The 57671-nt window shown below is 67.5% G+C and carries 46 protein-coding genes, 2 tRNA genes and 1 riboswitch (1 of these 49 cut by a window edge); of the genes, 19 read left to right on the top strand and 29 right to left on the bottom strand.

The window, feature by feature from the left end; translation table 11 throughout:
• Positions 1 to 1110 carry the 3' portion of a TRAP transporter large permease subunit gene (locus ATO4_RS06725; RefSeq protein ID WP_083590659.1) on the top strand. The gene continues 201 nt to the left of window position 1, outside the view, so 1110 of the gene's 1311 nt are visible here — the last part of the coding sequence; its start codon lies off the left edge, out of view; the stop codon is at positions 1108 to 1110.
• An 8-nt stretch (positions 1111 to 1118) separates the two neighbouring features.
• Complete coding sequence (locus ATO4_RS06720) at positions 1119 to 1823, top strand: hypothetical protein (protein WP_083590720.1); 705 nt, start codon at positions 1119 to 1121, stop codon at positions 1821 to 1823.
• A gap of 60 nt (positions 1824 to 1883) precedes the next feature.
• On the opposite strand, the gene ATO4_RS06715 is transcribed toward ATO4_RS06720, so the two are convergent.
• The 11 genes from ATO4_RS06715 to ATO4_RS06665 form a co-directional block, all read right to left on the bottom strand.
• Positions 1884 to 2396: a YbjN domain-containing protein gene (locus ATO4_RS06715; RefSeq protein WP_176222884.1), complete on the bottom strand. Its 513-nt coding sequence runs from the start codon at positions 2394 to 2396 to the stop codon at positions 1884 to 1886.
• A 394-nt stretch (positions 2397 to 2790) separates the two neighbouring features.
• Complete coding sequence (gene ligA / locus ATO4_RS06710) at positions 2791 to 5358, bottom strand: NAD-dependent DNA ligase LigA (protein WP_083590657.1); 2568 nt, start codon at positions 5356 to 5358, stop codon at positions 2791 to 2793.
• 33 nt (positions 5359 to 5391) lie between these two features.
• Entirely contained in the window at positions 5392 to 6495 is a 1104-nt protein-coding gene (locus ATO4_RS06705; protein WP_083590656.1) for an NAD(P)/FAD-dependent oxidoreductase, read from the bottom strand.
• Between the two features lie 287 nt (positions 6496 to 6782).
• Positions 6783 to 8453 carry a DNA repair protein RecN gene (gene recN, locus ATO4_RS06700; RefSeq protein ID WP_083590655.1) on the bottom strand — a complete coding sequence of 557 codons (1671 nt, stop codon included), beginning with the start codon at positions 8451 to 8453 and terminating at the stop codon, positions 6783 to 6785.
• Positions 8454 to 8663: 210 nt separating this feature from the next.
• Complete coding sequence (locus ATO4_RS06695) at positions 8664 to 9548, bottom strand: outer membrane protein assembly factor BamD (protein ID WP_083590654.1); 885 nt, start codon at positions 9546 to 9548, stop codon at positions 8664 to 8666.
• Positions 9549 to 9846: 298 nt separating this feature from the next.
• Positions 9847 to 10785 (bottom strand): UDP-3-O-acyl-N-acetylglucosamine deacetylase, encoded by a 939-nt coding sequence (gene lpxC / locus ATO4_RS06690; RefSeq protein WP_083590653.1) that lies wholly within the window; start codon positions 10783 to 10785, stop codon positions 9847 to 9849.
• Between the two features lie 302 nt (positions 10786 to 11087).
• The gene (ftsZ, locus tag ATO4_RS06685) at positions 11088 to 12644 is read right to left on the bottom strand and encodes a cell division protein FtsZ (protein ID WP_083590652.1); all 1557 of its coding nucleotides are present in this window, start codon (positions 12642 to 12644) and stop codon (positions 11088 to 11090) included.
• 125 nt (positions 12645 to 12769) lie between these two features.
• Entirely contained in the window at positions 12770 to 14098 is a 1329-nt protein-coding gene (gene ftsA, locus ATO4_RS06680) for a cell division protein FtsA (protein ID WP_083590651.1), read from the bottom strand.
• On the bottom strand, positions 14095 to 15003 hold the full coding sequence (locus ATO4_RS06675; RefSeq protein ID WP_245308604.1) for a cell division protein FtsQ/DivIB: 909 nt from the start codon (positions 15001 to 15003) through the stop codon (positions 14095 to 14097). Before ATO4_RS06675 ends, ftsA begins: the two co-directional genes overlap by 4 nt.
• Entirely contained in the window at positions 14991 to 15914 is a 924-nt protein-coding gene (locus tag ATO4_RS06670) for a D-alanine--D-alanine ligase (protein ID WP_083590650.1), read from the bottom strand. The genes ATO4_RS06675 and ATO4_RS06670 overlap by 13 nt, the downstream gene beginning before the upstream one ends.
• Positions 15915 to 16335: 421 nt before the next feature.
• A complete protein-coding gene (locus ATO4_RS06665) occupies positions 16336 to 19710 on the bottom strand; it encodes a M10 family metallopeptidase (RefSeq protein WP_083590649.1) in 3375 nt (1124 codons plus the stop codon).
• 743 nt (positions 19711 to 20453) lie between these two features.
• Between ATO4_RS06665 and ATO4_RS06660 the strand changes: the two genes are divergently transcribed.
• From ATO4_RS06660 to ATO4_RS06630, 7 genes are all read left to right on the top strand, one after another.
• A tRNA-Cys gene (locus ATO4_RS06660) sits at positions 20454 to 20527 on the top strand.
• A gap of 375 nt (positions 20528 to 20902) precedes the next feature.
• On the top strand, positions 20903 to 21667 hold the full coding sequence (gene purC / locus ATO4_RS06655) for a phosphoribosylaminoimidazolesuccinocarboxamide synthase (protein WP_083590718.1): 765 nt from the start codon (positions 20903 to 20905) through the stop codon (positions 21665 to 21667).
• 94 nt (positions 21668 to 21761) lie between these two features.
• Positions 21762 to 22010 (top strand): phosphoribosylformylglycinamidine synthase subunit PurS, encoded by a 249-nt coding sequence (purS, locus tag ATO4_RS06650; RefSeq protein WP_083590648.1) that lies wholly within the window; start codon positions 21762 to 21764, stop codon positions 22008 to 22010.
• A 15-nt stretch (positions 22011 to 22025) separates the two neighbouring features.
• Positions 22026 to 22283 (top strand): hypothetical protein, encoded by a 258-nt coding sequence (locus tag ATO4_RS06645; protein WP_083590647.1) that lies wholly within the window; start codon positions 22026 to 22028, stop codon positions 22281 to 22283.
• Positions 22280 to 22960: a phosphoribosylformylglycinamidine synthase subunit PurQ gene (gene purQ, locus ATO4_RS06640; protein ID WP_083590646.1), complete on the top strand. Its 681-nt coding sequence runs from the start codon at positions 22280 to 22282 to the stop codon at positions 22958 to 22960. The genes ATO4_RS06645 and purQ overlap by 4 nt, the downstream gene beginning before the upstream one ends.
• Before the next feature lie 68 nt (positions 22961 to 23028).
• Positions 23029 to 23403 (top strand): hypothetical protein, encoded by a 375-nt coding sequence (locus ATO4_RS06635; RefSeq protein WP_176222887.1) that lies wholly within the window; start codon positions 23029 to 23031, stop codon positions 23401 to 23403.
• Between the two features lie 134 nt (positions 23404 to 23537).
• Positions 23538 to 23813: a hypothetical protein gene (locus tag ATO4_RS06630; protein WP_139802292.1), complete on the top strand. Its 276-nt coding sequence runs from the start codon at positions 23538 to 23540 to the stop codon at positions 23811 to 23813.
• A gap of 228 nt (positions 23814 to 24041) precedes the next feature.
• On the opposite strand, the gene ATO4_RS06625 is transcribed toward ATO4_RS06630, so the two are convergent.
• Both ATO4_RS06625 and ATO4_RS06620 read right to left on the bottom strand, forming a co-directional pair.
• The gene (locus tag ATO4_RS06625) at positions 24042 to 25115 is read right to left on the bottom strand and encodes a sensor histidine kinase (protein ID WP_176222883.1); all 1074 of its coding nucleotides are present in this window, start codon (positions 25113 to 25115) and stop codon (positions 24042 to 24044) included.
• A gap of 37 nt (positions 25116 to 25152) precedes the next feature.
• On the bottom strand, positions 25153 to 25698 hold the full coding sequence (locus tag ATO4_RS06620) for a methanogen output domain 1-containing protein (protein ID WP_083590643.1): 546 nt from the start codon (positions 25696 to 25698) through the stop codon (positions 25153 to 25155).
• 511 nt (positions 25699 to 26209) lie between these two features.
• On the opposite strand from ATO4_RS06620, the gene purL reads away from it, so the two are divergent.
• From purL to ATO4_RS06600, 4 genes are all read left to right on the top strand, one after another.
• The gene (purL, locus tag ATO4_RS06615) at positions 26210 to 28435 is read left to right on the top strand and encodes a phosphoribosylformylglycinamidine synthase subunit PurL (protein WP_083590642.1); all 2226 of its coding nucleotides are present in this window, start codon (positions 26210 to 26212) and stop codon (positions 28433 to 28435) included.
• 88 nt (positions 28436 to 28523) lie between these two features.
• Entirely contained in the window at positions 28524 to 28757 is a 234-nt protein-coding gene (locus ATO4_RS06610; protein ID WP_083590641.1) for a BolA family transcriptional regulator, read from the top strand.
• Positions 28758 to 29010: 253 nt separating this feature from the next.
• Positions 29011 to 29358, top strand: coding sequence for a Grx4 family monothiol glutaredoxin (gene grxD / locus ATO4_RS06605; protein ID WP_083590640.1), 348 nt, complete (start codon positions 29011 to 29013; stop codon positions 29356 to 29358).
• Positions 29359 to 29699: 341 nt separating this feature from the next.
• Positions 29700 to 30974, top strand: coding sequence for a multidrug effflux MFS transporter (locus tag ATO4_RS06600; RefSeq protein WP_083590639.1), 1275 nt, complete (start codon positions 29700 to 29702; stop codon positions 30972 to 30974).
• Positions 30975 to 31057: 83 nt separating this feature from the next.
• Here ATO4_RS06600 and ATO4_RS06595 read toward each other — a convergent pair whose 3' ends face one another.
• The 5 genes from ATO4_RS06595 to ATO4_RS06575 form a co-directional block, all read right to left on the bottom strand.
• Complete coding sequence (locus tag ATO4_RS06595) at positions 31058 to 31885, bottom strand: inositol monophosphatase family protein (protein ID WP_083590638.1); 828 nt, start codon at positions 31883 to 31885, stop codon at positions 31058 to 31060.
• Positions 31882 to 32796, bottom strand: a complete 915-nt coding sequence (gene ttcA / locus ATO4_RS06590; RefSeq protein ID WP_083590716.1) for a tRNA 2-thiocytidine(32) synthetase TtcA — start codon at positions 32794 to 32796, stop codon at positions 31882 to 31884. The genes ATO4_RS06595 and ttcA overlap by 4 nt, the downstream gene beginning before the upstream one ends.
• 301 nt (positions 32797 to 33097) lie before the next feature.
• Positions 33098 to 33174: transfer RNA gene (locus ATO4_RS06585), tRNA-Pro, on the bottom strand.
• A gap of 102 nt (positions 33175 to 33276) precedes the next feature.
• Positions 33277 to 34608, bottom strand: a complete 1332-nt coding sequence (locus tag ATO4_RS06580) for a UDP-glucose/GDP-mannose dehydrogenase family protein (protein ID WP_176222882.1) — start codon at positions 34606 to 34608, stop codon at positions 33277 to 33279.
• 154 nt (positions 34609 to 34762) lie between these two features.
• Positions 34763 to 35845, bottom strand: coding sequence for a 2'-deoxycytidine 5'-triphosphate deaminase (locus tag ATO4_RS06575; protein WP_083590636.1), 1083 nt, complete (start codon positions 35843 to 35845; stop codon positions 34763 to 34765).
• A 100-nt stretch (positions 35846 to 35945) separates the two neighbouring features.
• Positions 35946 to 36023: riboswitch (SAM riboswitch) on the top strand.
• 65 nt (positions 36024 to 36088) lie between these two features.
• Here ATO4_RS06575 and ATO4_RS06570 point away from each other — a divergent pair.
• Positions 36089 to 37285, top strand: a complete 1197-nt coding sequence (locus tag ATO4_RS06570; RefSeq protein ID WP_083590635.1) for an O-succinylhomoserine sulfhydrylase — start codon at positions 36089 to 36091, stop codon at positions 37283 to 37285.
• Between the two features lie 240 nt (positions 37286 to 37525).
• Here ATO4_RS06570 and ATO4_RS06565 read toward each other — a convergent pair whose 3' ends face one another.
• From ATO4_RS06565 to ATO4_RS06530, 8 genes are all read right to left on the bottom strand, one after another.
• On the bottom strand, positions 37526 to 38953 hold the full coding sequence (locus ATO4_RS06565; protein ID WP_083590634.1) for a ChaN family lipoprotein: 1428 nt from the start codon (positions 38951 to 38953) through the stop codon (positions 37526 to 37528).
• A 208-nt stretch (positions 38954 to 39161) separates the two neighbouring features.
• A complete protein-coding gene (locus tag ATO4_RS06560; RefSeq protein WP_083590633.1) occupies positions 39162 to 40301 on the bottom strand; it encodes an acyl-CoA dehydrogenase family protein in 1140 nt (379 codons plus the stop codon).
• Between the two features lie 193 nt (positions 40302 to 40494).
• Entirely contained in the window at positions 40495 to 41592 is a 1098-nt protein-coding gene (locus ATO4_RS06555) for a D-alanine--D-alanine ligase family protein (protein WP_083590632.1), read from the bottom strand.
• Positions 41593 to 41685: 93 nt separating this feature from the next.
• Positions 41686 to 42945: a multidrug effflux MFS transporter gene (locus ATO4_RS06550; RefSeq protein ID WP_083590631.1), complete on the bottom strand. Its 1260-nt coding sequence runs from the start codon at positions 42943 to 42945 to the stop codon at positions 41686 to 41688.
• Between the two features lie 176 nt (positions 42946 to 43121).
• Positions 43122 to 43721: a MarR family winged helix-turn-helix transcriptional regulator gene (locus tag ATO4_RS06545; RefSeq protein ID WP_245308603.1), complete on the bottom strand. Its 600-nt coding sequence runs from the start codon at positions 43719 to 43721 to the stop codon at positions 43122 to 43124.
• A 343-nt stretch (positions 43722 to 44064) separates the two neighbouring features.
• The gene (locus ATO4_RS06540; RefSeq protein ID WP_083590629.1) at positions 44065 to 46236 is read right to left on the bottom strand and encodes a malate synthase G; all 2172 of its coding nucleotides are present in this window, start codon (positions 46234 to 46236) and stop codon (positions 44065 to 44067) included.
• Positions 46237 to 46354: 118 nt separating this feature from the next.
• Positions 46355 to 46666: a BrnA antitoxin family protein gene (locus tag ATO4_RS06535; RefSeq protein WP_083590628.1), complete on the bottom strand. Its 312-nt coding sequence runs from the start codon at positions 46664 to 46666 to the stop codon at positions 46355 to 46357.
• A complete protein-coding gene (locus tag ATO4_RS06530) occupies positions 46663 to 46929 on the bottom strand; it encodes a BrnT family toxin (protein ID WP_083590627.1) in 267 nt (88 codons plus the stop codon). The genes ATO4_RS06535 and ATO4_RS06530 overlap by 4 nt, the downstream gene beginning before the upstream one ends.
• 226 nt (positions 46930 to 47155) lie before the next feature.
• Between ATO4_RS06530 and ATO4_RS06525 the strand changes: the two genes are divergently transcribed.
• Positions 47156 to 50620 carry a NahK/ErcS family hybrid sensor histidine kinase/response regulator gene (locus ATO4_RS06525; RefSeq protein WP_083590715.1) on the top strand — a complete coding sequence of 1155 codons (3465 nt, stop codon included), beginning with the start codon at positions 47156 to 47158 and terminating at the stop codon, positions 50618 to 50620.
• Between the two features lie 80 nt (positions 50621 to 50700).
• Here the strand turns inward: ATO4_RS06525 and ATO4_RS06520 are convergent, their stop codons facing one another.
• The 3 genes from ATO4_RS06520 to ATO4_RS06510 all read right to left on the bottom strand — a co-directional run bounded on the left by ATO4_RS06520 (position 50701) and on the right by ATO4_RS06510 (position 53501).
• A complete protein-coding gene (locus ATO4_RS06520; protein ID WP_083590626.1) occupies positions 50701 to 51357 on the bottom strand; it encodes a response regulator transcription factor in 657 nt (218 codons plus the stop codon).
• Positions 51358 to 51519: 162 nt separating this feature from the next.
• On the bottom strand, positions 51520 to 52281 hold the full coding sequence (locus tag ATO4_RS06515) for a Crp/Fnr family transcriptional regulator (RefSeq protein WP_245308602.1): 762 nt from the start codon (positions 52279 to 52281) through the stop codon (positions 51520 to 51522).
• A 329-nt stretch (positions 52282 to 52610) separates the two neighbouring features.
• Positions 52611 to 53501, bottom strand: coding sequence for a universal stress protein (locus ATO4_RS06510; protein ID WP_176222881.1), 891 nt, complete (start codon positions 53499 to 53501; stop codon positions 52611 to 52613).
• 273 nt (positions 53502 to 53774) lie between these two features.
• Here ATO4_RS06510 and ATO4_RS06505 point away from each other — a divergent pair, with 273 nt between their 5' ends.
• From ATO4_RS06505 to dctP, 4 genes are all read left to right on the top strand, one after another.
• Positions 53775 to 54065, top strand: coding sequence for a hypothetical protein (locus tag ATO4_RS06505; protein WP_083590623.1), 291 nt, complete (start codon positions 53775 to 53777; stop codon positions 54063 to 54065).
• A gap of 155 nt (positions 54066 to 54220) precedes the next feature.
• Positions 54221 to 54892 (top strand): peptide-methionine (S)-S-oxide reductase MsrA, encoded by a 672-nt coding sequence (gene msrA / locus ATO4_RS06500; protein ID WP_083590622.1) that lies wholly within the window; start codon positions 54221 to 54223, stop codon positions 54890 to 54892.
• 223 nt (positions 54893 to 55115) lie between these two features.
• Positions 55116 to 56111 (top strand): BMP family ABC transporter substrate-binding protein, encoded by a 996-nt coding sequence (locus tag ATO4_RS06495; protein WP_083590621.1) that lies wholly within the window; start codon positions 55116 to 55118, stop codon positions 56109 to 56111.
• A 370-nt stretch (positions 56112 to 56481) separates the two neighbouring features.
• Positions 56482 to 57594 (top strand): TRAP transporter substrate-binding protein DctP, encoded by a 1113-nt coding sequence (gene dctP, locus ATO4_RS06490; RefSeq protein ID WP_245308601.1) that lies wholly within the window; start codon positions 56482 to 56484, stop codon positions 57592 to 57594.
• Positions 57595 to 57671 lie beyond the last annotated feature (77 nt).

Here is a 57671-nt window from a genome sequence, read left to right as displayed (position 1 = left end):
TTCCTGATCATGGGCAGCCTGTTCTTCCGCTCCGGCCTCGGCGACGGCGTCATGCACGCCCTCGACCTGTGCATCGGCAACCTGCGGGCCCGCCTGTCCTACGTCGTCCTCGCCGGCGGCGCGGTGTTCTCGGCGCTGTCGGGATCGAGCCTTGCCAATACCGGCATGATGGGATCGCTGATGGTCCCCGAGATGCTGAAGCGGAACTACAAGCCGAAGATGGCCTACGGGCCGATCCTCGGCGCCGGCAGCCTGGCGGTGATCATCCCGCCGTCCTCGCTCGGCGTCCTGCTCGGCTCGCTCGCCAACATCAATGTCGGCGCGCTGCTCATCGCCGGCGTCCTGCCGGGCCTCCTGCTGACGGTGATCTTCGCGCTCCTGATCTACGTCCAGACCCGCATCGATCCGGACTGCGCGCCGCTCTATCCGGTCGACGACATCGGCTTCGCCGCGAAAGCAAAGGCGGTCGCCATCAACATCGTGCCGATGGGCGTCATCATCTTCCTGGTGGTCGGGACGATCCTGCTCGGCATCGCGACGCCGACGGAATCGGCCGCTCTTGGCTGCGCGGGCGTCTTCGGGCTGCTCTTCGCCTATCGCCGGTTCAGCTGGGCCTCCGTCTGGGCGGCCCTCGACGATGCGATGAAGGTCACCGCCATGACCTTCCTGATCATCTCCGCCTCGACGACCTTCGCCCAGGTCTTCGCCTTCTCCGGCGCGAGCTTCGGCTTCATCTCCTTCGTCACCGGCTTCGACCCCGGCCCCTACACCTTCCTCGCGATCATGGTGCTGGTGATCCTGATCCTCGGCATGTTCATGGACCAGGTGTCGATGATGCTGATCACCCTGCCGATCTTCCTGCCGATCGCCAACCACTTCGGCTTCGATCTCGTCTGGTTCGCGCTCATCCTGCTGCTCGCCTACGAGGTCGGCTTCACGACACCGCCCTTCGGCCTCCTGCTGTTCGTGATGATCGGCGTCGCGCCGCCGGGCACCACCTTGAAGACCGTCGCGCTGGCGGTGGCCCCCTACATGGTCTGCACGTTGCTCCTGATCGTCCTGATCATCGTGTTCCCGAGCCTCGCGCTGTTCCTGCCCAGTCTGTTGTGAGGCCGCCCGTGCGATTTTCCTATCTGGTCTTCTTCACCTCGGACGATGCGGCCTGCCGGGTCTCAGACGACGACCGCGGCAGCGTCCGCACGCTCCTTGCCGCGGTGCCCGGTCTGGAGCGCGCGCGGCTCTACACCCCCGAGACCGCATCGGACCTCTACAACGACGACGGACATCCGCCCGCCTTCGGCATCCAGCTCTATTTCGGGGAACTTGCCGATCTGGAGGCGGCGATCGGCAGCGGCGGCGTCCTGCGGCCGCTCGCCGAGCCCGGCGCCCTGCCGAGCCTTGCCGGGGCAGAGGCGACGCAGCAGGCGATGGCGGTGCGCAGCTTCGCCGTTCCCGAGCCGGCGCCGCCGACGCCGACGGCCTGCAGCTACGTCGTCCATTATCCGGGGCCGGCGATGGACACCAACGCCTGGCTGTCCCACTACATCGCCCACCACCCGCCGATCATGCGGCGGTTCCCGGGCGTGCGGGAGCTAGAGATCCTGACCCGGATCGACTGGATCGACGCGATGCCCTGGCGCCGCGTCCAGCACCTCCAGCGCAACCGCATCCTGTTCGACAGCCCGTCCGCGCTGGAAGCCGCGCTCCACTCGCCGGTCCGCCACGAGATGCGGGCCGACTTCTCCGAGTTCCCGCCCTATGAGGGCGGCAACCTCCACTATCCGATGGCGACGGAAGATGTTCCCGCCCCAGCCGCAGAATGACGATCCGGGCGCAGGAAACCGGCCGCAATCCTGTTCCCGTCGCGCCTCCTCGCGCGGGTGCTATTCGTCGGCCTTGTCGAGCACCAGACGGGGAAACTGGGCCAGCGTCACGGTCCAGCGGTCGAAGAGATCGCCGAGCCGCTCCCTCGTCAGGTCGATCGACGAGGCGTTGAGTTCGACCACCGGCATCCCGGTCTCGGTGAGATAGGACTTGTTGTAGGCGCCGGTCGCGTTCCAGCGGTTGATGAGGTCGAGGCCGATCCCCGCGCCGTCCCAGATCGCGTAGAAATTCAGCGTCAGGCAGTCGGTGTTCCTGCTGCAGTCGAGGAAGAACAGCTGGTAGGCCGTGCCGTTGATGTCACCGGTGATCACCGGATCGCCGGTCTCCGTCTTCGTCAGCTCCGCCTCTCCATAGCCCTGCGCCACGTCCAGGATCGCCGCCAGGTCGTTGCGGCCGATGGCGTTCTCCGCCGGCCCCGCCTCGGCCGCGAGGGCCACTGGGACCGGCAGGGCCGCGAGAAGGGCCAGGGATGTGGCGGTTGCGCGCAGTAGCTGCGCCGGACGGTCGAGCATATCGGATTCCATGTCGTCGATGTGTCACCGGAGGCTGCGGCCCCGCCGCGGCCAAAGCAAGACGCGGAGCCCGCCGCGGGCAGATTCGTAAGCCCCCGTGGCGGTTCTGCACCGCAGCAACCGTTGCGCCCCAGATCTTGCGTCCCGCTGCGGAAGACCGGCGAGACGTGACGTCATCCTGTCGCAAAAGCCCTCGATGTGCCCCCAGTCCGCCCCCGTGCCGACTGCGACAGCAACGTCATCGACGCAGCAACTTTTTGCGTCTGCCCCGACTGGCGCCCGCACTTGCTCATATCGTCGGCCCCGGTCTTCGACCGGCGCCAAGGGTTTACCGCTCCAGCGCCGCGCGAGGTCGATACCGGCGGTCCGGGAGTGAACTCCCAGGCCGCCTGTCTCATCCCTCGCCCGGCTGGCGACCGATCAACGCGAACCATCCGTCCTCGTCGATCACCTCGACGCCGAACTCCGTCGCCTTCGCCAGCTTCGAGCCGGCGCCGGGACCGGCGACGACGAGATCGGTCTTCTTCGACACCGAGCCCGCCACCTTCGCCCCCAGCGCTTCGGCCATGGCCTTGGCCTCGTCGCGGGTCATCTTCTCGAGCGACCCGGTGAAGACGACGGTCTTGCCGGCCACCGGCGAGGACGCCGTCTCCGCTGCCGTCGGGCGATCGTTGGTCGTCGTCACGCCCGCCTCGACCAGCGCCTCCACCGCCTCGCGGTTGTGCGCCTCGCCGAAGAACTCGATCAACGACGCCGTCGCCACCTCGCCGATGTCGCGGTCGGACTTCAGGCGATCATAGAGCGGCCCCGGCGCCTCTGCCCGTGCCGCGCGGATCGCCTCGCAGAGCCCGGCGGCATCGCCGAAGCGCTCCTTCAGCGCCGCGCGCTGGTTGGCCTTCAGCCCGGTCGCCGGGTCGCGGAAGGGATCGTAGGCCGCATCGTCCAGCCTCTCGTCGCCGACGGCCAGCAGCGCCTCGAAGCTGCTCTCGCCGACGAAGGGCGTCTCCTTCAGGCGGTGCCAGGCCGCGCCCGGCTGCTCCGCCGCCGCCCTGTCGATTCCGGCCAGAAGGTCGGCGACGTCGTCGAAGTGCCGCGCCAGCGCCTTCGCCGAGGTCTCCCCGATGTGGCGGATGCCGAGGCCGAAGATGAAGCGGTTCAGCGCCACGGTGCGGCGGGCGTCGATCGCCGCCAGGAGATTGTCGATCGCCTTGGAGGTCTCGGCCTTCTTGGCCGGCTTCTCCGGCTCGGCCATCCCCTGCGAACGGCGCCGCGCCTCCGACACCTCCCGGCGCCGGGCCTCGATCGCCTCGCGCAGCGGTTCGAATGTCAGGGAGAAGATGTCCGCCGGCTGGCGCACGAGCCCGGCGTCGAACAGCGTCTCGATATAGGTCTCGCCGAACCCCTCGATGTCGAAGGCGCCGCGCGAGACGAAATGCTTCAGCCCCTCGCGCCCCTGGGCCGGACAGGTCAGCCCGGCCGTGCAGCGGCGCTTGGAATCGGGGCGCCCGGTGCGCGGATTGACCTCGCGGACCGCCTTCGAGCCGCAGACCGGGCAGTGGTCGGGAAAGACGTAAGGGTCGGCATCCTTCGGCCGCTTCTCCAGGACGACGTCGAGCACCTGCGGGATGACGTCGCCGGCGCGCTGGATCAGGACCGTGTCGCCGATGCGGATGTCGCGCCCTTCCCGGATCGGCGCGCCGTCGGAATCCTTGCCGGCGATGTAGTCCTCGTTGTGCAGCGTCGCGTTGGAGACGACGACGCCTCCGACCGTCACCGGCTTCAGCTTGGCGACCGGCGTCAGCGCGCCGGTACGCCCGACTTGGATGTCGATGTCCTGAAGCAGCGTCGTCGCCTGTTCGGCCGGAAACTTGTGGGCGATGGCCCAGCGCGGCGAGCGCGAGACGAAGCCGAGGCGCTTCTGCAGGCCCAGATCGTCGACTTTGTAGACGACGCCGTCGATGTCGTAGCCGAGATCGGCCCGCTTCTCCTCGATCGCGTGATAGTGCGCGATCAGGCCTTCGATCGTGTCGAAGCGCCGCATCAGCGGATTGACGGAAAATCCCATCCTGCCGAGGGCGGCCACCACCTCGGTCTGGGTGTCGCCCGGCACCTCGCTGACTTCGCCCCAGGCATAGGCGAAGAACTTCAGCGGCCGCGACCGCGTGACGCCCGCATCCTTCTGGCGCAGCGACCCGGCGGCCGCATTGCGAGGATTGGCGAACTGGCGGATCTTGGCGGTTTCGGCATCGTCATCCGCCTCCCCCTCCGGCTCTGCCAACCCGGGGCTTTCCGCAGGAGCTATCGCGTCCACCTCCTCTTCCGCAGCCTCCGCGACGGCCGGCTCGACGCCCGCCGCCAGCCGCTCGTTCAGCGCGGCGAAGTCGGCATGGCTCATATAGACCTCGCCGCGCACCTCGAAGACCGCCGGGCGGATGCCGCTGAGACGGTGGGGGATGTCCTCGATGGTCAGAGCATTGGCGGTGACGTCCTCGCCGACGGTGCCGTCGCCCCGCGTCGCCGCCGAGACGAGCCGCCCGTCCTCATAGCGCAGCGACAGGGACAGCCCGTCGATCTTCGGCTCCGCGGTGATCGCCAGCGGCGCGTCGTCGGCGAGCTTCAGGAACCGGCGGACCCGTTTCGCGAAGTCCTCGACGTCGTCGTCAGAGAAGGCATTGTCGAGGGAGAGCATCGGGATGGCATGGGTGACCTTGGCGAATTTCGCCGATGGCGCCGCGCCCACCCGGATCGAGGGCGAATCCTCGCGAACCAGGCCGGGAAACCGCCGCTCGATGGCGCCGTTGCGCCGGCGCAGGGCATCATAGGCGGCATCCGAGATCGTCGGCGCGTCGTTCTCGTGATAGCGCCGATCGTGGCCCGCGATCTCGGCCGCCAGCCGCTTCAGCTCCTCGGCGGCCTCGGCTTCGCTCAACGCTTCGACCGGCCGCTCCGCAATCCTCGCCATCGCTTCCAAACACTCCTGCGCCTCAGGGTCTTCTCAGAGCCACTCCGGCTGCGGCAGGTCAAGCGCCAGCACCCGCTCGGCCATCTTGCGCCGCACCGGGGGCAGCATCGTCGCCATCGGCATGGCGTATTTCAGGAACGAGGCGATGTGCGAGGGCGGCTTGGCCAGCATGTCGGTCATCTGGCGGGTCTCTTGCATGACGCTTCTGACCACCGGCAGGCGCTGCGATTCGTACTCCGTCTCGCGGTGCTCGCAGAAGAGGTGGGCGAAGGTCGCGGCGTCCGCGATGCCGAGATTCATGCCCCGGCCACCGACCGGGGAATGGACGTGGGCCGCATCGCCTGCGAGGAACACCCAGCCCCGCGACATCCGCTCGGCATGGCGGAAGGACACCCGGAAGGTCGAGCGCCAGGTCACCGAGGCGATGCCCCCGACGGCGGCGACCAGCGCGTCGGGCGAATCGTGGAAGCCGATCAGCCGCGCCCGGTCCTCTCCCATCGGCAGGAGTGCATGGGACGTGCGCTCGCCCGAGCCGATGGAAATCCGCCCCCGGTGGGGATCGATCGGCGCCTCGAAGATCACGTCGGCGAGCGCGAAAACGCCGGGATAGCCTTTCCCGCTCCAGGGCACGCCGAGCTCCTGGCGCACCTTCGAATGGCTGCCGTCGCAGCCGAGGATCGCCGCGGCCGCAACCTCTTCCCCGGTGGAGAGCGTCGCGCTCGGGCGGTGGGTCTCACCGACGGCGACGAGCCCGACATTCCACTCGACGGCGACCTGCCGCTGTCCCAGCCAGTCGATCATCAGGCGCTCGGTCCGGCCCTGGGGCAAAGAGAGCATGAAGGGATGGGGCGTGCGGGCCGACTTGAACGACAGAGAAAGAACCGTCCGGCCATCGATGACGACGTCGCTCCCGGTGATCGTCGTGCCGGCTGCGAGAAGGGCTTCGCGGAGGCCTGACGGTGCGAGGATCGCCAGCGTCGTCGGATTGATCGCCAGCGCCCGCGATTGCTCGGCCGGCGTCGGGCCGTCGCCGGCATCGACGATGCGCACGGCGACGCCGCGCCGGGTCAGCTCCACCGCGGCCGCCAACCCCACCGGGCCAGCTCCGGCGATCAGCACCGTTCCGTCTCGCGCCATGTCGGGCTCCCCCCAGAGTTCTGCCTCAACGCGCCGTCTCGCCCCGATGGATGAGCGAGCCGGCCGATCCTCGGCGACGCGGCGTTCCGAACGCTCGACGCAGATCTTGCCCCGGACTCGTCGCCTCCTCAAGTACGGTGACGAATGCTAAGGGCGCGTTTCGACGGGCGAAAAAGCGCATCCCCCATCGACGGCGAGACCATCGGGCGTTGATCTTTGGCAATCGCGCGCCGATCGGGGGCGATCAGGCGATCATTCCCGGCGGCGTTCGCGGGACGCTCAGGCCGTCAGCGTCCGATCAGCCGCGCGGCGGCGGCGCGCGCCTCTTCCGTCACGCTCTCGCCGGCGAGCATGCGGGCAATTTCCTCGCGCCGACCCTCGGTGTCGATCGCCGCGACACGGGTGGCGACGCGGTCCTCTTCGGCCCCGGCGACGCTGGCCTTGGAGATCAGGAGATGGGTCGAGGCGCGCGCCGCGACCTGCGGCGCATGGGTCACCGCGAGCACCTGCACGGTTCCGGCGAGACGCGCGAGGCGGCGCCCGATGGCGTCGGCGACGGCGCCGCCGACGCCGGTGTCGATCTCGTCGAAGACCAGCGTCGGGGCCGAGCCGCGATCGGCCAGCGCCACCTTCAGGGCGAGCAGGAAGCGCGACAGCTCGCCGCCCGAGGCGACTTTCATCATCGGGCCGGCGCGCGTGCCGGGATTGGTGCGCACGTGGAACTCGGCGGTGTCTATGCCGGAAGCGTCCCGCCGCTCCGGGTCACGCTCGAGCGTCACCATGAAGCTCGCGCGCTCCAGCTTCAGATCCGGCAGCTCGGCCATCACCGCCGCTTCCAGCATGCGGGCGGCGACGGCGCGCTTTTCCGACAGAACCAGCGCCGCCGTGTCGAAGCGCTCGCGCTTCTCCTCGACGTCGCGTTCGAGCTTCACCAGCCGCTCCTCGCCGGCATCGACGTCGGCAAGATCGCCGATCATCCTCGCCGTCAGCTCCGGCAGGTCGTCGACGGGCACGTTGTACTTGCGCCCGGCAGCCCGCAGCGCGAACAGCCGCTCCTCGGTGGCCTCCAGCGCCCGCGGATCGAACTCCAGGCTGCGCAGCGCCCCCTCGAGCGAGGTCTGGGCGTCGGAGAGCGCGTCGAGGGCGGTGTCGAGCCGCTCGATCGCCTCGTCGAGGAGACCGGGAAGTTCGTCCCGCTTGCGGTCGAGGCGCTTCAGGAGATTGGCGAGGCCGGGAATCGGCGAGGCCGGCCCGGACAGTTCCTCATTGGCATCGTTGACGTCGGTGGCGATCTTCTCCGAGCGCATCATCACCTGCCGGCTCGCGGCAAGCTCCTCTTCCTCGCCGGCAATCGGCTGCAGCTCGGACAGCTCCTCCACCGCGCTGCGCAGGAAATCCGCCTCGCGCGCCGCCGCCTCGACCTTCGCCCGGTGCCGGCCGAGGGCCTCGCGGGCGGAACGCCATTCGCCGAACAGCCGGGCCGTCGCCGCGGCATCGTCACCGAGGCCGCCGAAGTCGTCGAGGAGCGTGCGGTGGCTCGCCGCGTCGACGAGCGCGCGGTCGTCGTGCTGGCCGTGAATCTCCACCAGCGACAGGCCGATCGCGCGCATCAGGGCGACGCTGGCCGGCCGGTCGTTGATGAAGACACGGGTCCGCCCGTCGGCGGTCTGGACCCGGCGCAGGACGAGATCGCCGTCGTCGTCGAAGCCGTTGTCGGTCAGGAGGCGCCTTGCCGGGTGGTCCGTCTCGATATCGAAGGCGGCCGTCACCTCGCCCTGCTTCGCCCCGTGCCGCACCAGCGAGCCGTCGCCCCGGCCCCCGAGGGCGAGGGCGAGGGAATCGAGCAGGATCGACTTGCCGGCGCCGGTCTCGCCCGTCAGCACGGACAGGCCGGCCCCCAGCGTCAGGTCGAGGCGCTCGATCAGTACGATGTCACGGATGGAAAGATGGACCAGCATGTCCGAATCGTCGGTCAGGGCAGGATGCGGCGACGACACTGTCGGTCGCGGGCCCGGGTTTCGCAAGCCGGGCAAGAAGCTGTGCCCCGGCTGACAGGCGGGCGGTTGTGGCGACGAGGCGAGCGGCGCTGGCGCGCCGCCCGCATCGCTCTCGTCTCATGCCGGTCCGACACGTCCCGCCGGGTCGTGCGATCCTGGCAGGCCGCGGCCTCAAGAGGCGCCGGTGATCTTCTTCGTCGCGGCCGCGAACCAGGAGTCGGACGATCCCTCGCGCGGCTCCAGCCCATGCCCCCGGAGCAGCGCATAGCTGTCGTTGTACCAGGGCGAGTCGGGGAAGTTCTGGCCGAGGACCGAGGCGGAGGCCTGCGCCTCGCGGGTCAGGCCCATCGCGTAATAGGCCTCGGTCAGGCGGGCCAGCGCCTCTTCCACCTGGCGGGTGTCGGGATAGACGTCGACGACGTTCTTGAAGCGGTTGATGGCCGCCAGATAGTCGCGGCGCTCCAGATAATAGCGGCCAACCAGCATCTCCTTGCCGGCGAGCTGGTCGCGGGCGATGCGCAGCTTGCCCCTGGCGTCCTCGGCATAGGCGGTATCGGGGAAGCGCTCCATCAGCGCCCGCATCGCCTGGGCGGTATAGGCAGCCTGCTTCTGGTCGCGAGTGACGTCGGGGATCTGACGGTAGTGCGACAGGCCGATGATGTACTCGGCATAGGCGGCGTCGTCGGAATCCGGATAGAGCGAGAGATAGCGCTTGGCCGCCGTCGTCGCCTCTTCGTAGTCGCCGCCGCGATAGCTGGCGAAGGCCTGCATGATCAGCGCCTTGCGCGCCCATTCCGAATAGGGGTGCTGGCGGTCGATCGCCTGGAACTTCTTGGCGGCTTCGCCGAGGCGACCGCCTTCGAGATTGGCGAGGCCCTGGTTGTAGAGGACGTCCGGCGGATCGGTCTCGGCGGCGAGCGCCAGAACGTCGACGTCGCTGTCGCCCCCCGACATGCAGCCGGCAAGGCCGGATGCGGCACCGAGCACAACTCCGGTCAGCAAGAGATGCCGGAGCCATTTCGTCGATCCGGCAGAAAATCTGGTCGCGTCGATCATGTCTTGCGGGTCCCCTAGCCCAATCGGCCTCCGGCCGGCATCACTACCCCCCGAGCAAGGCTCGAACAATGCCGAAGCCAGAGTAAGCAGCCTTTTTTGTGGCCGCCTGCCCGGAACGCCGTGAGATGGCGAGATTCACAGTCCGGTTGTTGCCGCAAGGTCACCGATGCGGCCGCCGCGTTGCCTCTGGCCATGGCACGTGGCGCCATCACACCGGCAGGAAGCCCCGGAGAAGCGGATCCCGCGCAGGGCCGTGTCCCGCGGGCACAGGCGGCATCCTGCCACCGTGACGGCGGTGTCAGAGAACCTGCGGGCCGAACGCCGGGGCTGCGACGGCGACCAGCGGCGCGTGGCGCACCGGGTCGACGCGGCGGGACGGCATCTCGACGATCTCATAAGCCTTGCGGTCGGCGAGCAGCGCCCGCAGCGCCAGCGCGTTCAGCCGGTGGCCGCCGCGATAGGACCGGTAGCATCCAAGAATGCGAATGCCGCCCAGCGCCTGGTCGCCGACGGCGTCGAGCGCCTTGTGGCGCACGAACTCGTCCTCGAAGCGCAGGCCCTCGGGATTGACCACCCGCCCCTCGTCGGAGAGGACGACCGAGTTCTCCAGCGACGAGCCGAGCGCGTAGCCGGCCGCCCAGAGCCGCTCGACATCGGCCATGAAGCCGAAGGTGCGGGCCCGGGCGAGATCCTTGGTGAAGCGCGCCGCGGTCAGGTCGGCCCGGTAGGCCTGACGGCCGATGGCGGCATTGGCGAAATCGATCTCGACCTCGAACCGGGTGCCGGCATAGGGTCGATACTCCGCCCTCGCCTCGTTCAGCTCGATGGAGACCGGCTTCAGAACCCGCAGATAGCGGCGCTTGGCGACCTGGCTGACGACGCCGGCTTCGACGATCCCGCGCACATATTCGGCCGAGCCGCCGTCGAGAATCGGCGTCTCCCGGGCATCGATCCTGGCGACGACGTTGTCGATGCCCATGGCATAGAGCGCCGCCATCAGGTGCTCGATGGTCGAGACGTGAGAGCCGTTCGGATTGCCGACCACGGTGGAGAGATCGGACGGGGTGGAATTCGACGAGATCGCGGGGATCTCCTGGATCAGGCCGTCCGCGCCGACGAGGTGAAAGACGATGCCCGTATCGATCTCCGCCGGCAACAGAGCCAGCCGCACCGGCAGCCCGCTATGCACACCGACGCCGCCGAAGTCGATCCGCGATGCTATCGTCTGCTGGAACATCAACACGTCCGAATGACCTTTCCCCGCCCCGCGTCCGGCAAAATCCCCGTGCCGGGTCCGCTCACACACGAAAGTTCGTCGACCGAGGGCCGACATGCGCCGGAGAATCCGAATGGTTCTCCTTTTGTTGAGAACGTTGGTAAATCCGGGAGCAGATTTGGCAAAATCACGCTTTCTTACCCACTGTTACCGAGAGCCTGTGAACAATTCGCTGCAAGCCCATGAAATCAATGGCTTGTATGAAAATGCCCGCCGGATCGCTCCGGCGGGCAGTGTCACGAAACCGCAACAGAGGCGCGAGATCAGTTGGCTTGGCGTCGGAGGAACGCCGGGATGTCCAGCTGATCCTCCTCGCTCACCGGACGCGACGCGGTGGCCGGACGGGCCGCCGATTCCGCCGCGGCGCGGCGCGGGGCATAGGGATTCGGCTCCACATGGGCGCGGCGGGCCGGCTCGCCGGCATGCTCCTCTTCCTCGCGGCGCGACAGTCCGGTGGTCAGACGGCGCAGGAGCCCCATGGCACCCCGCTCGTCGCCGGCCTGTTCGCCGGCAGCCTGACGCTGCTCGATCTCGCCACGCACCACCGGCGGGAAGTCTTCCACGCGCGGCATGCGGGCCGGCTGCACCGGCTCCATCGCCGTCTCCGCGCTAGAAACCGCGGAGCGCGGCGCCGACTGCGGGGCAACCTGCGCGATCTCGGCGGCGAGCGCGGCCGAAAAAGCGTCCTCGATCTCGCTTTCTTCTTCGGTGGCCGGGGCCGGCGCGGCGTGAGCCGATGCGGCCATGGCCGGCGCCGGCTGAGCTGCCGGAGCAGCCTGCGGGATCGCCCGCTGCTGCGCCATCGCGGCCGTCTGGCTGGTGGTCATGGACGAGCGCTGGGCCATCTCGACGTCGCTCTTGTCGATGCCGGTGGCGACCACCGACACGCGGATGACGCCTTCCAGATTCTCGTCGAAGGTCGCGCCGAGGATGATGTTGGCATCCTGGTCGACTTCCTCGCGGATGCGGGTCGCCGCCTCGTCGACTTCGAACAGGGTCAGGTCGCGGCCGCCGGTGATCGAGATGAGCAGGCCCTTGGCGCCCTTCATCGAGGTCTCGTCGAGCAGCGGGTTGGCGATGGCCGCCTCGGCGGCGGCCATGGCGCGGCCCTCGCCGGACGCCTCGCCGGTGCCCATCATCGCCTTGCCCATCTCGCGCATCACCGAACGGACGTCGGCGAAGTCGAGGTTGATCAGGCCTTCCTTGACCATCAGGTCGGTGATGCAGGCGACGCCCGAATAGAGCACCTGGTCGGCCATCGCGAAGGCGTCGGCGAAGGTGGTCTTGTCGTTGGCGATGCGGAAGAGGTTCTGGTTCGGAATGACGATCAGCGTGTCGACGTTCTTCTGCAGTTCCTCGATGCCCTGCTCGGCGATCCGAAGCCGGCGCTGGCCCTCGAAGTGGAACGGCTTGGTGACGACGCCGACGGTGAGGATGCCCTTCTCGCGGGCCGCCCGGGCAACGACGGGAGCAGCGCCCGTGCCGGTGCCGCCGCCCATGCCGGCGGTGACGAAGCACATGTGCGAGCCGAGGAGGTGATCGCAGATCTCGTCGATCGATTCTTCGGCGGCGGCACGGCCGACCTCGGGCTGGGAGCCGGCGCCGAGACCCTCGGTGACGGCGACGCCCATCTGGATGATGCGCTCGGCCCGCGAGGACCGCAGCGCCTGAGCATCGGTGTTGGCGATCACGAAGTCGACCCCCTCGAGGCCGGCACTGATCATGTTGTTGACCGCGTTGCAGCCACCGCCACCGACACCGAAGACGGTGATGCGGGGCTTCAGTTCGGTGATGTCCGGCTTTTTCAAGGTGATACTCATGCCCTCATTCCTCTTTCAATTCGCAAAGGCCGTTTTGCCGCGCGGCCGTTCGTTGCCATTCCCAAGGGCGCGCGGCGCGCACCGTGTTGTCTTCCCGGCGCAGCACCCCCGCCGCGCCGAATCTGCTACGAGCTCCGCCGCAGCCAGGAGCCGATCCGGCCTCCCTCCATCGCCTTCTCGATGGCCTGCACGGCGATCGAGCGCTCCGCGACGTATTCGCGATGCGCGACCTGCGGGTAGATCAGGAGGCCGACGGAGGTCGAAAAGCCCGGCCCCTTGCTCGATGGGTTGAGGCCCGTAACGCCCAGCGGTCGCCCCAGCCTGACGTTGCGCTGCAGGACCGTGCGAGCCGTCTCGGCGAGCCCGGCGAGCTGGCTGGCGCCGCCGGTCAGGACCACGCGCTTGCCGATGACATGGCCGAGGCCGGAGGCGTTCAGCCGGTCGCGGACGAGTTCGAGCGTCTCCTCGACCCGCGGCCGGATGATCTTCGTCACCAGCGAGCGCTTGACGACGATCGGATGGGCGTCGCCGCTCTCGCCCAGCGGCGCGACGGTGATCGGCTCGCCGGTGTCGTCGAGGAGCTCGGCCATGGTCGAGCCGTGCATGACCTTGATACGCTCGGCGTCGGCCGGGCTGATCGACAGGCCGCGGGCGAGATCCATGGTGATGTTCGAGCCGCCGACGGCGATCTGGTCGGCATAGACGAAGCGGCCGTTGTTGAAGATCGCGATGCTGGTCGCGCCCGAGCCCATGTCGATGCAGGCCGAGCCCATCGCCGCCTCGTCCTCGACCATGGTCGACAGCGCGCTGGCATAGGGCGTCGCGACGAAGGCCTCGACGACGAGCTGCGCCCGGTTGATCGCCGCCTCGAGGTTGCGCAGCGGCGCCACCTCGGCGGTCAGGACGTGAAGGTTGGCCGACAGCCGCGATCCGGTCATGCCGACGGGGTTTTCCAGTCCCGACTCGTCGTCGAGCTGGACGTCGTAGACCGTCGAATGGAGTGCGACGCGGCCGTCGTCGACGGGCAGCTTCGCGGCATGGCCGGTGACGCGGGAGAGATCGGCCGGCGAGACCTCGCCGACGATCTCGACGTCGGAGCGGCGGCGCGCGCTCTTCAGGCGGCCGGCCGTGACCGAGACGATCAGCGATTCGACCGACAGGCCGGCCATCCGCTCGGCCGCGTCGACGCACTGGCGGATCGCCATCTCCGCCGCGGCGATGTCGACGACGGCGCCGGACTTGATGCCGCGCGAGCGGTGATGGCCGACGCCGATGACTTCGATGGTGTGGGTGCGGTCGGGGAGCATCTCGCCGGCGACGCGCGGGCGCAGTCGCGCGATCAGGCAGGAGATCTTCTCGGAACCGACGTCGAGGACGGAGATCACCCGCGCGCGGCGCGGCGACAACCCCTTCATCCTGGGCAGATCGGATTTGCCGAAACCAAACAGACTCATACCGGCTTGTCCTTGCCAAGGCGCTTGATCAGCTTCGCCCGTTCCTTCAGGCGCTCCGCGCGCCGCCCGAGCGAATCCGGCGTCAGCCGGACGACGACCCGGTCCGACAGGCGCATGTCGACCGCGGCGATGTCGCGCTCGAGCAGCGTATTCTGCCGATCCAACAGGACGACCTCCGCCAGAGCATCCATGGGCTTGTCCTCCGGCAACCGGATCGTGACCCCGTTCTTCAGTTCGAGGTCCCAGCGACGGCTGCCCACGCGAACATACGCCCTGACCCTTGCGCGAAGCTCGGGAAACCCCTCCATGTCGTCGATCACGCCGGCGGCCGCGCTGGCAGCGCCGGTCCCCACGACCACCGGCAGCGCGTCGAAGCGGCCGGGCACGTAGGGCACGATCTTCTTGCCCTCGCGGTTGACGACGAAGAAGGACTGGCCGGTCTGCCAGATGGCGTAGGGCCGGTGCTCCTCGAGATCGATCTCGACCCGGTCGGGGAAGATCTTCTGCACCGAGGCGCGATCGATCCAGGGCATGGCTTCCAGGGTCTGGCGCGCGCCCGTCGGATCGAGCGACAGCAGCGTCTGCGAGCCGGTCATCCAGAGCGCCTGCAGGACGTCGATCTCCGAGGTCTCGCTGTTGCCGCGCACGTCCACCTTGTCGATGGCAAACCCCAGCGGCTGGCCGATGCCGTCGAGCACCTGGCCGGCATGGCCGCCGAGGGCCACGCCGTAGGCGACGCTGCCGGAGACGACGACGAAGGCCATGGCGCCGAAGCCCGGAAGCGGCAGCGCCGAAGCGGTGGCGACGAACTTCTCGAGGCGCCGCATGATCCGCGACCTTGCACGCTCGAGCCGTCCGGGGCCGTGCATGTCGGCTGAAAGATGGTTCGGGTTCAGCGGGCGCATGAGGCGTCCTCCACCATCCAGGCGATCAGGTCCTCGAAGGAATGGCCCGCCGCCCGCGCGATGTCGGGAACCAGCGAAGTCGGCGTCATGCCGGGCTGGGTGTTGATTTCCAGCCAGATGAGTTCCCCGCCCTCGCCGAAGCGATCGTCGTAGCGGAAGTCGGACCGCGTCACGCCGCGGCAGCCCATCGCCTTGTGGGCGGCGAGCGAATGCTCCTGGATCTTGCGGGCGACCTGCTTGGGGATCTCCGCCGGCACCACGTGGCGTGAGCCGCCCGGCCGGTACTTCGAATCGTAGTCGTAGAAGGCGTAGCCTTCGGGCACGATCTCGCACACGTCGAGGGCGACGTCGCCCATTACCGCGCAGGTGAGTTCGCGGCCATGGACGTAGCGCTCGACCATGACGATGTCGCCATAGGGCCAGTCGGCGGAATAGAGCTCCTGCGGCGGCTTGCCTTGGTCCTCGCGCACGATCAGGACGCCGAAGCTGGAGCCCTCGGCGACCGGCTTGACCACATAGGGCGGCGACAGGACGTGGGCGGGCGCGGCATCAAGCCGATGCAGCACCTTCGCTTCGGCCACCGGCACGCCGGCCGACTTGGCGACGATCTTCGCCCGCCCCTTGTGCATCGACAGGGCCGAGGCGAGGACGCCGGAATGGGTATAGGGGATCTGCAGATATTCGAGCACGCCCTGGATCGTGCCGTCCTCGCCGAAGGGGCCGTGCAGCGCGTTGAAGGCGACGTCCGGCGCGATCTCCCCGAGACGCGCAGCGACGTCTCGGCCGACGTCGAGGCGCGTGACGGCATGGCCGACCGCTTCGAGCGCGTCGGCGCAGGCATTCCCCGAGGAGAGACTGACCGGTCGCTCCGAGGAGAATCCGCCCATCAAGACCGCAACATGCTTGGCCATCGCGCCTGCCGTCCGCATTAACAGATAGTTTGAATCAATCTTTTGCCTGTCGATGGTTAAGCGGGAGTTAACCGACTGTGGCGAAAGCAAGAAATTTGAAAGGGTCGGAGCGGGGCGAGGCGGTCGGCGCATCGGTCGACGCGGCGTGACGGATCCAGCCCCGCGGTGAGATCCGCCCTAAAGACCCACCGCGTGAATGATCTTTTATATATTCAATTCAGCAAATTGTGATGGTACGCTGAGATCTTGGTTAAAGCCTTCTCCCGGCTGGCCGGGCGTCGGTTTCGATGCCGGGCATCGCAGCCGACGCGAACGCAGGAAATAGGCTGCGCTTCGGCGCGCCGGATGTGCAACGGCCTGCGCGGGGTCGTCCGGCTCCGCAGCCAGGACAACCTCCAGCCTTGCCGAGCGGTTGATCCCTTCAAAAGATGAAGTCGCCGGCGTCGAGAGCGGCGATGTTCACATTGTTCAGCGTTATGGTGTTCGCCGCATCGGTGATCACCGCATTGGCGCCGACCTGTGTCAGATGGTTCGCCGCAAGGTCGGCAAAGCTGACGATGGCGCCGACCGCCGACAGGTCGATCGTCTCGGCCGGGTTGGTGGCCTCGAAGTCGACGATGACGTCGCGCCCGAAGCCGTTGCCGAAGACGAAGCTGTCGGCGTTGCCGCCGCCCTCCAGCCGGTCGTTGCCGATGCCGCCGATGAGGACGTCGAAGCCGGAGAAGCCGCGCAGATTGTCGTTGCCGGCGCCGCCCCAGAGATTGTTGTTGCCGGCGCTGCCGAGCAGCGTGTCGTTGCCGCCATTGCCGCCGAGCAGGCTGGAGAAGGCGTCGCCGATCAGGCGGTCGTTGCCGGCCCCGCCGACGGCACGCTCGAATCCCGAGACGACATCGGTGCCGATGTCGCTGCCAGTGGCATTCCCGTTGACGAGGTCGATCACCACGTCGGCGATCGCCTCGGCATAGCTCAGGAGGTCGAAGCCGGCACCGCCTCCATAGGAGTCGTCCGCGCCGTCCGCGGTGGCGAGGACGAGGTCGTCGCCGGCCTCGCCGAAGACGGTGTCGGCGCCCGCGCCGTCGGAGATCGTGTCGTTGCCCGCTCCCCCCGCCAGGAAATCGGAGTTGAAGTCGCCGAAGAGTTCGTCATTGCCATTGCCGCCGTACAGGCGGTCGTTGCCGGCAAAGCCCCGCAGCACGTCGTTGCCGTTTCGCCCTTCGAGGGTGTTTGCCCCGGCATCTCCGAGAAGCAGGTCCGCGAACCCCGAGCCGACGAGGTTCTCGATAAAGGACAGCCGGTCGCCCTCGGCGTCGCCGCCTGAGCCCATGCCGTTGCCGAGATTGATGGAAACACCAGCACCGGACCGGTCATAGCTGGCCTGATCGATACCGCCGCCGCCCTCGATGATGTCCGCCCCCGCTCCGCCACGCAGGACGTCGTTGCCGGCATAGCCGCGCAGGGTATCCGTGCCGCCCTCGCCGTTGAGGACGTTCGCCCCGAAGTCGCCGAAGAGGACGTCGACGGCCTGCGAGCCCGTCACGGCTTCGATCCCGACCAACGTATCGCCCGCCGCGTCGCCCCTTGCGCCTGTCCCGGCACTCAGATTGACGGTGACGCCATAGGCAGAGCCGAGATAGCTCGCCTGATCGAAGCCTGCGCCTCCGTCCAGTTCATCGGCGGCCGCGCCACCTTCCAGGACATCGTTGCCGGCAAGGCCTGCGAGGCGATCCGAGCCGCCTGCGCCGGCCAGCGAGTTCGCGACGCCGTTGCCGAACAGGACGTCGTTGAAGCGCGAGCCGATAAGGTTCTCGACGTCTTTCAGCATGTCACCCTCGGCTTCGCCGAAGCGGCCGGTGCCGGTGGTCAGGTTGACGGAGACGCCGCCGAAGGAGAATTCGTAGGATGCGGTGTCTACGCCGTTGCCGCCGTCGATGTCGTCGGCCTCGGTGCCCCCGTCGAGGAAGTCGTTGCCGCCATGGCCGCGCAGGATATCGGCGCCGCCGCCGCCGCGCAGCACGTCGGCGCCCTCGTTGGCGAGTGACTCGGAGAGGACCGGCAGCGTGACGGACAGCGTGTAGCCGCCGGCAAAGACACCGCGCGACAGCGTGTCGTCGACGGTGATGTAGTACCAGCCGGGCGTGTTGATGCCGTAGGAGATGTAGGGGTCTTCCGAGCCCGGCGTGTCCTGCGCGCTCGTCTTGTCCTGGCGCGAGCCGGGATCCGACGCCGATTCGTCGCTCGAGGACAGTGCGGTCAGATTGGAATCGAAGAGTTCGACCAGCGCGTTGAAGCCCTGGAAGGACGCGTTGTCGATGTCGATGATCAGGATGCCGGGGGCGGCGACATAGATCGCGAAGGCGTCGTAGCCGTTGTTGTCGGCGGTGACGACCGCGCTGACATGCGGGTTGGTGTCGCTCAGAAAGACGTTCGGGCTCGCGACGGTGCCGATATAGGGCGTCAGGTTGAAGGCCCCCTGCACCGAATTGAGCGGCTGGCCGGTCGGCACGTTGACGAAGCCCGGGCCGTTGAAGCCCTGCACGCTGCGACGGTCCCCGAGGAGCACGTCGTCGCCGTCGCCGCCGAACAGCCGGTCGTCCCCCTCCCGCCCGTTGAGGACATCGTTTCCGGCATTGCCGATCAGCCGGTTGGCGCCCTGGTTGCCGTCGATCCAGTCGTTGCCGGACCCGCCGGTGGCATTCTCGATCAGCGATCGGGTGTCGCCGTTGAAGAGGAGCGCATTGAAGACGTTGCCCTGGGAGATCAGCGCCTCGGCCGGCTCGACGCCGACCTGGATCTGGCGCTGGTGGGTGACGGCGCGCTGGGCGGGATCCATGCGCGACGATTCGCCCGGCGCGAGGTCGATATGCAGGTCGGCGGAGTAGTTCGACATGTCGTAGGTGTCGTTGCCGCCGCCGTCCCAGATGGTCAGGAACACCTTGTTGGTATCGAACCCGGTATCGCCCGCCCCCGGCACGCCCTGCCCGACGCCGTTGACGAACATCTCGCCGGTGGTCGGCGACCAGCTGTAGGTCGTGTGGGTGGCATTGGTGGCGTAGTTGGCGCCGTAGAGATGCTGGAGCGCCGCGATGTCGTACATCATCAGGGTCTGGGCATAACCGTAGCGCTCGGTCTGGTATCCCCCCGCGAGATAGACGTTCGGGCTGCTCGAATAGGTCATGATCGAGTAGTCGAGCGAATTGCGCCACGCGGGAATCACGTATTCGGGGCCGCGATCGGTCAGACCGTGCCTCGGCTCGTGGCCATGCTTCAGGCCGAAGGCGTGGCCGAGTTCATGGATGTGGGTCGCCCAGGCGAAGTTGCCGACCCGCGGATCGCGGTACTGGCTCCCATTGGTCCCGAAGAACACGTCGCCCTGGGCCTGATCAGCCGGATCGGAAGGATCGGGAAACATGGCGAAGGCCGTCGGAATCGGATTGGCGTCGATTTCGTTCTGGACGTCGTCGACGGCATGAGCCTCGGCGATCACCATCGTCGTCGGCGTCGTCGGGTTGGCGACGAAGCTGATCGGGAGCGTCGCCACATCGGTGAAGGAGCCGTAGGTGAAGGCGAGCGGCGTCGCAGCGGTCGGGTCGTTGTCGCCGATGATGTAGCGGACCGCGAACTGCTGCGCCGCGTTGAGCTCTCCTAGCCCCGAGAAGGTGAAGCGGTAACCGGGACCGAAATCGGCCGCCGTATCGGCGAAACTATAAGTCAGGTCGCCCGCCCATCTCGTTCCGTAGAGAACGCCATCGATGAACAGATCGCCGGTGAAAGTCGACAAGACGGCGGATGCAGCCATACCAGGAACCTCGCTTTCCGGCTCCGCTCCCTTGGCGGAAGGAATATGGAAGTCTTAACAAAGCGAAGAGGGCACGAAAACCGACTTCACGTCATTTTTCATTCCCCTTGGTAATTCATGGGCTCTCATCAGCACACGAGCGGGTTTTTCTTCCCACAAGGACCCGCAGTGCGAGCGATGCTGCCGCCCGCCCCTCGTGTGGCGACCTCACGCGATCCTGCCTGCCTGACTGGCCTGCCGGCGGCTTCTCCCGGTTCTCGATCGATGACACCGGCGGCACCACCGGTCGACAGCAAAGGCCTGCCGTCGGGGCGGTCACGATGACGGGAGCCGCATCACCCTCTGGCGCATCGATCGAGCGCGTCGATCTCCAGACGATGAAGCCGATGGCATCAGATCGGCGAGACCGACGCCGAACCGCCCGATCGTGCCGGAGCCACCGATGATGATCGCACTCACGCCCGGCTGCGCGCGGCGGTCGGCCGCAGCGTGCGAGGAGCCGGCTCTGCCGGGATCCGGCGCGTGCGGCGGTTCGATTCGCCGCCGGGCGAGGGATTGTCGCCAGGGTTGACGGTCGATGCCCGGCCCCCGCCCCAACTGCACGAGGCGTACAGGTGCGGCGTCCGCGGGAGTGCAGGTCGCCCGAGCCCACGCAGCAGCGGGCCGACGGCACATTCATTCAACGCCGATCGTTTTGGCCCCTTGCGAAACGACCGCTTGCTCAGTAGGTAGAGCGCCGGTGAGGCCTCGTGGCGGAGTGGTTACGCAGAGGACTGCAAATCCTTGCACGCCGGTTCGATTCCGGCCGAGGCCTCCAGCCGCTTGTCCGGCAGCCCGTTCTTCCGGCAGTTTCGGGAATTCCCGGGTTTCGCCCACACCGGTCCCCAGCCGATTGCTCAAGGCCCGGGATTGTCGGCGATGTCTTCGCAAGCGCTAGCGCACGGGCTGCGACGACTTGATGACATGCGCCGCCGGCCACCGAGGGCCGCGACCGCTAAGCTGGACGTCCGAGCCCGCCGGCGGCGAAGCGGGCCGATCGTTTGGCAATTGTCGGACGAAGCACCACATCCTTGCTCACAACGGCGCTGCCGATTGTGATGGAGGGGCTTTTGGTCTATTCACCCGGTCGATATGCGCTCGTCCCTCCGCGATTCCCGCCGGGGCGCAGCCTTACCTCGATAGAGTATTCATGATGACACGTCGCCGCCGCATCTACGAAGGCAAAGGCAAGATTCTTTATGAAGGTCCGGAACCCGGCACCCTCGTCCAGTTCTTCAAGGACGACGCCACCGCCTTCAACAAGAAGAAACATGAGATCGTCGACGGCAAGGGCGTCCTCAACAACCGGATCTCGGAGTACATCTTTTCCCACCTGAACAAGATGGGGATCCCGACGCACTTCATCCGCCGGCTCAACATGCGCGAGCAGCTGATCAAGGAAGTCGAGATCATCCCGCTCGAGGTCGTGGTGCGCAACGTCGCCGCCGGATCGCTGGCCAAGCGCCTCGGAATCGAGGAAGGCACCGTCCTGCCGCGCTCGATCATCGAGTTCTACTACAAGGCCGACGCCCTCGACGACCCGCTGGTCTCCGAAGAACACATCACCGCCTTCGGCTGGGCGAGCCCGCAGGAAATCGACGACATCATGGCGCTCGCCATCAGGGTCAACGACTTCCTCTCCGGCCTCTTCCTCGGCGTCGGCATCCAGCTCGTCGACTTCAAGATCGAGACCGGCCGCCTGTTCGAGGGCGACATGATGCGCATCGTCGTCGCCGACGAGATCTCGCCCGATAGTTGCCGTCTGTGGGACGTCCAGACCCAGGACAAGCTCGACAAGGACCGCTTCCGCCGCGACATGGGCGGGCTGGTCGAGGCCTATCAGGAAGTCGCCCGTCGCCTCGGCATCATGAACGAGAACGAGCCGCCCCGCCCCTCCGGGCCGGTGTTGGTCAAGTGAAGCGGCGAAGGCCCGTGAAACAGCCGGCACCGGCACTCAAGCTGGTCTATTCCAGCGAACGTCGCATTCCCGCCCAGAGGACCGCAGAGGACCAATGATCAAGGCTCGCATCATCGTCACGCTGAAGACCGGCGTCCTCGACCCGCAAGGCAAGGCGATCGAATCCGCCTTGTCCAATCTCGGCATCGAGGGCGTCGGCTCCGTGCGCCAGGGCAAGGTCTTCGACGTGACCCTCGACGGCGACGACGCGGCCAGCGCCAAGACGAAGCTCGACGCCATGTGCGCGCAGCTTCTCGCCAACACGGTGATCGAGAACTATGCTGTGGAAATCGACCACGGGTAGCAGGGAACCGTCGTGATGGCCGAGGTGACGAACGAATTGCTGTTCGAATTGATGAAGCGGTTTCATGAGCGCTTTGACAAGCTCGACCATGGCATATCCGAAGTGAAGCAGGAGCTCATTTCGATCCGGGGCCACATGCTCTCGATGCAAAACGACGTTCACAACATCTATGCGAAGCTAGATCGCCACGAGCAACAGCTGGAGCGCATCGAGCGCCGGCTGGAACTTCGTGAAATGGCCGAGCCGCACGCACCTTTCGAGCACGATCGATGAAAACCGCCGTCGTCCTTCTCCCCGGCCTCAACCGCGACCGCGACATGATCGCCGCGCTGACGACGATCACCGGCCAGGCGCCGGCGACCGTCTGGCAGACCGAGACGTCGCTGCCCGACGTCGATCTCCTGGTGGTGCCGGGCGGCTTCTCCTTCGGCGATTATCTGCGGGCCGGGGCGATCGCCGCGCGCTCGCCGGTGATGCGGGCGGTCGCCGAGGCCGCAGCGAAGGGCGTGCCCGTGCTCGGCGTCTGCAACGGGTTCCAGATCCTGTGCGAGGCCGGGCTCCTGCCCGGCGCCCTGATGCGCAACGCGGCGCTGCGCTTCGTCTGCCGCGAGGTGAAGCTCGAGGTGGTCAATGCCTCGACGCGGTTCACCTCCGCCTATGGCCAGGGACAGGTCATTCGCTGCCCCGTCGCCCATCACGACGGCAACTACTTCGCCGACGAGGCGACGCTGAAGGGCCTTCAGGACAACGACCAGATCGTCTTGCGCTATGCCGAGGGGACCAATCCGAACGGCGCCATCAACGACATCGCCGGCATCGTCAATGGAACCGGCAACGTCCTCGGCATGATGCCGCATCCGGAGAACCTGATCGAGCCGGAACATGGCGGCACCGACGGGCGCGGCATCTTCGAAAGCGTCCTCAGCGCCTCGCAGAGCGTCGCGGCTTGAGCGCCATCGCCTGGGGCGCCACCGCCTTTCGGGCCGGCAGGACGCGCAAGCGCGCCCTCCTCGCGTCGATCGGCCTCGTCGCACTTGCCGCCCTGCCGGCATGCAGCGCGCGCCAGGAGGCCCCCGCGCGGGTCGCCGCCGACACTGGCCTCGACCGTATGGAGCGGCTGACGCTGAACGCCAATCGCTGCTGGTTCAAGTCGCAGGATCCGGCCTTCGCGGCCTATTCGCTGGCGCCCGAACTCTCGTCCTTCTCCGGCAAGCCGCGCTTTCTTCTGGTGCCGCGGGGCAAGCCGGAAGCCCGCCCGCTCGTCGTCGTCGAGGGAGCGAGCGGCTCGGGCGCCGTCGCCACCTACGGGCCGTTGATGGGCGAAAGCCTCGGCGGCCGGATCGGGGCCGACGTGCAGCGCTGGGCCGCCGGCAGCAACGGCTGTGCGGCATGAATGTCGTGCCGCGGCTCTTCCCGGTCCTCTGCCTGATGGCGACCTGCAGCGCCTGCGCATCGGGCGACCTGGACGACGCCACGCTTGCGACCGCAAGCGTATCCTCCAGCAGGACCGCGCCGAGCCCTTCGCCGATGCCCTCGCCGACCGAGATCGCCTATGCCGGGCAGACGGCGCGTGTGCTCTTCCGGTCCAAGGATGTCGAGCGGAGCGCCAGCTTCGCGACGGTCGACACGGACGGCTACGGCCTCTGCCTGCGCGCGCCGGGCAAGGGCGTCGCGCTCCTCGTCTTCAGCCAGCGGCTGATGGATGACGCGGTCTCGCAGGTCGACGACGCGAGCGAGATCCGCCGACGGCCCGGCGACACGATCGCCTGTCAGGGGAGCGGCGTCGCTTGGGTCCGCGGCTGACGGCGCAGTCACGCTCGCCACTGCTGCGAGAACAGGGTCGCGAGACGTGGCAACCGCTTCGCGCAAAGGATCCTGCGCCAACGGGATGACGGAGCGGGCTGTCGATCGAAGCTGATCTCGGTCCGCTCTAGAGCGGGATGACATCAGCTTCGATCGACAGCCCGCTCCATGTTATTGTTGCCGGATGATCTTTCCCGAAAACCGGTTCCCACTTTTCGGGATCATGCTCTAGTCGTCCTCGCGATCGGTGCCGGGTTTCGGCTTGAAGGTGAGGAGCCAGGTGGTTCCGTCTCCCGGGATCTGTGTCAGTGTGCCCTCCAGCTGTCCGACCAGCGCCCGCACGATGCCGCTGCCGGCACCGCGCCATGCCGGCTTGGCGTCGGCAACACCGATGCCGTCGTCGGCGACGGTAACGGCGAAGCGGTCATCGCCCTCTGCCGCAAGTCGCAATGTCAACCTGCCCTGCCGGCCGTCCGGAAACGCGTGCTTGATGGCGTTGGTGGCCAGCTCGTTGACGATCAGTGCGAGAGGTGTCGCCTGCGAGATGTGCAGGCGGAGCGGCGCGAGGTCGCAGGACAGCGTCACCGTCGGCGGAGCCAGCGAGCGCGCCAGCTCCTCGCCGATCTCGCGCAGCAGCCTGTCGCCGGCCACGCTGTCGGTGTCGTGCTCCCGGTCCAGAAGCTGGTGGGTCTTGGCGACCGAGAGGATCCGCTGCTCGAGCTGATCGAACTGCCACCGCGAAGTCTCCGTGTCGCAGCGCCGCTTGCCGACGGTGACGAGCGAGACCAGGAGCATCAGGTTGTTCTTCACCCGGTGCACGAGTTCGCGGTGCAGGCGCTTCTGCGTCGCCAGGAGATCGGTCAGCGTCCGCTCCATGCCCTGGCGATGGGCAAGCTCCTTGTTCAGTTTCCGGATGAGCTGGCGATGTTCGTCGAACTGCCGGCCGCGCCCGGCATCCTCGACGATCAGGACGTGGACGACCGGCCCATCGGCAGTCGTCATCAAGAGACCGCGGCCGCGCAGCGCGGCGACCTCGCCCGCGGATCCGCCGCTGCGGCGCCGGAGGGAGAGAGCCTGCCAGGAGGAGCCGCCGCCCAGCCTGCGCAGCGTGACGGCGACGTCCTGCGGCTCGACGATCCAGTAATCGGCAAAGTCGCGAAAGGCTTCCTGCCCCGGCTTCAGCCCGGCGAGATGCCGGGACCGCTCGTTGGCATAGACCACCCTGCCGTCGAGGGCGACCACCATCACCTCGACGTCCATCAGGGCGAGAACGCGATCGGAAAAGCCGAGATCCGACGGCATGGCCTCGACCGCTGAAGCCGCAGAGCGGGCCTGCGGACTACAGGCGGTAATATTCGCGTTCATCGCTGTGGAGCATTTCGATGGGAGTGAGGTGGACGATGACGTCGCATCGGCCGTCGCCGCTCGCAATCGTCCGCTCGAGCTGCACACGCGCATAGCCGAGATTGTCGGCGGCAATCCGCCCGAAAACGTTCGACGTCATCATGCACAGCGACGGCCTGCCGATCACGTCCTCGGCGAACGGGCAGCGGGTGTTGCCGAGAACGATCCGGTCCGGCCCGATCGAGATGACGTAGAAGCCGCCGTCGATCCGCCGCTTCAGGTCGACGAAGATCCGGGCGACGGTGTCGAGGTCGAAGTCGTCGGGGCCAAGCGCGGCGTGATAGGCCTCGTTGAGCCAGTCCCCCATCAGGCCGCCGACCGTGGCGACATAGCCGCTGGCTTCCTCTACGCCGACCACGCGCTCGATGGTCCCGCTCAGTTCGCGGATCATCTTGCGGGTGAACCTGTCGCGGTCGAGCGCGATGCCGGCTTCCTCGACGCGGCTTTCCACCGGGACCTGGCGCTGCGAAATCGTGTTCAAAAGTGACGCCCCAATTCTGTCGCGGCAGCCACGGATCCGCGGCAGGCATCGGTCGGCAAACGAAGATTCGGGGTCCGCCCCACCGCTACGATCAACATTCACCAAGATATCACAATGCTTTGAACTTACAACACATCCTCGTATTTTCAACATGTTGGTCGCGCATCGATTTCTCACTGTTCGTGACGATCGTCTTCTCGGCGCTACCAGATCCGGCCGAGCAGAAACCCGACCTGTTTCGAACTGGCGACTCGCCGCAGCCTGCGGATGGCGCCGATTGAGCGGCATCGGATCCCGACATGCCAGCTATGGTTTCGGCTCGAGATCGGCTGCGGGCCGAAACCTGCGTGCGAAGGGCCTTGCCGAGTCCCCATGGCGAGCGGTCGTCCTTCTGCATCAACGGCCGACACGCTGCGGCGCCGCGCTCGCCCGTTGAGCGGAAAGGGCTTGGTGGGTGGGTGGCGGGGATGCTAACAGCCGGGCCAGACAGGTCCCAGTGGATGGATGGACGATGCCCACCGAGCCCCAGATCACCCCCGAACTCGTGGCCGCGCACGGCCTCACGCCCGACGAGTACGAGCGCGTGCTGGCGCTGATCGGGCGCGAGCCGACGCTGACGGAGCTCGGCATCTTCTCGGCCATGTGGAACGAGCACTGTTCCTACAAGTCGTCGAAGCGATGGCTGCGGACGCTGCCGACCAAGGGCGAGCGCGTCATCCAGGGCCCGGGCGAGAACGCCGGCGTCGTCGACATCGGCGACGGGCTCTGCGTCGTCTTCAAGATGGAGAGCCACAACCACCCCTCCTACATCGAGCCCTATCAGGGCGCGGCCACCGGTGTGGGCGGCATCCTGCGCGACGTCTTCACCATGGGCGCGCGGCCGATCGCGGCGATGAACGCCCTGCGCTTCGGCGCGCCTGATCATCCGAAGACGCGCCATCTCGTGGCCGGCGTCGTCGCCGGCGTCGGCGGCTACGGCAATTCCTTCGGCGTTCCCACCGTCGGCGGCGAGGTGAACTTCCACCGGCGCTACAACGGCAACTGCCTCGTCAACGCCTTTGCCGCCGGCCTCGCCCGCACCGACGCCATCTTCTACTCCGAGGCCAAGGGCGTCGGGCTGCCGGTGGTCTATCTCGGCGCCAAGACCGGCCGCGACGGTGTCGGCGGCGCCACCATGGCGTCGGCCGAATTCGACGAGAGCATCGAGGAGAAGCGCCCGACCGTGCAGGTCGGCGATCCGTTCACCGAGAAATGCCTGCTGGAGGCCTGCCTAGAGCTGATGGCCACCGGCGCGGTCATCGCCATCCAGGACATGGGCGCGGCGGGGCTGACCTGCTCGGCCGTCGAGATGGGCGCCAAGGGCGATCTGGGCATCGAGCTCGATCTGAACGCCGTGCCGGTGCGCGAGGCGGAGATGACCCCCTACGAGATGATGCTGTCGGAAAGCCAGGAGCGCATGCTCATGGTGCTCAACCCCGAGAAGCGCGACGAGGCCGAGGCGATCTTCGTCAAATGGGGCCTCGACTTCGCGATCGTCGGCCGCACCACCGACGACAAGCGGTTCCGTATCCTGTTCGAAGGCCGCGAGGTCGCCAACCTGCCGATCAAGGAACTCGGCGACGAGGCGCCGGAATACGATCGCCCGTGGATCGAGCCGAAGCCCGCCCGCACCATCCATGCCGGGGAACTCGCCGAGCCGCGCGATTGCGGCGCGGCGCTTTTGTCGCTTCTCGGCTCGCCCGATCTCTGCTCCCGCCGCTGGGTGTTCGAGCAGTACGACACGATGATCCAGGGCAATTCCCTACAGCGGCCGGGCGGTGACGCCGGCGTCGTCCGCGTCGATGGCCATGCGACGAAGGCCCTCGCCTTCTCCTCCGACGTCACGCCCCGCTATTGCGAGGCCGACCCGTTCCAGGGCGGCGCCCAGGCCGTCGCCGAATGCTGGCGCAACCTGACCGCCGTCGGCGCCGAGCCGCTGGCCGCTACCGACAACCTCAATTTCGGCAACCCGGAAAAGCCCGAGCTGATGGGCCAGTTCGTCAAGGCGGTGGAGGGCATCGGCGCCGCCTGCACCGCGCTCGGCTTTCCGATCGTCTCGGGCAACGTCTCGCTCTACAACGAGACCCACGGCCAGGCGATCCTGCCCACCCCGACCATCGGCGGCCTCGGGCTGATCGAGGACCGCCGGTACACCGCCCGGGTCGATTCGCTGAAGACGGGCGACGTCCTCTACCTCGTCGGCCGCGACGGCAGCCATCTCGGCGCATCGGCCTATCTCGCGGTGATCGACGATCGTGAGGAGGGCGCGCCGCCACCGGTCGATCTGGCGGCGGAGAAGCGCCACGGCGACTTCGTGCGCGGCTGCATCCGCGCGGGCCAGGTCCGCACCTGCCACGACCTGTCCGATGGCGGATTGGCCGTCGCGCTCGCCGAGATCTGCATGGCATCGCGCCTCGGCGCGACGATCGAGGCCGGCGACGGGCCGGCCCACGCGGTTCTCTTCGGCGAGGATCAGGCCCGCTACGTCGTTGCCCTGAGCGCCGCCGAGACGGACCGATTCGAGGCGGCCGCCAAGGATGCCGGCGTGCCCTTCCGCCGCCTCGGCACGGCCGGCGGCGACCGGCTGACGATCACCGGCCGCCTCGACCTGACCGTGCGGGCGATGACGGTCGCCCATGAAAGCTGGCTCCCCAGCTACATGTCCGGAACCGTCGTCGAGCCGTCGGCGGCCGCGTGATGGAGATGGCCGGCGCAAGCACGTTGCGGCCGGCCGGTGCCGTCACTATCATCGGGACTGGACCGACCGTCAGCGCCGGAGATGCGAAATGCCGATGAATGCCCACGACATCGAGAAGATGATCAAGGAAGAGATTCCCGACGCCATCGTCTCGATCCGCGACCTCGCCGGCGACGGCGACCACTACGCCGCCGAGATCGTCTCCGAGAGCTTTCGCGGCAAGTCGCGGGTGCAGCAGCACCAGATGGTCTACAAGGCCCTGCGTGGCAACATGGGCGGCGAACTGCACGCGCTTGCGCTGCAGACCAGCGCACCTAAGTAGGCAGGATGACAGGCGAAGCGACCATCGCCGGAGCGGATCGATCGCCCGAGACGCCGGGCCGCAGGCCTCTGCCCGGCAGGTGATTGGTCTGACCGGAAAGCGGATGCCGCGGACGCGACTTGGTGATGGGCGGATCCCGGCTTGCCCGCCCGCCGGGCCCGAAAGGCCCTTTGCAACGAGGCGAGCGCCTCGAGAAGACCATGACGGAAGGGCCGGACCAACCGGCGTCCAGAGCCCCTGAAGGAGTTTTGACATGAGCGGCATCAACGAGTGGATCGCCAACGAGGTGAAGTCGAACGACGTCGTCCTCTTCATGAAGGGCACACCGTCCTTCCCCCAGTGCGGGTTCTCGGGACAGGTCGTCCAGATCCTCGACTACCTCGGGGTCGACTACAAGGGCGTCAACGTCCTGACCTCCGACGACCTGCGCCAGGGCATCAAGGAATATTCCGAGTGGCCGACGATCCCGCAGCTCTACGTCAAGGGCGAATTCGTCGGCGGCTGCGACATCCTGCGCGAGATGTTCCAGGCCGGCGAGCTGAAGGGCCTGTTCGAGGCGAACGGCGTCAAGACCGGCGAGCCGGCCGCCGCCAACGGCTGAGACCTGGCGGCCCCGCCGGGCCGGTCTTGCGATGTTTGGGAGGCTGGTTGCGGCGACGCGGCCAGCCTTTTCGGCATTTGCGGCCATCGACCCGGCGCTGATCGCCGCCCGCGGTGCGCGGCCCCGACAGCACCGCCGATCCGTTGGACGCAGTGTCTGACAGCCATGCGCTTGCGAGGGATGACCTTGCCGCTCCGCTCTGCTATTTGCTAATCCAACTTATCGTTCGGTTCCCTCTGGAATCTCCGTTCAGGATGCCCTGACACCGTCAACGCCGCCCCGCAACGTCGTGACCGACGACTGCGCAGCGGCGTGTCGGACGCCCAATTGCCGAGGATCGCATGGCCTTGCCTGCACAGCAGACGAATACGCACGGGTTGCCCTATCGGGAGCTCGTGATGATGGTGGCGTGCCTGATGGCGATGAATGCCGCCGCGATCGACATCTTCATCCCCGCCCTGCAGGACATCGGGACGGCGCTGCAGGTGAGCGATGCGAACCAGCGGCAGTTCGTGATCACCGCCTATCTCCTCGGCTTCGGCGGTGGACAGATCGTCTACGGCCCGCTCAGCGACCGCTATGGCCGGCGCCGCGTGCTGCTCTTCGGCATCGCGGTCTATGTGATCGCCGCCGGCATCGCCACCTTCTCCACGAGCTTCGCGATGCTGCTGACGATGCGGGCGATCCAGGGCATGGGCGCCGCGGCCACCCGCGTCATCGCGATCTCGGTCGTGCGCGACTGCTTCGGCGGCCGGCGCATGGCCAGCGTCATGTCGCTGGTGATGATGGTGTTCATGGCGATCCCGGTGCTGGCGCCGAACATCGGCCAGGGCATCATGCTGTTCGGTTCGTGGCGGGAGATCTTCGTCATCGTCGCGCTGTTCGGCGCCGGCGTCGGCATCTGGGCGGCGCTGCGGCTTCCCGAGACCCTCGCCCCGGAAAACCGCCGCGAGCTGACGACCAAGCGGGTCGGCGAGGCGTTCCGCATCGTCCTGACCAACCGCATCGCCTTCGGCTACACGATCGCCACCGCGATGATCTTCGGCGTCCTGTTCGGCTTCATCAACCAGGCCGAGCAGATCTATACCGAAGCCTACGGCCTCGGCCCCTACTTCACCCTCGCCTTCTCGGCGACGGCGATCTTCATGGCGATCTCGTCCTTCATGAACTCCCGCCTCGTCGAGACCTTCGGCATGCGCCGGCTGTCGCATGGGGCGCTCATCGGCTTCATGGCGCTCGCGGCGTTGCATCTTGGCGTCGCCTGGTTCTATGGCGGCCAGGCGCCGCTGCTGTTCTTCATCCCGGTGATGACGCTGAACTTCTGCCTGTTCGGCTTCATCGGCACGAACTTCAACGCCCTCGCCATGGACCCGCTGGGCCATGTCGCCGGCACGGCCTCGGCGGTGCTCGGCTTCATGCAGACCGTCGGCGGCGGCATCTTCGGCGCGATCATCGGCTATTACTACGACGGCACGCTGATCCCGCTGCTGCTCGGCTTCATCGTCCTGTCGATGCTGTCGACGCTGTGCGTCTTCCTCGCGGAAGGCCGGCTCTTCGACGCGAAATACGACGACGTCACGGGTCCCGAGCGGGCCAGGACCGGCGCTGCGGAATAGACGAGATCCGCCCGCGGCGCTTCAGCCGCAGGCGATCACCCGCGCGAAGTCATGTCGTCCGGCCCGGGAGCAGGGCCGGCACCTCATGCCCCGTGGAACAACTGGTCGCGCACCGCCTGCCAGCTTTCTGCGCTCGCCGCAGCGATCAGCGTCCCTTCGCGGTCGCGCGGCGTATAGGCCGAACCGTCCGCCTTGCCCACTTGGCCGCCCGCTTCGGTGGTGATCAGCGCCCCGGCCAGATGATCCCAGGGCATCAGCTTGGAATAGGCGCAGAACTGCGCGCCGCCGGAGGCGAGCAGCCGGTATTCATGGCCGGCGCAGCGATAGTTGCCGATGATCTTGACCCGGCCGAGCCGCGGCAGGACGGCGGTCTTCAATGCCTCGGGGAAGTAGCTGGTGCTGAGGCAGCCGACCGACTGGTCGAGCGAAACGTATCCGGCCGTCGCGAGCGTCACCTCCTCGCCGGTGGCGAGACGGCGGCGAGCCCCGGCCCCCTTCTCCGCCAGCATGCAGTCGTCGCCGAGCGGGTCGTAGATCAGGCCCGCGACGGTCTCGCCCCTCGAGACGATCGCCGCCATCACCGCAAAGAGCGGTACGCCGGCGGCGAAGTTCGCCGTGCCGTCCACCGGGTCGACGACGATGGCGAAGTCGGCGTCGTTCAGCTTGTCCAGGAGGGCGGGGTCGGCCGCGACCGATTCCTCGCCGACGAACAGCGCGTCCGGCAGCAGGCTGCGGCATTCGCGGGCGATGAAGCGCTCGGCCGCCTCGTCGGCCTCCGTCACCAGATCGGTGGCCGAGGTCTTTTCGCGGATGTCGGCCTCGGAAAGGTTGCGGAAGCGCGGCATGATTTCCGCCCTCGCCGCCTCGCGCAGGAGATCGGCAAGGCGGGCGACATCGATGGCTGGGGTCACGCGTCAGATCCTTCGGGATGATGATGGGCTGGTTGCTCGGGCGACACCCCGGCCGAGGCATCGTCCGCGGACCGGATCGCGAGGCCGGCGAAGTCGAATGCCGCCGGGTCGACGAGATGGCCGGGCCGGACATTGGCGAGCGCCCGCATCATCACCGCCTTGCGGCCCGGATAGCGGCTCTCGATGTCGTCGAGCATCTGCTTGGTCAGGTTGCGCTGCAGCCCGTCCTGGCTGCCGCAGAGGTCGCAGGGGATGATCGGGAAGCGCATGGCGGCGGCGAAGCGTTCGAGGTCGCTCTCGGCCGACTGGATCAGCGGGCGGAGGACGAAGAGGTCGCCCTCGTCGTTGAGCAGCTTGGCCGGCATCGCCGACAGCCGCCCGCCATGCAGGAGGTTCATGAAGAAGGTCTCGAGGCAGTCGTCGCGGTGATGGCCGAGGACCAGCGCCTCGCAGCCCTCCTCGCGCGCGATCCGGTAGAGATGGCCGCGCCTGAGCCTGGAGCAGAGCGAGCAATAGGTGGCGTTGTCCGGCAGCTTGTCGGTGACGATCGAATAGGTGTCGCGATACTCGATCCGGTTGGCGATCCCGTTCGCGGCGAGCCATTCCGGCAGGACGTGGCGGGGAAAGTTCGGCTGGCCCTGGTCGAGATTGCAGGCGAGGAGATCGACCGGCAGGAGGCCGCGCCATTTCAGGTCGTGGAGGAGCGCCAGGAGGGCGTAGGAGTCCTTGCCGCCGGAGATCGCCACCAGCCAGCGGGCACCCGGCCGCACCATGGCGAAGCGCTCCATCGTCTCGCGCATCTCGCGCAGGAGACGCTTGCGCAGCTTCTTGAATCCGACCGTCGAGGGAACGTCGCGAAACAGCGGATGGGCCCCCTCGCCCGCCTCGCCGAATTCCCCCATGCCGTCCATGGCCTGATCCGCCGGCCCGTCGCCGGGAACCGCCCTTGCCTCTTGCTCGTCGAGCATCGATCACCTCGCCACACTGCGAGGCCGGTTTAGAGGGTCAGGCGATGAAACGGAAGGGCGGCCAAGCATATCCGGTCAGCAGGGACGTCGGCGGGCACTGGCCACGCGTGTCGAACCGATGGCGCCGAAAATGATGACCATCGATCGACCAAGGCCCATGATCGCGTCGGCTGTCCCGCAACGCGGAGGCGTCCGGCCCGTGCCGACCGAGAATCATTTTTTGAAGATGCGGGGAAAGACTTGCTGGTCGGAGCGAGAGGATTCGAACCTCCGACCCCCTGGACCCCATCCAGGTGCGCTACCAGGCTGCGCTACGCTCCGACGAGAGACTGCCTACCCAAAGGGGACGGCCGACGCAAGATGTTTCGCACGATGCGGTGTCCGTCGCCTGCTTCGGCGACGGGAATCCACCCGGACGATGGTTCAGCTCGCCTCGCCGGTCGCCCGCATCAGCGGCGAGCCGATGCGCTCGATGTCCCAGCGCGGCACCCAGGCGGCGGTGATGTCGACGACGCGGCGCATGTCGAAGATGTAGCGGCGCTCGACCAGCGGCTCCACCGAGGCGAAGTCGAAGCTCCGGAACTCGCCCCATTCGGTGGCGACGAGGACCGCGCTGGCGCCCTCGCAGGCCGCCGCGATGCTCTCGCACTGGCGATAGCAGCGGTGGTCGACAGAAAGTTTCGCCACCGGATCGAAACTGCGGACCTCCGCCCCCTCTTCCAGGAGCGCATGGACGATGTCGACGGCCGGGCTGTCGCGGACGTCGTCGGTGTTGGCCTTGAAGGCAAGGCCGAGAACGGCGACTCGCTTGCCGGCCAGCTTGTCGCCCATCGCCGATTCAATTCGCTTCAGGATGTGGAACCGCCGCGAATCGTTGATGCGGATGACCGTCTCGACGATCTGCTGCTGGACCCCGTGGCGCCGGCCGATGGTCGCGAGCGCCAGCGTGTCCTTGGGAAAGCACGAGCCGCCATAGCCGGGGCCGGCCTTCAGGAACTGCGGACCGATACGGCTGTCGAGGCCGATGCCGCGCGCGACCTGATCGATGTCGCCGCCGACGGTCTCGACCAGGTCGGAGATCTCGTTGATGAAGGTGACCTTGGTCGCGAGAAAGGCATTGGCGGCGTATTTGATCGTCTCGCTGGTCGAGGTGTCGCTGACGATCATCGGCACGCCGCGGTCCTCGAAGGCGGCATAGCTCTGGCGCACCTTGTCGCGGGCCGCCTCGCTGTTGCCGCCGATGACGATCCGCTCGGGATTGAAGAAGTCGTTGAGCGCGGTTCCCTCGCGCAGGAATTCCGGATTGGAGACGATTTCCAGATGCTTGCCGGCAAAGTCGCGGTCGAGCCGTGCCTGCAGCCGGGCGCAGGTGCCGATCGGCACCGTCGACTTCACGGCGATCACCGCCTCTGGCCGGGCAATCGCGGCGATGCCGGACACCGCCGCGTCGAGATAGTCGAGCCTGGCGTTGCCGGTCCGCTCGCTGGTCGGCGTCCCGACCGCGACGAAGAACAGGTCGCAGTCGCCGGCAGCGGCGATCTCGGTGGTGAAGGTCACCCTGCCCCGGGCGATGACCTCCCGCAGCGCCTCTTCCAGCCCTTCCTCGAAGATCGGCGGAATGCCCTTCTCGAGCATCGCGATCTTGCGGGCGTCGAGATCGACGCATGTGACCTTCAGCCCGAAGCTCGCGAGCCCGACCGCCTGGATCAGGCCGACATAGCCGACCCCGACCACACAGATATTCGCTGATTGCACGGTGATGCTTCCTGTTTTTCGACCTGCCTGCGGCGATACGCCCGTGGCCGTGGCAGTCAAGCCGAGTCTGCGCCGGTCCTGACGATGAACGGCCGAAGCGACCTTCCTGCAACTTTTCCTGCAGTGGCTCCTATCTCACCGACGAGGGTGAGCGTCAGGCGAAATGCTTCGACAGCTTCAGACCCTGGGCCTGGTAGTTGGAGGAAAGCGCCGCCCCGTAGAGACGATCGGGCACCGCCGCCATACGCTCATAGACGAGCCGGCCGACGATCTGGCCGTCCTCGAGGATGAATGGCACGTCGTGGCTGCGCACTTCCAGAACCGCCCGGCTGCCCGCGCCGCCGGCGGCCGAATGGCCGAAGCCCGGATCGAAGAAACCAGCGTAATGCACCCGGAACTCGCCGACCAGCGGGTCGAAGGGCGTCATCTCGGCGGCGTGGTCCGGCGGCACGTGGACCGCCTCCTTGGAGACGAGGATGTAGAATTCGTCCGGATCGAGGACCAGTTCGCCGGCACCGCGCCGGGTGATCGGCTCCCAGTATTCGGCGAGCGGATAGGCTGCCCGCCTGTCGACGTCGACGAGGCCGGTATGGCGCTTGCCGCGATAGCCGACGAGGCTGCCGGGGACGCCGGAGAGATCGATCGACAGCGCGATGCCCGCGCCCGAGATGTTGGCGTTCTCGCCGGAGGTCAGCCGGACCCGCTCGTGCAGCGCCGTCAGCTCCGATAGCGAGAGCGTCGGCTCGCCGCAGCGGAAGCGGATCTGCGACAGGCGCGAGCCCTCGCGCACCAGGATCGGAAAGGTGCGCGGCGAGATCTCCAGATAGAGCGGCCCGTGATAGCCCGCCGGCACCTTGTCGAATTCCTGGGCGTTGTCGGCGAGGACACGGGTGAAGATGTCGAGCCGGCCGGTGGAGGATTTCGGATTGGCCGTCGCCCTGACGTGGTCCGGCAGGGCGAGCCGCTCGAGCAGCGGCACGACGTAGACGCAGCCGGTCTCCAGCACGGCGCCGCCGGACAGGCTGAATTCGTGGAGGGCGAAGCGCTCCAGCTTGGCCTCGACCGAATGGCCGCCGCCCGGCAGGAAGCTCGCCCGCACCCTGTAGGCGACGGGGCCGAGCCGCAGGTCGAGCGAGGCCGGCTGGATCTGGTCGCCGTCACGCTCGCGCGGCGCGATCAGCGCACCCGCCTCGAACAGCGCCGCGATCTCCCGATCCGGCAGGATCCCCTGCAACATGCCGCCGCTCACCGTCGGTCCGTCCTCTCGTCGTTTCCGGGCCGCCCAGCGGCATCCCGATTTTTCACCGATTGACGCCTAACCGCATCGCAGCTATTTGCAAAGCCATGGTGGTGATTTGGCCGGCCGGCTTGCAGCCACGTAAAACAACTCGCTAAAGGGCCGATCCGAAGACGAGGACGTTCTTTCGAACCGGCATTGCGAGATCGCAAGAGCCGGTTTTTTGCTGTTCGGAGACAAAGCATGCTGAAGCGCGATGACGAGAAGAAGCCCCTGAAGCCCGCCACCCTGATGGTCCATGGCGGCACGACGCGCTCGAACTTCGGGGAAACCTCGGAGGCGCTGTTCCTGACGCAGGGCTTCGTCTACGCCACGGCGGAAGCTGCCGAAGCCCGCTTCAAGGGCGAGGAGCCCGGCTTCATCTATTCGCGCTACGCCAATCCGACCACCCGCATGTTCGAGGAGCGGATGATGGCGCTGGAAGGCGCCGAGGACGCTCGCGGCACCGCCTCCGGCATGGCCGCCGTCGCCTCCGCCATCCAGTGCCAGGTGAAGGCCGGCGATCACATCGTCGCCGCGAGAGCCCTGTTCGGCTCCTGCCGCTACGTGGTCGAGACGGTGATGGCGCGCTGCGGCGTCTCCTGCACCCTCGTCGACGGCCGCGACCTCGACCAGTGGCAGAGGGCGGTGCAGCCGAACACCAAGGTCTTCTTCATGGAGACGCCGACCAACCCGACGCTGGAGGTGATCGACATCGCCGCCGTCGCCGAGATCGCCCATGCGGCCGGGGCGACGCTGGTCGTCGACAACGTCTTCGCGACGCCGATCCACCAGAAGCCGCTGACGCTGGGGGCCGACGTCGTGGTCTATTCCGCGACCAAGCACATCGACGGCCAGGGCCGCTGCCTTGGCGGCGTCGTCCTGTCGTCGAAGCAGTGGATCGACGAGAACCTCCACGACTTCTACCGCCACACCGGCCCGGCGCTGTCGCCGTTCAACGCCTGGACCCTCCTGAAGGGCCTCGAGACCCTGCCCCTGCGCGTCGCCCACCAGACCGCCGCCGCCGCGACCATCGCCGACCGCCTCGCCGAACAGCCGAAGATCGCCCGCGTCCTCTATCCCGGCCGCGAGGACCATCCCGATCATGCGATCGCCAGGCGCCAGATGGCGGCCGGCTCGACCCTCATCGCCTTCAACGTCACCGGCGGCAAGCCAGCGGCCTTCCGCTTCCTCAACGCGTTGGAGATCATCCTGATCTCCAACAATCTCGGCGACGCCAAGAGCCTCGTCACCCATCCCGCGACGACCACCCACAAGAACCTGACGACGGAAGCGCGGGCGGAACTCGGCATCGACGACGGCCTGGTGCGCCTGTCGATCGGGCTCGAAGACGTCGAAGACCTGTGGGACGACATCGCGGGCGCCCTCCGCGCGGCGTGAGCCGCCGCGGCGATCCCGCACCAGAAGACGGGATCGTCGTGCCAAAGGTTCGGGAACACGGCGATACGCCGCGACACCCCGTTATTCCGGCGCATCCGCCTGCGGGGTCCCGATAGGCCCTGAAGGCGCCGTGACAGGCGCCGGCGTTCTGGAAGATGAAGTCTCGTCGCAGGCGACACTGCGCCCAGGCGACAGCGTTGCCCCGCCCATGGCCGTGGCGCGACCGCCTGGAGCGACGGTTCAGTCGGCCGCGGCCGCGTCTTTGGCCGGCGCCGGCAACCTGGCGCGCAGGGTCTCGCACGGGTCGTCGATGCTGAGGCGCGGGGTAAAGATCGTGAAGTCGTAGGGAGCCGGCGCCTCGGCGGTCAGGCCGTAATCGGCGACCGCACCATCCTCACCCTCGACTTCCATCATCCGCACAGAGACCGTGGCGGCGTCCGGGTCCTTGCGCTCCAGGAGCGCGGGCACGCCGCGATCGTTGCGCACATGGCCGTAGCCGGCGATCAGGACGGCGGTGTCGCCGTCCTTGGCCGCGTCCTGCATGGCAGCGGCGAGCGCCCCGTCGCGGGCGCGCTGGGCGTCCACCATCGGCGCGATCGAGCCTTCCGGCATCAGGCCGCAATGGGAAGTGCGGACTTCGTCCGTGAGGTCGGCGACCATCGCCAGATCGGCATCGATATCGAGCGAGAGGCGCGCGCGCTCCTCGGGCGACAGGCTCGAAACGCCATTGGCCACGATCGAACTGACGACGCTGCGGTCGAGATTGCCAGCCTCGACGGCGAGACCATGATGTCTGGCCGTCTCGAACAGGGGGCGATACATCGAGAAGTCCGGCCAGCCGCGCTCGGACCATTCCAGCCGATTGGCGAGACCTTCGAGATCGATGGACGCGCCCCGCTCCGTTCCGAAGGCGGACACGACACTGTCCAGGCGCTGGGGAATCATCTCGAACACCAATGACAGATCGGCAGAAGTGTCGGCGAGATTGGCGACGATGTCGCTCTGCAGCCGGTGATGGTCCGGATTGTCGTGCTTCTCGCCGAGAAGGACGTAGCGGGCCGATCTCGCCGCGCCGATCAGCGCCGCGGCGTCCGATGGATTGCCGTCGCTCTGGAAGATCCCGCCGACCAGCGGATTGTCTGCGAAGAAACGGGACTGCCACTCCGGCTGCTCGGCGTCGAAGAGACGCTTCGACAGCGGGGTCGTCTCGAAGGCGGGAGCGGTCTCGTCGGAACTCGCGGCGACGGCCGATGCGGCGGCGTCACCGGCTGCGGCGACCTTGGTCAGGAAGGCTGCGGCACCGGTTTCACTCCGGCTGGCGGAACCGGCCGGGGCAAGGGCCGTTTGACCGGCGATCCGCGCCGCCGCCGGAGCAGCGGCATCCGCGGCGACCGCCTCGGCGATCTGCCTGTCCACCGTCATCGCGTCCTGGAACGGCTCGACGGTCGAGACCGTCACCTCGGCGAAATCCTGATCGCCCTTGCGACGATAGCCGAGCGACACGCGGTCGCCCGTAACCTTCGCCGCGACCACGCCTTCGCCGGCCTCGGCCAGCGCCGGTGCGGCCGAGCTGGACGCGTCGCCGGCCGGCAGGTTCTGCGCGACCCCGTAGCCGATCCCCCCAAGGACGGCTGCAAGCGACGGAACGATCCAATGACGGCTTTTCAAGTCGAACGACCCCCAACTCTCGACTGCCGCATGCGGTCCCATTCCCCTAGCGACCGCAGCTTTCGAGAGCACTACGAATTGCGCCACCTTGTGGCAAAACTATTGCAGATTCCCCTCTGCGCGGAAATATATCCCCACTGATGCGCCCGTCGAGGCCTTGACGCGGAGGCATTGGCAGCTTTCGGCGCGGGGCGAGCGATTCGCCTCGTCACCGCTGGGCCAGAAGATCCCGCGCCACGATCAACCGCATGATCTCGTTGGTGCCCTCGAGGATCTGGTGGACGCGCAGGTCGCGGACGATCTTCTCGATGCCGTAGTCGGCGAGATAGCCGTAGCCGCCGTGCAGCTGCAGGGCCATGTTGGCGACCTCGAAGCTCGCATCGGTGACGAAGCGCTTGGCCATGGCGCAGAACCTCGTGGCATCCGGTGCCTTCTGGTCGAGCTTCCAGGCGGCCTGACGCAGGAAGACCCGCGCCGCCTGGAGCTCGGTCTCCATGTCGGCGAGGCGAAACTGCAGCGCCTGGAACTCGGTCAGCGACTTTCCGAAGGCCTTGCGGTCGCGCATGTAGACGATCGTCTTGTCGAGGGCGGCCTGGGCGGCACCGAGGGCGCAGGCGGCGATGTTCAGCCGGCCGCCGTCGAGGCCCATCATCGCATAGGCAAAGCCCCTGCCCGCCTCGCCGAGCAGAGAGCCGGCGGGAACCCGGCAATCCTCGAGGCGCACCTCGGCGGTCGGCTGGGCGATCCACCCCATCTTCCGCTCCTGCGCCCCGAAGGACAGGCCCGGCGTGCCGTTTTCCACGAGGAAGGCCGAGACGCCCCTGGCGCCGGCTTCGCCGGTGCGCGCCATGACGAGATAGAGGTCGGAGAACCCGGCGCCGGAGATGAAGCTCTTGGTACCGTTGAGGACGTAGCCGTCGCCATCCGCCTTCGCGCTCGTGCGCAGCGCCGCCGCGTCGGAACCCGAGCCCGGCTCGGTCAGGCAATAGCTGCCGATCGCCTGCATGCTGCAGAGCTTCGGCAGCCATTCGGCCCTCAGCTCCTCGCTGCCGAAGCTGTCGACCATCCAGCCGACCATGTTGTGGATCGACAGGAAGGCCGAGACCGACGGGTCGCCATAGGACAGCGCCTCGAAGATCAGCGCCGCGTCGAGGCGGGAGAGCCCGGAACCGTAGTCGTCGCGCACATAGATCGCCGCCATGCCGAGGCCGGCCAGCTCTTCGAGCACGTCGCGCGGCAGGCGTTTCTCCGCCTCCCAGGCATCGGCGAAAGGCGCCATCTTCTCGGTGGCGAAATCCCGCGCCATCGTGAAGATCTGCTGTTGCTCGTCCGAGAGTGCAAAGTCCATCGCGGCATTCCTCCCATGTTCGTTCAAGTCGCCGGGCGGAGCCCCGGCCGGCGGGCCGACCTCGGCGGGCCGGCCCGGTCGCTGCGGCTTGCGTCGCTTCCTGGCGCAAGCAAGCAAGATAGGCCCTGCGCACTTCGTGCCGAGGGGAGCGATCGAGCGTGACTGAGATCCACCCGACCGGCCGGCGCCCGGATCAGTGCTGGTCCGGCGCCTCGCCGATTGTCTGCTCGGCGCGCTTCAGGCCATGTTCGACCAGCCGGTCGATCACCTCGGCATAGGGCACGCCGCTCGCCGCCATCACCTTGGCGTACATGCTGATGTCGGTGAAGCCGGGGATGGTGTTCAGCTCGTTGACCAGCGGCTGCAGGTCTTCGGTCAGGAAGAAGTCGACCCTCGCCATGGCGTCGCAACCGAGGGCGCGGAAGGCGTCCGCCGCCAGGTCCCTCAGCTTGGCCTCGACCTCCGGCGGCAGCTCGGCGGGGACGATCAGCGCCGCGCCGTCGGTATCGACGTATTTGGCGTCGTAGCTGTAGAAGCCATGGACACCGGCGGGGACGATCTCGCCCGCCCGCGAGACGAACAGGCTGCCGTCCGGCGCCTCCAGCACGGCGAACTCGATCTCGCGGCCGGCGACGAATTCCTCGGCGAGGAGCTTGGCGTCGTGGCGGAAGCCTTCTTCCAGCGCGCCGGAAAATTCCTCGGCGGCCTTCACCTTGCGCACACCGACCGAGGATCCCTGCCGCGCCGGCTTGAGGAAGATCGGCAGGCCGAGCTCGGCTTCCAGTGCCGCGAAGTCCGGCACCGCGCCGGCCCGGATCGTCACGGACCGTGCCACCGGGATCCCGGCATCGCGCAACAGCCGCTTGGCGATGTCCTTGTCGAGGGCGGTCGCAGAGCCGAGAATGCCACATCCGGCGAGCGGCACCATCGCAACCTCGCAGAGGCCCTGGACCGCGCCGTCCTCGCCGGGCAGACCGTGCAGCACCGGAAAGACCACGTCGATCGCCGGCAGTGGCGCCATGCCGCCGTCCGCGGCAATGCCGACCGCCCGTCCCCGGCCGCCCGGTACGAGGCAGAGCTGCGTCCCCGCTTCCGGGATCGCCAGCACGCCGGTCTCGAAGCTGGCCAGCAGCCAGCGTCCATCGCGCGTCACGAACACCGGGAGCGGCTCGTATCGGGCGGGATCGAGCGCCGCCATCACATTCGTCGCCGAGCGGACGGAGACCTCGTGCTCGGCCGAGCGCCCCCCGAAGAGTACGAGGATTCGCAGGCGGCGTGCGGTGGAAGTCATGGCATGCTCCGGCCGGATCGTTTCGGATTCGCGCCCCGCCCGTCGGCAGGCGAAGAGAGGTTTACCGGCTTGCGCGCAAAAGCGCGACCGTGCTCACGGCCGTTCAATGTCGCTATTGCCTCTCCCCCGGCCCTCGCGCGGCATCGGCGGCGCCGGGACCTGCGGCAGCGGCTCGGGTTCGGCGAGATGCGGATGGCTGCGATAGACGCGATAGGACACGATCGCGAGGAGACCGAGGAGCGGAATGACGATCTGCGTCGCCAGCACCGGCTCGCCGATCAGCGCGCAGATGGCGCCGCCGAGAAGGCCCGAACCCATCTGGATGAAGCCCATCATCGCCGCCGCCGCACCCGCCATGTGCGGGAACGGCGCCAGCGAGGCCGTGGTCATGGCCGGCATCACCAGGGCGATCCCGACGGCGTAGAACGCCACCGGCCCCATGATCGAGACGTAGCTGACCGGCAGGAGCTGGATCGACACGGCCATGGCCGCGGCGCCGATGCCGATCAGGCCGAGGCCGATCGGAACCAGCCGGTAGGCGCCGAAGCGCGCCATCAGGAAGCGTGCCGCGATGGAGCCGCAGAGATAGCTTCCCGACTGGGCGAGCATGCCGACGCCGTACTCGGTCGGCGTCAGGCCGGCGACGTCGATGAGGACGAAGGGCAGCACCGTCGCCAGCGTGTAGAGGGCGCCGACCGAGCCGGCGACGGTCAGGCTGGTGGCGAGGAAGTGCCGGTTCGTCGCAAGCTCCCGGTAGGCGGAAAGGATCGCCTTCGGCCGGATCCGCGAGGGATCGGGCACGATGGTCTCGCGCATCAGGCCGATGGTCACACCGATCAGCGCGAGGCCGAATCCCGCCATCATGAGGAACAGCGAATGCCACCCGGCGAAGTCCAGCATCAGGCCGCCGATGGTGGGCGAGACCGCCGGCCCGATCGCCAGGATGATCCCGATCGTGTTCATGATCCGCGACGAGGTCTCGCCGGTGAACTGGTCGCGAACGATGGCGCGCGCGGTGGCGACGCCGACCGACGCGCCGATTCCCTGCAGGAGCCGCGCCCAGACGACGACCTCGATGGTCGGCGCGAACACCGCCAGCATCGAGCCTGCGAGATAGATGACCATGAAGGCGATCGCCGTGATCCGGCGGCCATAGGCGTCGGAGAGCGGGCCGCAGATCAACTGGGTAAAGGCGAAGCCGGCGAAGTAGACCGCCAGCGACAGCTTCACCAGAGCCTCCGACGTGTCGAAGGCGGCGACCAGCGTCGGCATCGCCGGGGTGTAGAGCGCCAGGGAGATCGGGCCGATGGCGACGAGGCAGCCGCCGATCAGGCTGATACGCCCCTCCGACATGGGGCGTCCGGTCGAAGGGGAGGAAGTCAAAAGGGCATCCGTGACGCGAGGTGGCGCTGGTTACCCTTTCTTATTGACATCTCCCGTCGCCGCAAGGTGCGACGGGACATCGTCTCCAACTCGTCGCCAGGGACAGAGCCAGAGCCAGAGCGAGGGCCGATTGGCGTCTCGGTCGATCACGCGGTCCGATAGAGGGTTTCGCTCGAGCGTCCCTTGCCGACCGCGGGGATTATCGGGTCCTCGCCGACGATCTGGGGATCGGTGGTGAGGTTCAGCCGGATCCGGGTCAGCAGCTGTTGGACGACGTCCCGCTCCTCCTCGCTGAAGCCGGTGACGAGACGGTCATACATGGCGGTCGCCAGGGGCCGGATCTCCTCGAAGACGGCCGTCGCCGCCGCGGTCGTCGTCACGACCTTCGCGCGGCGATCGTTCTTGTCGACCCTGCGCTCCACGAGATCGCGGCTCTCGAGCCGGTCGAGATAGGCGGACATCGTCATCGGCTCGACGCCCATCCGCTCGGCGAGGACCGCCTGCCGCGATCCCTCGAAACGCCAAACATAGAGCAACGCGCGGATTTCCCCGGGCGTCAGAGACAATCCCGCCTCAACAACGGCCCGTTCGAATTCCTGACGGAACAGACGGGCGACGTCCACGAGAAGGAAACCGAGGGAGTTGCTGGAAATGAGTTCGGGCATCTGTTGACCTTCAGTCGTTTGGCTTGAACTGTCGCGCTGTGACTGGTGACCATTCCCGCCGGCTGCATACTGGCTGACCATACACATGGCCATTCTGAATGCATCGATCCCATAGTGACGAAGTAGCCCAGTGCGTCGTTATGACACATCATATCCAAAGGATATCAAAGTTGATCTAGATAGGTAGCTTTATCGCGCAACTATCTGTCCTCTCGATGCCCCTATTAACCCTTGCATACCGCCAATAGAAAAGCAGCCACCCCATTTGAGGGTAGTGGCTGCTTCACGTGATTCGCCTGCTCTTGCAACGGCTGGTCGGCGGACTAGAGCGGGCTGAGATCAGCTACGATCGACATCCCGCTCTACCCTCTTCTTGCCGCATGATCTTTCCCGAAAACCGGTTCCCACTTTTCGGGATCATGCTCTAGCTGCGGCGCGCAGCCTTCTTCTCGATGCGGCGGCGATGCAGGACGGGCTCGGTGTAGCCGGAGGGCTGCTGGCGCCCCTCGAACACCAGATCGCAGGCCGCCTTGAAGGCGATCGAGCCGTCGAAGTTGCCGGCCATCGTCTCGTAGTTCGGGTCACCGGCGTTCTGCGCGTCGACCTTTGCCGCCATCTCCTTCATCGCCTCCATCACCTCGTCCTTCGAGACGACGCCGTGATGCAGCCAGTTGGCGAGATGCTGGGAGGAGATCCGGCAGGTGGCGCGGTCCTCCATCAGGCCGACGTCGTTGATGTCCGGCACGGTGGAGCAGCCGATGCCCTGGTCGATCCAGCGCACGACATAGCCGAGGATCCCTTGCGCGTTGTTGCGGATCTCGGCCTTGATCTGCTCCTCCGGCCAGTTGGCGCGGTTGGCCAGCGGGATGGTCAGGATGTCGGCGAGCAGCGCCCGCCGGCCGCGCGCCGCGATCGATTCCTGCCAGGCGAGCACATCGACCCGGTGGTAGTGGGTGGCGTGCAGCGTCGCCGCCGTCGGGCTCGGCACCCAGGCGCAATTGGCTCCGGCCTGCGGGTGGCCGACCTTCTGGGCGAGCATGTCGTGCATCTTGGCCGGCGCCGCCCACATCCCCTTGCCGATCTGTGCCTTGCCGCGGAACCCGCAGGAAAGGCCGACGTCGACGTTCCAGTCCTCATAGGCGGCGATCCAGGTCCGGTCCTTCATGACGGTCTTGCGGACCATCGGGCCGGCTTCCATGGAGGTGTGGATCTCGTCGCCGGTGCGATCGAGGAAGCCGGTGTTGATGAAGAAGACCCGGTGCTTCGCCGCGCGGATGCACTCCTTGAGGTTCACCGTGGTGCGGCGCTCCTCGTCCATGATGCCCATCTTCAGCGTGTCGCGGTCGAGACCCAGCGCATCCTCGACGCGGGCGAAGATCTCGCTCGAGAAGGCGACCTCCTCCGGCCCGTGCATCTTCGGCTTGACGATGTAGACCGAGCGGGCCCGCGAGTTGCGGATGCCGCCGGCCTTCTTCAGGTCGTGGATCGCGATCATCGCAGTGATCATCGCGTCCATGATGCCCTCGGGGGCCTCCGAGCCGTCCTGAAGCAGGATGGCCGAATTGGTCATCAGGTGGCCGACATTGCGGATGAGCAGGAGCGAGCGGCCCGGCACGGTGAAGGTGGTGCCGCCGGGGCTCTGGTAGTCGCGGTCCGGATTGAGCCGCCGGGTGACCGTTTCGCGGCCCTTCTGGAAGCTCTCGGAGAGGTCGCCCCGCATCAGGCCGAGCCAGTTGCGGTAGACGGCGGTCTTGTCCTCGGCGTCGACGGCGGCGATCGAATCCTCGCAGTCGCAGATCGTCGAGACGGCCGATTCGATCAGGACGTCGGCGACCTTGGCCCGGTCGTTCTTGCCGATGCGGTGGCTGGCGTCGACGGACACCTCGACATGCAGGCCGTTGTGCTTGAACAGCACCGCGGACGGCGCCGCCGCCTCGCCGCGATATCCGGCGAACGCCAGCGGGTTCTTCAGCCGCGCCTTCTTGCCGTCGCCATAGCTGGCGAGCAGCGTTCCGCCATCGACCGAATAGGCCTCGACGTCGATATGGGAGATCCGGTCGAGCGGCGCGACGCCGTCGAGGAAGCCCTTTGCCCAGGACACGACGCGGGCGCCGCGGGCCCGGTCGTAGCCGGACCCCTCGGGCGCGTCGCCCATCGCATCGGTGCCGTAGAGCGCGTCGTAGAGCGAGCCCCAGCGGGCATTCGCGGCGTTCAGCGTGTAGCGCGCGTTCATCAGCGGCACGACGAGCTGCGGGCCCGGAACCAGTGCGATCTCCGGATCGACGTTCTCGGTCTCGATGCGGAAGTCCGGCCCCTCGGGAACGATGTAGCCGATCTCGCGCAGGAAGGCCTGGTATTCCTTCATGTCGATCGTCTTGCCGCGGCGCTGCAGATGCCAGTCGTCGATCGCCGTCTGCAGGCGCTCGCGTTCGGCGAGCAGCGAGCGGTTGCGGGGCGCCATCGAGTTGAGGATGTCCGAGAAGGCCGACCAAAACGCTTCCGGCTCGATACCTGTACCCGGCAGGGCCTCCTCGTCGATGAAGCGCTTCAGCTCGTCCGCGACCTTCAGGCCGTCAACCTCGATCATGTCTGGCATGCCATTCCTCCAACGATCCAATTCGTCCGGAAATCGGCCATAGGGGCAGCGAAGTCAATCGCCGGCGGGGGAACCGTCAGTTGCCGGGAGAGTCGGAGGCGGGGCCGGGACATCCCGGCTAGACCTTGGCCTTTTTCAGGATCTCGTTGATCCGCGACTGCCAACCCTTTCCTGTTGCCTTGAACTTGGCAACGACATCGGGATCGAGGCGCAGAGAGATCTGCTGGCGCGGCTTTTCGACGGGCGTTCGCCCTTCGCCACGCTGAATGCTCGCCTGAAGTTCGGGAAGAGCCTCGGCAAAAGGCTCGGCATTCGCGACATCTTCGGCGGTCCATTCCGGATTGTCGGACACCTCGTCCCAGTCCGCTTCGGTGTAGCCGTTGGCGGCGGCATGCTTCGGATCGAAGACCTTCGTGGTCGTGCCTGTCATGGAACCTCCTTGTGCATCGCCATCCGGGTCTCTTTCTGCGAGGCGGGCCGGATGCTGATCACTGAAAGGGCTTCGGAGCCGAGGGGACGGAACACCACTGCGACGAACCGTTCATTTTCCAGCCGCCCGAGAGCCAGCAGGCGCCCTTCTCGTCCTGGCCGGACGATGGCACCTTCGAAGAAGGCAATGGTCAGCGCAACGAAATCCAGCCCGTGCTTTGCGAGATTGCTCCGGCGCTTCGTTTCGTCCCAGGTTATCCTCATATAATTCTCGTATCACGGCGTTGAAGCCATCACGAAAGCATAACGTTCGGCGCCCGCTCGATCGTCTTTCCCCTGGTGATCGTCGCGATCCATCAGGCGGCAAGATGCCGACTTCCAACCCACTCGCTCGTGACGCCCGGCCCTTGCGCCGGTGCCGGGCCTGTGGCGAAGTTCCCGCCTGCCGACGCCGCCGACCATCGTCGGCGTCCGAGCCGGGGTCTCGCGCGTGCACAGCGGTCTCATCGCCCTCGTGGCGATCGTCTATCTGTTGCTTCTCTTCGCCGTCGCCTATTGGGGCGACCGGAGGGCGGCCCGTCGTCCGGCCGATGCCAGCCGGCCGGCCGTCTATGCGCTGAGCCTTGCTGTCTACTGCACCTCCTGGACCTTCCTCGGCTCCGTCGGCGTCGCCGCCCGCGAGGGATTTGCGTTCCTGGCGATCTATCTCGGCCCGATCCTGGTCTTCCTTCTCGCACCAAGCTTCATCGAGCGGATCGTCCGCCACGCCAAGGCCGAGAAGATCACCACCGTCGCCGACTTCATCGGCTCGCGCTACGGCAAGAGCCCGGCCGTCGCGGCGCTCGCCACCGTTATCGCCCTGGTCGGCACGGTTCCCTACATCTCGCTGCAGCTGAAGGCGATCTCGACCAGCGTCGCCACCCTCGTGTTCCACTATCGGCCCAATCTCGACGTGCCGCCGCTGTTCGGCGACCTGTCCCTTTTGATCGCCACCGTCCTCGGCCTGTTCGCGATCCTGTTCGGGACCCGCCATGCCGACGCCACCGAGCACCAGGACGGCCTGGTGCTGGCGGTCGCCATGGAATCGCTGATCAAGCTCGGCGCCTTCATCGCCGTCGGCATCTGGGCAACCTTCTTCCTGTTCGACCCGCAGGAACTCTGGCGCACGGCGCTCGCCAGCACCGCCGTCAGGACGGCGTTCACGACGCCGCTGGCCGGCTCCTTCTTCGCCAGCCTCGGCCTCAGCGCGCTGGTCATCCTGCTTCTGCCCCGCCAGTTCCACATGACCGTCGTCGAGAACCGCACGCGCGGCGAGATCCGCCGGGCAAGGTGGCTGTTTCCGATCTATCTCGTCGCGATCAACCTGTTCGTCGTGCCCATCGCCGCCGCCGGTCTCATCCGACTCGGCCCGCAGTTCGACGCCGATCTCTACGTGCTCGCCCTGCCGCTCTCCTCGGGAGCCGATCTCCTCGGTCTCGTCGCCTTCATCGGCGGGCTGTCGGCGGCGACCGCCATGGTCATCGTCGCCAGCGTCGCCCTGGCGATCATGATCTCCAACGACCTCGTCCTGCCGATCCTCCTGAAGCGCCGCGGCCGCCGGCCCGGCAATCCCGGCGACGAGACCCGCCTGATCCTCAACGTCCGCCGCTCGGCGATCCTGACGATCGTCTTCTTCGGCTACGTCTATTACCGCTTCGCCGGGGACGGCAGCGGCCTCGCCTCGATCGGCCTTCTCTCCTTCGCCGCCATCGCCCAGCTTGCTCCAGCCCTCTTTGCCGGCCTCTACTGGAAGCGCGCCAATGCCCGCGGCGCCATGGCGGGGCTCTCGGCGGGCGTCGTCCTCTGGGCGCTCACCCTGCTCGCCCCGACGCTGGGCATCGCCACCCCGCTGCCGGGCATCCTGATCGGTGACGACGGTATGCCGCTCGTCGATCCGCTGCTTCTCGGTGTCGTCCTCAGCCTGTCGGCCAATCTCGCCTGCCTCGTCGCGGGCTCGCTCAGCCGGCCGGCACGGCCGCTGGAGCGGATCCAGGCGGCTGTCTTCGTCGGCCGCGACGGCTTTGCCGCGGCGCCCGGCCGGCGCATGCGCATCAACGTAAGGGTCGCCGATCTCAAGTCGACGATCGCCCGCTATCTCGGGACGAGGCGCACCGAACGCGCCTTTACCGCCTTCGCCCGCGACCATCAGGGCGTTCTCGCCGACGAGGCCGCGGCGGACGGCGCGACGATCAACTTCTCCGAACAGCTGCTCGCCTCGGCGATCGGCTCGGCGTCCTCGCGCCTCGTCCTGTCGCTCTTGTTCCAGCGCCACGCCGATTCCAGCAGCACGGCGCTGCAGCTGCTCGACGATGCGACCGAGGCGCTGCAGTACAACCGCGACCTCCTGCGCATCGCGCTGGAGCAGGTCGATCAGGGCCTCGCCATCTTCGACGGCGACTTCTGCCTCACCTTCTGGAACCGGCAGTTCCGCGACCTCGTCGGCCTGACCGCCGAATTCGGCCGGGTCGGCACACCGCTCACCGCCGTCTTCGACCAGCTGCTCGTCGACGGCGAGATCGACCCGGGCGAATATGCGGCGAGCTTCGACCAGCTGACCCGCCCGCCGGCGCAGCGCCAGATCGCCCTCGCCCGGTCCGGCCGCACCATCGAAATGCGCGTCAACACCATGCCCGACGGCGGCCTCGTCGCCACCGTCTCGGACATGACGGAACGGGTGCGCCGGGCTGTGGCGCTGCGGGAGATCAACGAGACGCTGGAGGAGCGGGTGCGCCAGCGCACGGCCGAACTGACCGCCGCCAACCGGGATCTCGCCGAGGCCCGTCGCGCGGCGGAGGCGGCGAACCTGTCGAAGACCCGCTTCCTGGCCGCTGCCGGCCACGACATCCTGCAGCCGCTGAATGCCGCCCGCCTCTATGTCTCGGCGCTGGAGCAGCGCCACGGTCGCTCCGCCGACGCCGATCTCGCCGGCAATATCGGCTCGTCCCTCGAAGCGGTCGAGGCGATCATCGGCGCCGTCCTCGACATCTCACGTCTCGACGCCGGGGGAATGCAGGCCAAGCTCACCGAATTTCCACTGCAGCCGCTGTTGAAGCAGATCGAGACGGACCTGCGACCGCTCGCCGAGGAGAAGGGCCTGTCGCTGCGCTTCATCGCGACCTCCGTCGCGGTCCGATCCGACCGCAACCTCCTGCGCCGCCTGATCCAGAATCTCGTCTCCAACGCCGTCAAATACACCCGGCAAGGCAAGATCGTCGTCGGCGTGCGGCGGCGCGGTCAGGACCGGATCGACCTCGAGATCGCCGACAGCGGCATCGGCATCCCGCAGGACAAGCTGCAGACCATCTACGAGGAATTCGTGCGCCTCGACGAGGGCAGCCGGACGGCGAGCGGCCTGGGGCTCGGCCTGTCGATCGTCGACCGCATCGCCCGCGTCCTCGACCATCCGGTCGCGGCGCGATCGCGGCACGGCAGCGGCACCGCCTTCCGGGTCGGACTGCCCCTCGCCGCACCCGGCTTCGGCGAGGCCGCAGTGAGCGTTTCGCCCCGGGCGCAGATCGGCCTGGCGGTCTCGGGCGCGATGGTGCTGTGCATCGACAACGAGCCGGCCATCCGCGACGGCATGAAGACGCTGCTGACCGGCTGGGGCTGCGAGGTCGAGGCCTTCGCCTCGGCTGACGAGGCGGTAGCGGCGCTGGCGACGTCGCGCTTCCGGCCGGAAATCGCGCTGGTCGACTACCATCTCGACGACGGCGGCGACGGGCTGGTCGCGCTCGCCGAGCTGCGGCGGCGGCTAGACGAGCGGCTCTTCGCCATCCTGGTCACCGCCGACCGTTCGGCGAAGGTGCGCGAGGAGGCTCTCGCCATGGGCGTGCAGGTGCTGACCAAGCCCTTGAAGCCGGCCTCGCTCCGGGCGGCGATGGCGAGTGCGCTGCAGCGCCAGGAAGCCGCCGAGTAGCCGTTCCGGCGAGGCATCGCCGCAACGCTCGCGCCATTGCCGGCCCCCTCTGCCCGGCCTCATTGCCCGGCCGACAAGAGTTAGCCGGCGATGCTGCGCTCCGGGTCGATGCCGAGCTTGCCGAGCTGGATCACTGCCTGGGTGCGGCTGTCGACGCCGAGCTTGAGGAGGACGGCCGAGACATGGGCCTTGATCGTCGGCTCGGAGACCCCGAGCTCATAGGCGATCTGCTTGTTGAGGAGGCCGCGGCCGAGCATCGACAGAACCCTTGTCTGCTGCGGCGTCAGGGTCTTCACCCGGGCGATCAGGTCGGCGACGTCGGGATCGCCCGGCGCATCCAGAGACACGTCCCCCGGCAGCCACACGTCGCCGGACAGCAGCCGGACGATCGCGGTGCGGATCTCGTCGAAGCCGGCCGATTTCGGGATGAAGCCCGAGGCGCCGAGGTCGAGGGCGCGGGCGATGATCTGGCTGTCCTCGCTGGCAGACACGATGGCGATCGGCACGGAGGGATGCTCGGCGCGCAGGAGCGCCAGACCCGACAGCCCGCTGGTTCCCGGCATGGCCAGATCGAGCAGCAGGAGATCGGCATCGCCGTGCCGTTCGAGCGCCGCGGCGGCCTGGTCGAAATCGGCCGCCTCGACGATCTCCGCGCCTTGCGGAAGCGACAGGAGAATCTCCTTCAGCGCCCCGCGAAACAGCGGATGATCGTCGGCGACGATGAAAAGCGGGCGCATCGGCTCCTCTTTCTGGGTTGTCCTCACGGCGGTCCCTGCTGTAGCCAACGGAGCGTTGCATTGCGAGGCCGCCGCCAGCCGATTGCCGCAATGCGCAGCCGCCGTCGTCTCGTCCTTCCGGCGATCATGCCTCTAAAGGGGCGTCGCGAGGCCCGTCGCGGCTCAGTTTGCTACGAGACCGGTTGCACGCGTCATCGTGATCGGCATGCGAAAACGCAGGTAGCGCGGATCAAACTCGCCGAGCCGCGCCAGCGCGTCCCAGTCGCGGATCGCCATGCGCGAGCGCTCCCGGTCGACCAGGCCGGCGATCCTCAGGTCGCGCAGCACCCGGTTGACGGTCACGACGGTCAGGCCGAGCGCGTCGGCGAGCTCGTGCTGGGTCAGCGGCAGGCGGTAGACATGGTCGGGGGCGAGCCCCACGGCCTGCATGCGCATGGCGAGTTCGCAGAGGAGATGAGCGGTGCGGCTCTGGCCCGACAGCCGGCCGAGGCCGACGATCCATTCGCGGAAGATCGCCCCGTCGATCAGCGTCTCGCGCCACAGCGCCGCGGCGACCCGCGGCCGGCGGACGCACAGCTCCCACACCGCCTCGTGGGCGATGAAGCCGATGCGGCTCTGCGCCGTCGCCGCAAAGCTGTGGTCCATGTAGTTCATGTGCAGGCTGTGAAGATCCGGAATGTCGCCGGCAACGTGGAAGGCGATGATCTGCCGCTTGCCTTCCAGCGTGTGCCGATAGCGATGGGTAAACCCATCGATCAGGATGCAGCACTGCCTGACATATTGCCCCTCCGACACGATGTCGATTCCGGCATCGAACTCGCGCGTCGTCACCGGCAAGGCGAGAATGTCCGCCTCGTCATCGGCATCGATCTCCGCTACCAGGTTCAACCGCTTCAAGAGGATCTTCTGGGCGGTCTTGTCCAAACGTTCCTCCAGCTCGATTCGCCGCTGCCCCGCGGGGGCACCGGCGTTCGGCCCTGTTGCAGTGTTTTGCATTGCCGTAGGCACAGGTCGGTGCGTGACAGAGGGTGCACCGGCCACGCGGGTCTCTCCCCCTATAGGACATACGGCCGCCCGAAGGGAAGCGCCGCGGGCTGGCCAGCCTCCGGATTCCGGGCAAAAAGCGGCGATATGCGGCATCTGCCGCACCGCTCGACGGCGATGGCGAGCCCGGGCCGACGACCGGGGGCGCAGGCCCGGTCAGCGGCGTCGAAAGGACGACGATTCGCCACAGGGGCCGGCGGGCACAGCCCTCAGTGCGCCATCAGCATCGGCAGGCCGGCGCTCCGGACGAGATTGCGGGTGACGCCGCCGAGCAGGTACTCGCGCAGGCGCGAATGGCCGTAGGCGCCGGCGACGAGGAGATCCGCCCCGACGGCCTTCGCCTCGGCGAGCAACCCTTCGGCCGGATCGGTCCAGCCCGGCAGCTCGCGGAGCTCGACCGTCACGCCGTGCCGGGCGAGATGGCGGGCCATGTCGTTCATCGGCTCGATGCCGCGCTCTTCGGCGCTGCCATCCTCCGCGACACTCGCCAGGATTGCCAGATCCGCGCGCTCCAGGAACGGCAGCGCCGCGGCGATCGCCCGCGCGCATTCCGGCGTATCGCGGAACGCGACGAGAACCGTCGCCGGGGCCTTGGCGTCGGCCGCATCGTCCGGCACCAGCAGGATCGGGGCCCGTGCATCGAACAGCACCGCCTCGAACAACGACATGTCGGTCGCCTGGGTCACCGATTTCTGCGACTGGACGACCAGGTCGACGAGCCCGCTCTGGCGCATGACGGCCGAGCGCAGCTCGCCGAGCGTGCCGTCCGAGCGCCGCAGCTCCCATGGCACGCCGAGCCTCTCCAGCCTTTGCCGCAGGCCGGCCGCTACCGTGTCCCCCGCCTCCTCCGCTTGCCGTGCGAATTCGGCGGACAGCACCGCCGAGCCCGGAGCCGTCGCCAGGATGGGGATCGGAATGTGGTTGAGATAGTGGCAGTCGAGATGGGCGCCGAAGCTGGCGGCGAGCGTCTCCGCATAGGCGATCGCCGGCTCGTCGCTCTGCGCGCCGATCAGCATGACGCCGAGATCGGCGATGAAAGGCGAGGCCGCCGAGCCGTGCGATTGCGACTGGGAATGATCCGAACGGTCTTCGAAGGTCATGGTCCCTGCTCCCTGGTTGGATTCGAAGCCCACCATAGCACCGATTGACCGCCCTCCGGTTGATCAAGGTCAACATCCGTTCGACGCAGCCGTCTGGCACGAACCCAACGGGCGGGGGCCAAGCGGAAGCCGGGCGGCCGGTCTTGTCTTTGCCGCCGCGATCGGGCAGTTCCGGTTTGTCGCCGCGCTCATCGGGCCGGGGCGACGCTCCGTCGATCCGGCACGGTGCGACCACCGGCGAGACGCGACGAAAAGACATGCGAGGCTTGGCCCATGCATCTTCTGTTCCGCGCCCTCGGCCTTCTCGTTCTGGCCGTCGGCGTCGTCTTCGCCGTCGGCGACATCGCCCGGTCCCTCGCCGACGAGACGACGCAACTCGTGACCATCGACCAGGCGCTCGCCGCCATGGGTTTCGTACTCGCCGAGGCCGCCCCGGGCTCGAGCACCATCGCCGTCGTCGGCACGTGGTCGATGTCCATCACCTGCGGCGCGCTCGGCCTCGGGCTCATGCTTCTCGGCCACCGCGGCAGGCGCCGGGGTCGGGACATCCGGCGCATGCCCTGAAGGGCCGCAGACGCGCTCCCTTGATGGCGAAGACGTTTCGGCCGACATAGGAAGCTCGGAGGGTGGGTCGGCCCGAGGCGAGGCGGCAAACCTTGTCTGCGCCTGCCCGGCGCAAGTTCCAGCGCCGCGACGGACCGGTCCCGCAAGGAGGCTCCATGTACATTCTCGACATGTTTTCCCGGAAGATGAAGCTGCCTGCACCCGGCGACGCGCTGCCCGGCCGCAGCGAGCCGATCGTGACGGCGGCAGAGCATTTCATCACGCACCGTCCGCTCAAGGGCCCCTTCCCCGCAGGCCTCGAGACGGCGATGTTCGGCATGGGCTGCTTCTGGGGCGTCGAGCGCCGGTTCTGGCAGACCGAGGGCGTCTGGGTCACCGCCGTCGGCTATGCCGCAGGCGTCACCCCGAACCCGACCTACCAGGAGGTCTGCACCGGCCAGACAGGGCACAACGAGGTGGTGCTGGTCGTCCACGATCCGGACGTCGTGTCCTACGAGCATCTCCTGAAGGCCTTCTGGGAGGGCCACAATCCGACCCAGGGCATGCGCCAGGGCAACGACATGGGCACCCAGTACCGCTCCGGCATCTACACGCTTTCGGGCGCGCAGGCCGAGGCGGCCAGCGCCTCGAAGCTCCGCTACCAGGAGGCTCTGGCGAAGGCCGGCCACAAGGGCACGATCAGCACCGAGATCCTGCCGGCGCCGGAGTTCTTCTACGCCGAGGACTATCACCAGCAGTATCTCGCCAAGAATCCGCGCGGCTATTGCGGCGGCGGCGGAACGGGAATTTCATGCCCCGTCGGGATCACCGCCCTGCCCGCCGGCTGAGCAGCCTGCAGCCGCTTCAGGCATCCCATCGCCGGGCGCGTGGAACGCCGTCGCGTTTCGACGCCCGCCCGCCGCGATCCCACTGATTTCACTTCAATCCGGCCGCAGCCCGTGCCACTCTGCCGACCGGCGCGGGTTTCCCGCCTGCCGCGGCTTGGCGGCACGAGCCCGGGTCGCCCGCCGAAGTCGAACCACTCTCTCGCCAACAGGGATCCTGACCTCGATGAAACATCTCCTCGCCGCCATGCTCGCCGCCACGGTCCTGTCCGCGTCGGCCGCCTCCGCCGCCGATTTCAAGCCGGCGATCCTCTACGACCTCGGCGGCAAGTTCGACAAATCCTTCAACGAGGGTGCCTATGACGGCGCCGAGCGGTTCGAGAAGGAGACCGGGACCGAGTATCGCGAGTTCGAGATCGTCAACGACGCCCAGCGCGAGCAGGCCCTGCGGCGCTTTGCCCGGGACGGCGCCAGCCCGATCATCTCGGTCGGCTTCTCCCAGGCCGCGGCGCTGGAGGCCGTCGCCAAGGAATATCCGGACACTGAGTTCGCCATCATCGATTCCGTCGTCGACCTGCCTAACGTCCGCTCGATCCTCTTCAAGGAAGAGGAAGGCTCCTATCTCGTCGGCATCCTGGCGGCGATGAAGTCCGCCGACGGCAAGGTCGGCTTCATCGGCGGCATGGACATCCCGCTGATCTCGAAATTTTCCTGCGGCTACAAGGGCGGCGTCAAGTCGGTCTCGAAGGACGACGCGGTGTTCGAGAACATGACCGGCTCGACGGGCGCGGCCTGGAACGACCCGGTGCGCGGCGGCGAGCTCGCCAAGGCGCAGATCGACAAGGGCGCCGACGTGATCTTCCACGCCGCCGGCGGCACCGGCATCGGCGTGCTGCAGGCGGCGGCGGATGCCGGCAAATACGGCATCGGCGTCGATTCCAACCAGAACGGCCTGTTCCCCGGCCATGTCCTGACGTCGATGGTCAAGCGGGTCGACAACGCCGTCTACCAGGCGTTCATGGACGCCAAGGACGACAAGTGGACGTCAGGCGTGGTCACGCTCGGCCTCAAGGAAGAGGGCGTCGGCTACACGATCGACGAGCACAACAAGGACCTCATCACCGACGAGATGAAGGCGGCGGCCGAGAAGGCCAAGGCGGACATCATCGCCGGCACGATCGAAGTCCACGACTACACGACCGATTCCAGCTGCCCCTACTGACAACGGCCCGAGCCGGGCGGCAGCGGGCCGTCAAACACGATCTGCCCATCCGATCGAAGCGTCGCCGGCCCTCCGGCGGCGCTTTTTGCATGGTCAGATCGCCTTGCATGGTCAGATCGCCGACGCACGCGGGTGCCACGGCACCGACCGTCCAATGTCTCGGCAAGACGGCCAGTCCTGCCGCTTTCGCAGACACGCTGGCTCCGTTCAACCCGCAATAACCGTCAGCAGAGATGACGATCTGCCGCAAGGTCGTCATGGATGATATCGCGAAGCCGGTTGCTTCGATCGCTCTTCTGCCTCTACTCTACAGATGTCGGTGTCGAAGCCGGGAGGAATGAGCTTCGACTGGAGACAAAGGGAGGCGATATTGACCAAGCAACTCATTGATCGCAGAGCATTTCTCGGCCGTTCGGCGCTGGCTGGCGGCGCCGTTGCGGCAACGCTCGCCGCACCGCATGTGGCACGGGCGCAAGGGCAGACGACGACCTGGCGGGTGCAGACCTCCTGGCCGGGCGGCATCGGCCTCACCACCTTCAAGGAGTGGTGCGCGTCGATCAAGGACAAGACCGGCGGCGAGCTGGAATTCACCCCCTTCGGCGCCAATGACGTCGTCGGCGACTTCCAGCTCTTCGACGCGGTGAAGAACGGCGTGCTGGAAGCGGTGAACCCCTTCACCATCTACGCGCAAGGCATCATCCCGGCGGCGGTGTTCCTCACCTCCTATCCGCTCGGCCTGCGCAATCCGCACGAGTTCGACACCTTCTATTACGGCCTCGGCGGCCTCGAGATCGCCCGCGAGCTCTATGCGGCGCAGGGCATGCATTTCGTCGGTCCGATCCAGCACGACGCCAACATCATCCACTCCAAGGTGCCGATCCGCTCGATCGACGACTTCCGCGACCGCAAGATGCGCCTGCCGGGCGGCATGGTCGCCGAGGTGTTCCAGGCGCTCGGCGCCAAGACCACCGTTCTGCCGGGCTCGGAGATCTTCCCGGCGCTGGAGAAGGGCACCATCGACGTCGCCGACTATACCGGCCCCGCCGTCAACTATGCCCTCGGCTTCAGCCAGGTGACCAAATACATCTCCATGGGCCCTCCGGGCTTCATGTCGCTGTACCAGCCCGTCGACCTGATGGACCTGACCGTCGGCAAGGCCGCCTGGGACAAGCTGTCGCCGCAGATGCAGCAGTTCGTCGAGATGGAGACGCATGCCTATTCCGACATGCACCATGCGGCGATCCAGAAGGCCAACCAGGAAGCCTGGCAGAAGTTCGCCGACGACGGCACCGAGGTGACCCGCCTCACCCAGGACGACGTCGCGCTGATGACCGAGGTCGCCGTGCCGATCTGGTTCAACTGGGCGAACAAGGACAAGGACGCCGCCAGGGTCTTCAAGATCCAGCTCGACTACATGCAGTCGGGATCCCTCGGCTATGTCGAGCCGAGCCTGCTCGAGGGGCTGGAACTCACCAACCTCTGAGCTTCCGCCTCGTCGCCGCGGACTTTCCCGCGCGCTGACCCAGGCACGATCGCGCGAGAGCGGCACAGCCTCTTTCC

Origin of the sequence: Aurantimonas sp. 22II-16-19i (assembly GCF_002088275.1) — a bacterium.
Lineage (GTDB): Bacteria > Pseudomonadota > Alphaproteobacteria > Rhizobiales > Rhizobiaceae > Jiella.
Note: the sequence above shows the minus strand (reverse complement) of the source record. Positions and strands in the feature narration are given on the sequence as shown.

Bases quoted from the DNA above. Each gene is read 5' to 3' on its own strand.
- ATO4_RS06715 (WP_176222884.1), bottom strand. From the start codon at position 2,396: ATGCTCGACCGTCCGGCGCAGCTACTGCGCGCAACCGCCACATCCCTG.
- ligA (WP_083590657.1), bottom strand. From the start codon at position 5,358: ATGGCGAGGATTGCGGAGCGGCCGGTCGAAGCGTTGAGCGAAGCCGAG.
- ATO4_RS06705 (WP_083590656.1), bottom strand. From the start codon at position 6,495: ATGGCGCGAGACGGAACGGTGCTGATCGCCGGAGCTGGCCCGGTGGGG.
- recN (WP_083590655.1), bottom strand. From the start codon at position 8,453: ATGCTGGTCCATCTTTCCATCCGTGACATCGTACTGATCGAGCGCCTC.
- ATO4_RS06695 (WP_083590654.1), bottom strand. From the start codon at position 9,548: ATGATCGACGCGACCAGATTTTCTGCCGGATCGACGAAATGGCTCCGG.
- lpxC (WP_083590653.1), bottom strand. From the start codon at position 10,785: ATGTTCCAGCAGACGATAGCATCGCGGATCGACTTCGGCGGCGTCGGT.
- ftsZ (WP_083590652.1), bottom strand. From the start codon at position 12,644: ATGAGTATCACCTTGAAAAAGCCGGACATCACCGAACTGAAGCCCCGC.
- ftsA (WP_083590651.1), bottom strand. From the start codon at position 14,098: ATGAGTCTGTTTGGTTTCGGCAAATCCGATCTGCCCAGGATGAAGGGG.
- ATO4_RS06675 (WP_245308604.1), bottom strand. From the start codon at position 15,003: ATGCGCCCGCTGAACCCGAACCATCTTTCAGCCGACATGCACGGCCCC.
- ATO4_RS06670 (WP_083590650.1), bottom strand. From the start codon at position 15,914: ATGGCCAAGCATGTTGCGGTCTTGATGGGCGGATTCTCCTCGGAGCGA.
- ATO4_RS06665 (WP_083590649.1), bottom strand. From the start codon at position 19,710: ATGGCTGCATCCGCCGTCTTGTCGACTTTCACCGGCGATCTGTTCATC.
- purC (WP_083590718.1), top strand. From the start codon at position 20,903: ATGACACGTCGCCGCCGCATCTACGAAGGCAAAGGCAAGATTCTTTAT.
- purS (WP_083590648.1), top strand. From the start codon at position 21,762: ATGATCAAGGCTCGCATCATCGTCACGCTGAAGACCGGCGTCCTCGAC.
- ATO4_RS06645 (WP_083590647.1), top strand. From the start codon at position 22,026: ATGGCCGAGGTGACGAACGAATTGCTGTTCGAATTGATGAAGCGGTTT.
- purQ (WP_083590646.1), top strand. From the start codon at position 22,280: ATGAAAACCGCCGTCGTCCTTCTCCCCGGCCTCAACCGCGACCGCGAC.
- ATO4_RS06630 (WP_139802292.1), top strand. From the start codon at position 23,538: ATGCCCTCGCCGACCGAGATCGCCTATGCCGGGCAGACGGCGCGTGTG.
- ATO4_RS06625 (WP_176222883.1), bottom strand. From the start codon at position 25,115: ATGCCGTCGGATCTCGGCTTTTCCGATCGCGTTCTCGCCCTGATGGAC.
- purL (WP_083590642.1), top strand. From the start codon at position 26,210: ATGCCCACCGAGCCCCAGATCACCCCCGAACTCGTGGCCGCGCACGGC.
- ATO4_RS06610 (WP_083590641.1), top strand. From the start codon at position 28,524: ATGCCGATGAATGCCCACGACATCGAGAAGATGATCAAGGAAGAGATT.
- grxD (WP_083590640.1), top strand. From the start codon at position 29,011: ATGAGCGGCATCAACGAGTGGATCGCCAACGAGGTGAAGTCGAACGAC.
- ATO4_RS06600 (WP_083590639.1), top strand. From the start codon at position 29,700: ATGGCCTTGCCTGCACAGCAGACGAATACGCACGGGTTGCCCTATCGG.
- ttcA (WP_083590716.1), bottom strand. From the start codon at position 32,796: ATGGACGGCATGGGGGAATTCGGCGAGGCGGGCGAGGGGGCCCATCCG.
- ATO4_RS06575 (WP_083590636.1), bottom strand. From the start codon at position 35,845: ATGTTGCAGGGGATCCTGCCGGATCGGGAGATCGCGGCGCTGTTCGAG.
- ATO4_RS06570 (WP_083590635.1), top strand. From the start codon at position 36,089: ATGCTGAAGCGCGATGACGAGAAGAAGCCCCTGAAGCCCGCCACCCTG.
- ATO4_RS06560 (WP_083590633.1), bottom strand. From the start codon at position 40,301: ATGGACTTTGCACTCTCGGACGAGCAACAGCAGATCTTCACGATGGCG.
- ATO4_RS06555 (WP_083590632.1), bottom strand. From the start codon at position 41,592: ATGACTTCCACCGCACGCCGCCTGCGAATCCTCGTACTCTTCGGGGGG.
- ATO4_RS06550 (WP_083590631.1), bottom strand. From the start codon at position 42,945: ATGTCGGAGGGGCGTATCAGCCTGATCGGCGGCTGCCTCGTCGCCATC.
- ATO4_RS06545 (WP_245308603.1), bottom strand. From the start codon at position 43,721: ATGGTCAGCCAGTATGCAGCCGGCGGGAATGGTCACCAGTCACAGCGC.
- ATO4_RS06540 (WP_083590629.1), bottom strand. From the start codon at position 46,236: ATGCCAGACATGATCGAGGTTGACGGCCTGAAGGTCGCGGACGAGCTG.
- ATO4_RS06535 (WP_083590628.1), bottom strand. From the start codon at position 46,666: ATGACAGGCACGACCACGAAGGTCTTCGATCCGAAGCATGCCGCCGCC.
- ATO4_RS06530 (WP_083590627.1), bottom strand. From the start codon at position 46,929: ATGAGGATAACCTGGGACGAAACGAAGCGCCGGAGCAATCTCGCAAAG.
- ATO4_RS06520 (WP_083590626.1), bottom strand. From the start codon at position 51,357: ATGCGCCCGCTTTTCATCGTCGCCGACGATCATCCGCTGTTTCGCGGG.
- ATO4_RS06510 (WP_176222881.1), bottom strand. From the start codon at position 53,501: ATGACCTTCGAAGACCGTTCGGATCATTCCCAGTCGCAATCGCACGGC.
- ATO4_RS06505 (WP_083590623.1), top strand. From the start codon at position 53,775: ATGCATCTTCTGTTCCGCGCCCTCGGCCTTCTCGTTCTGGCCGTCGGC.
- msrA (WP_083590622.1), top strand. From the start codon at position 54,221: ATGTACATTCTCGACATGTTTTCCCGGAAGATGAAGCTGCCTGCACCC.
- ATO4_RS06495 (WP_083590621.1), top strand. From the start codon at position 55,116: ATGAAACATCTCCTCGCCGCCATGCTCGCCGCCACGGTCCTGTCCGCG.